Genomic DNA, 57,671 nt, shown 5'->3' with positions numbered 1-57,671 from the left:
GTGGCAGTGGATCCTCCCGGTGCTCGCGCTGCTGTCGGGCTTCGGCGGACTCGCGTTCGTGCTGGTCATGCGGGTGGTGCTCCGTCGCAATCCCGACCGCTCGCCCGTGATCGTGCAGTACACACCGCCCGAGGACGAGTCGCTGACGCTCTCGGCGGGTGTGCTGGACGTGCCGGAGCGGGCAATGGCCGCCCACGTCGTCGACCTCGCCGTGCGCGACGCGGTCGAGCTGCGTGCCTCCGGCGATCGCGACGATCCGGAGGATTTCGAGGTGGTCCTGCGCACGAAGGACGGGCTGGACTCGGACGACCTCCGGGTGATCTCCACGCTGTTCTCCAAGAACGCCAAGGCGGGCGCGGACGTGGACCTCGGTGCGTTCGCGAAGACGCCGCCGGTGCGCGCGGTCACCTACGTCCGCCGGATCGACGAGTTCACCGTGCAGCGGGGGTACCGCAGCAAGCTGCCCGGCTGGATCGGAGCGCTGCGCGGGGTCTTCCAAGTGGGCGGGTTCTTCCTGGCGATGGGCCTGATCTTCTTCGGCGAGGGAGCGTTCGAGGTTCTGGGGGAATTCGGGCCGGTCGGAAATGCGATCTACATCGCCGCGATCGTCAGCGGCTTCTTCGCCTTCCTCTTCCTGCCGTTCTTCAGGCTGCCGCGCTCGACCCTGACGCTGGCGGGCGGCATTCACAAGACGTATCTCGAGGGAATCCGCGACTACCTTCGGCTCGCGGAGGAAGACCGCCTGCGAGCCGCGCAGTCGCCGCGGACGGCGGATCTGGTCTCCTCCGGCCGCCGCGCGTACGGCGACGAGCCCAACGCTCCCGGCAACGACATCGTGAACGTGTACGAGCGCCTGCTGCCCTACGCCGTCCTGTTCGGCATGGAACGCGAATGGGTTGATGTCATCCGCAGCGCTTCGCCGGCTGCGGCGGCGGCGACGCGCGTGTCGCTGTTCGACGCCGTCTCGTCCCAGTCGCTCTCGGATGCCTCTTCCTCCATCGGCCACCTGGCGACGACACCGGTCTCCTCCGGATCGTCCAGCAGCTCCTCTTCCAGCTCGAGCTGGTCCTCCTCCGGGGGATCGTCCGGCGGCGGCTTCTCCGGCGGAGGCGGCGGCGGCGGAGGTTTCGGCGGTCGGTGAGGCGGCGACTACGCTCGGCACGTGGCCAAACTGTACTTCCGCTACGGTGCGATGAACTCCGGCAAGTCCTCGTCCCTGCTGCAGGCCGCCTACAACTATGAGGAGCGCGGACAGCACGTCCTGCTGGCCAAACCGGCGATCGATACGAAGGAATCCGATCGGATCTCCAGCCGGCTGGGCATGTCGCGTCAGGTCGATTTCCTCATCGCACCGGACGCCGACCTGCGCGCCCTGTTCGCCGAGCATCGCGCTCGCGTACAGGCCAGTGGCGCGGAGGCTCTGTTCGACGAGCAGACGGCATTCGGCCGGCCCGTCGACGTCGCGTGCCTCCTGATCGACGAGGCGCAGTTCCTCACGCCTGCACAGGTCGATGACCTGCTGAGGATCGTGGTGCTCGACGGCGTTCCGGTGCTCGCGTACGGCATCCGGACCGACTTCCGCACGGAGGCGTTCCCGGGGTCTCGTCGCCTGCTCGAGCTCGCCCACAGTCTCGAGGAGCTCAAGACGATCTGCCGCTGCGGTCGCAAGGCGATCTTCAACGCCCGCCTGGTCGGCGGACGCTTCGTCTTCGACGGCGATCAGGTCGCGATCGACGAGCTGTCCACCGACCGGGTGACCTATGAGTCGATGTGCGCCGAGTGCTACCTGCGCGAATCGGGTGGGCGCCTCGACGGCCGCTGAGCACACCGCCGTCGATCAGTACGCTGGGAGCATGCGAGTTCTCCTTGCCGGCGGAGCCGGATACATCGGCGCGCACACGGCGGTCTCCCTTCTGGATGCCGGCCACGAGGTCGTCCTGCTCGACGATCTCTCGGGCACCAGCGCGATCGCAGCGGACCGCATCGAAGCCATCACCGGCAAGCGGGCCCCGCTCGTCGTCGGGGACGCAGCCGACGATGCGACGGTCGAGAGCGTCTTCGACCAGCACGGCCCGATCGATGCGATCGTCCACCTCGCAGCCTTCAAGGCCGTGGGGGAATCGACCCAGAAGCCCCTGGAGTACTACTCCAACAACCTCGACACCACGTTCGCCCTGCTGCGCGCGGGAGTCAGGCACGGCATCCGCTCGTTCGTCTTCTCGAGCACCGGGACCGTCTACTCCGACCCGGCCGATCTTCCCTTCACCGAGGAATCGACGACCAGCATCGACCTGTCGAACGCGTACTCCAAGTCCAAGCGCATCAACGAAGTGGTGCTGGCCGATGTGGCGCGCGTGAACGCCGAGCTGAACGTGACGGTCCTGCGCTACTTCAATCCCGTCGGAGCGCACCCGAGCGGCCTGATCGGCGAGGACCCGGCCGGAATCCCCAACAACCTCATGCCGTTCGTTGCGCGGGTCGCCGTGGGCAAGCTCGAGAAGATCGGCGTGTTCGGCGACGACTACGACACCCCGGACGGCACCGGGCTCCGCGACTACATTCACGTGGTGGACCTCGCCGACGGACACGTCACCGCCCTGGAGCAGGCGAAACCGGGCTTCGTCGTCTACAACCTCGGCACCGGTCAGCCGGTCAGCGTCTTGGAGCTGGTCGCCTCGTTCGAGAGGGCGGTCGGGCACGAGCTGCCCAAGCAGATCCTCGATCGCCGGCCCGGCGATGTCGCGGCGACCTACTGCGATCCGTCCAAAGCCGCGCGCGACCTGGGCTGGACGGCGCGGCTCACGATCGACGACTCCTGTCGCGACTACTGGAACTGGCAGTCGCGCAATCCGGACGGCTACTCCACCGTCTGAGCACCAGGCGATCGTGCGGCGACCTCGGGGCGCTGCACGGACTCATGGGCATGTGTACCCATCGGCAGCGGCCACAGGCGCGGTTAGGATGAACCTTCGTGCCGGTTGCGGACGGCGCGATCGGCAGGCGAACGTGAGCGAGGGGGAGTCCCGGGGATGAAGGCTCTGTCGTGGATGCGTGCGCGCCCCAAGGCCCTCGCATCGGCGGCAGGCGTGACGGTCGGCGTCGTGGCGATCACCACCATGGCCTTCACCTACGAGGGCTTCCCGACGACCAAGGTCGATCTGAACGACGGCGGAGTCTGGATCACCAAGACCTCCGGCCTCATGGTCGGGCACTTCAATCACGAGTCGACGGTGCTCGACGGCGGGCTTCGCACCACCGGCGAGGACTACGACATCCTGCAGGACGCCGCGAACGTGCTGGTGGTCGATGCGGGAAGCTCCACCCTCACCGCGGTCGATCCTGCGCGGGTCTCACTGGGCGACTCCGCGGGCATCCCCGCCGCCGCGAAGGTGGCGCTGGGCAACAAGACCGCGGCGATCCTCGATGAGAAGTCCGGCGCGCTGTGGGTCGTTCCGGTGCGGGGCGTCGCGTCCTTCGAGATCGAGGCGGCCGAGCCCGTCGCCGAGCTCGGAGAGAACGCCGATGTCGCGGTGGCTCAGGACGGCACCGTCTTCGCCCTCTCCAGCGCGCGTGCCGAGGTCGTCACCGTCAACGTCGACAACGAGGGCGAAGCGCTCGAGCCCTCCACCGCTTCGCTGGGCGAACTCGACCCATCCCAGCCGGCGACGATCACCGCCGTGGGACGCATGCCGGTGGTGCTGGCCGCGGGCACCGTGATGACCCCCGGCGGATTCCGCACCGAGATCCCCGACAGCGACGGCGCCGTGCTGCAGCATGCGTCGGCGGAGACGGATGCCGTCGCCGTCGCGACCGAATCGCAACTCGTGCGCGTGCCCCTCGACGGCGGTGAGCCTGCGGTCACCGCCGCCGGCGGCACGGGCGCGCCGGCCGCGCCGGTCTGGCTTCGGGGGTGCACGTACGGCGCCTGGGCCGGACCGGGGTCGTTCGTCCGCGAGTGCGCCGGCACCGCGAACGACGTCGCCGCGACGATCGAGGAGCCTCGGGAGTCGGCGAGCCTCGTGTTCCGCGTGAACCGCGACGTCATCATCCTCAACGATGCCGTCGGCGGTGCCGCCTGGATGGCCAACGAGAGCCTGCAGCGCGTCGACAACTGGAACGATCTGACTCCTCCCGAGGGAGAGACCGAGAACGAAGAGGACTCGACGCAGGAGACCGTCGAATCCACCCTCCCGGAGCGCAGCGAAGTGAACACGCCGCCGATCGCGGAGGACGACTCCTTCGGCGTGCGGCCGGGCGGCTCGGCCCTGCTCCCGGTGATCGACAACGACAACGACCCCGACGGCGACGTGCTGGTTGCGGCGGTTCCACAGCAGCAGCCGTCGATCGGGACCGTCCAGCCCATCTTCAACGGCGGATCCCTTCAGATCGCCGTCTCCGAAGACGCCACCGGCTCGGCCACGTTCGAGTACGAAGTCGACGACGGTCGGGGCGGGAAGGACTCGGCATCCGTGGTCCTGGAGGTGCACGAGGAGGACGTCAACGGGGCACCGACGCCGAAGCGCAAGACCTCGCTCACCGTCGAGACCGGCGGAACCGTCTCGTACAACATCCTCCCGGACTGGATCGACCCCGACGGCGACGACATCTATCTGAAGGAAGTCGTGGCCGCGCCCGGTGACGAGGTCGATTTCAGCACGGACGGTCAGCTCACGTACAAGGCCACGGCGAGCCTGCAAGGTCGCAAGGATGTGCAGGTCACCGTGGCGGACGGGCTCGGCGAGCTGACGACGTCCACGATCGCCTTGGACGTGCGGCCCCAGGGAACGACCAAGCCCAAGACCAACGCCGACCACGTCGTCACCCGCGTCGGAGAGCAGATCACTGTCGCACCGCTCGCCAACGACACCAGCTCGGGCCGGGAGCCGCTGCGGCTCGGCCGTGTCGACGAAGTGCCGGGCGCGACGGTCCTGCCCGACTTCGCCAACAAGACCTTCTCCTTCACCGCTCCCGCGGTCGGCGTCTACTACGTCCAGTACCTGGCGACGGCGGGACCGGAGAACGGCGAAGGGCTGGTTCGCATCGATGTGACCGAGGCGGCCGAGGTCGATCTCCCTCCGGTCGCGGTGCGCGACGTCGCCCTGCTGCCGACCGGCGGCGATGTCCTCATCGGCGTGCTGAACAACGACGCCGACCCGGCCGGCGGCATCCTGGTCGTGCAGTCCGTGTCGATCGAGCCGGGCGCCGGCGTCTCGGTCTCGGTGCTCAATCACGAAACGCTGCGCATCACCGACCAGGGCACTCTGGAGCAGCAGGTGCGGATCTCGTATCGCATCTCCAACGGCCGGCAATCAGCCGACGGCGAGGTCGTCGTGGTGCCGATCCCCGCGCCCGAGGAGATCCTGCAGCCGGTGACGACCGCCGACACCGCCTACGTGCGAGCCGGTGACGTCGTCACGATCCCGGTGCTCCAGAACGACACCCATCCCAGCGATGACGCGATGCATGTCGCGCCCGCGCTGATCGAGCCTTTCGTCGATCCCGCGGACGGCGAAGCGTTCGTCTCACAGGACACCGTGCGCTTCAAGGCGGGACCGGAGGCCAAGACCGTCTACCTGACGTACGAGGCGGTCGACTCGCGCCAGCAGAAGGCAGCGGGCTACGTCACGATCCAGATCCTGCCCGTCGACGAGGACACCAACGCGGCACCGCGGCCGCGTGACCTCGTGGCCCGGACCCTCGCAGGAACCGAGATCGACGTCGCCGTCCCCCTGGACGGCATCGATGCGGACGGGGACTCGGTCGAGCTGCTGGACATCTCGTCGAGCCCGACCAAGGGCCGCATCGTCGAGGTGGCGCAGAACTACTTCACCTACGAGGCCTTCGACGGCTCGACCGGCGTCGACGTGTTCAAGTATCTCGTTCGCGATCGGCTCGGCAAGGAGGGCACGGCGACCGTCCGCGTCGGCATCGCCCCGGCCGAGCAGGTGAACCAGGCTCCGTATGCGGTCAAGGACGCGGTCGTCGTGCGCCCTGGCCGTGAGATCGCCGTCCCGGTCATGCTCAACGACTCCGACCCGGAGGGCGACGAGGTCTCGCTCGTCAAGAAGGGCCTGGAGGTCCCCGCGATCGACGGGCTGTCGGCGCGCGTCTCGGGCGACCGGGTGCTCGTGCAGGCGCCCAACAGCGCCATCGAGACGTCGCTGCAGTACACGGTCACCGATGCACGCGGTGCAACGGCGACCGCGGTGCTCCAGATCACCGTGGACGAGGACGTGCCGCTGCAGGCGCCGGTCTCGCGGGACGACCGGCTGCGTCCCGTCGACCTGGAGGACGGAAGCCTGTCGGCCGACCTCGACATCCTCGAGAACGACGAGGACCCGGACGGCACGACCGACCGCCTCGACGTGCAGCTCGGTGACGGGGCGACCCTGCTGGAGAACGGCAAGGTGAGGGTCACGGTGTCGGACGAGCTGCAGCTCATCCGTTACACGCTCACAGATCAGGACGACCTGCAGTCGTCGGCGTTCATCTTCGTGCCCTCCGTCGAGGGCCTGCGTCCGACGCTGACCTCCACCAAGCCGCTCGAGGTCGTCAGCGGAGAGACGAAAGAGGTGCCGCTGTCGAAGTACGTGACGGTCGCCGGTGGGGGCGAGGTCATCATCACCGAGCATGCGAAGGTGAGCGCCGTCAACGCCGACGGCTCCGACCTCGTCAGGGACGAGCGGACACTGGTCTACACCTCCGCGCCGGGCTATTTCGGTCAGGACGCGCTGACCTTCGAGGTCACCGACGGCACCGGTCCCGATGACCCCGACGGACGCAAGGCGACTCTCAGCATCCCGATCAACGTGCTTCCGCCCGACAACCAGCAGCCGGCATTCATCGGGAGCGAGGTGAACGTCGCACCGGGAGAAGCGGCGACCGTGCTCGATCTCTCCGCGCTCACCACCGACCCGGACCCGGAGGACAAGGGCAAGCACGAGTACTCACTCGTCGGCGGCGAGGGCAAGGGGATCAGCGCCCGGATCGACGGGGACCAGCTGAAGGTCGAGGCCTCCTCGACCGCGAAGAAGGGCGCTGCGACGACTCTGACGCTGCGGGTCACCGACGGCGAGACCGAACCGGTCGAGGGCTCGGTGCTGGTGCAGGTCACCGCCTCGAACCGGGCGATGGCCGCCGCGAACACCGACACCATCGCGGAGGCGGACCAGGGCCAGTCCGTCACCGTTCCCGTGCTGGCCAATGACTTCAACCCCTTCCCGGAAACGCCCCTCAAGCTCCTGTCGGCGAACGGGAGACGGGCGCCGGACGAGTCAGCGTCGCCGGCGATGACGTCGTGGTGACTCCGGCCGCAGATTTCGTCGGCACCCTGGTGGTCCGGTACACCATCCAGGACGCGACCGAGGATCCCGATCGCGAGGCGACGGGTCAGGTCGTGCTCACCGTGCAGGGCGTTCCCGCCGCGCCGGGCGCACCGACGGTCACGAGCGTGCAGGATCGGACGGTGGTGGTCTCATACGGGGCCCCGTCCAACAACGGCGCCGAGATCACGAAGTACACGGTGCGGTCCGTGCAGGGCGGCTCCTACTCGAAGGAGTGCCAGTCGACCACGTGCACTCTGGACAATCTGACCAACAACGTCGAGTACGTCTTCCAGGTGACCGCCACCAACCGGGTCGGAGAATCCGAGCCGTCGGGTTCGTCGGCCATCGCCCGCCCGGATGCGCGGCCGGACACCCCGAACCCGCCCACGCTGACCTTCGGTGACAGGTCGCTGCAGGTCGCCTGGACCACGCCGACGACCCCCGGCTCGCCCGTGGAGCGGTACACGCTGGAGATCTCTCCCGCGCCGCCGTCGGGCATCACGCAGAAAGAGGTCACCGGCAACTCCCTCACGTGGGAGGGACTGGAGAACGGCGGCAACTATCAGGTCCGCGTCCAGGCCCACAACCGCGCTCCCGAGCCCTCGAGCTGGAGCAACTGGTCGGCATCGGAGGTGCCCGCGGGGCCGCCGCTGGCGGGCTCCGCGCCGACGACGGCCGAGCTGGCGCCGGTGGGCAGTCAGGCGCAGATGCAGGTGAACTGGGCGACACCGCCGGCGAACGGCGACGCGATCGATGCGTACGAGCTGGAGGTGTGGGAGGGCTCATCCCTGCAGCGGACGCTGTCGCCGTCGCCCGGAACGAACAGCCAGGCCGTCGTGGTGCCGACCTCCGAGAACGCCTACACCTACCGCATCCGCGGGCACAACAAGGCGGGCTGGGGTGAGTGGAGCGCGATGTCGGCTCCGCGCCGCGGCGTCATCGCGCCGGCTCCTCCGCAGATCACCGGCGTCGTCGCCGGCGACCGGCAGCTCACGGTCGGCTACAGCCCGGGCTCACGGGGAGGCGCGCGCGCCGACGAGGTGGCCTATCAGTACCGCCTGAACGGCGGCGGCTGGGCCGGCTTCCCGGGCGGCGGCGTCATCGGGGGGCTCGCGAACGGAACGAGCTACACGGTCGAGATGCGGGCCGTGGCGACGGTGGACGGAACCACGTATGCCGGGGGCGTCTCCAACAGCGTCCGCGAGATTCCCTACGGCGCCCCCCGGGCGCCGGTGGCGACCGCCCGCAACCTCGGTCAGAGCGTCGAGCTCAGCTGGAACTCGACCGGATCCGATAACGGCCGCCCGATCCAGACGACGCAGATCCGCATCGACGGCGGCAGTTGGCAGAACGTCGGCAGCACCGGCTCGCGGACGGTCGGCGACGGGTACCAGCAGACCCACAGCATCGACGTCCGGGCGCAGGATTCGACCGGCACGTGGTCGCCCGTCGCGTCCGACTCCGCCCGCACCGACGACCCACCGCCCCCGCAGGTGTTCGTGACACAGGGTGATGCCGCCGGCAGCTGCGTCAACGGATGCCGCCGGTACGTCGTCAACTGGAACAACCTCAACATCGGGAACGCCACAGTCTGGTGCTACTCGAGCAACGACGGCCGGATCGGCGCCCTGCAGTACACGATCAACTTCGACGGCCAGGGAAGCCAGCAGATCGGCTGCTACGTGGGTCGCGATGGCCAGGACGTCTGGATCGACATCCAGGGCTGGGGCGACGGTGTCGACACCGAGAAGAGATTCTGGGCGCGGCCGTAGCCGACCCTTCACAGGTACAGGACAGGGAGCACAACCGACATGAGCATGACCCCCGAGCAGGCAGCCTGGTTCCACGGCACCTTCCAGCGCCTGGTGCACAACGTCGACAAGGCGGTGCAGGGCAAGAGCGAGATAATCGGCCTCGTGCTGGCCTCCATGCTCGCCGAAGGCCACGTGCTCCTCGAGGACGCGCCCGGAACCGGCAAGACCAGCCTCGCGAAGGCGCTCGCCGCGACCGTCCAGGGAACGAGCGCCCGGATCCAGTTCACCCCCGATCTGCTGCCGTCCGATGTCACCGGGGTCACGATCTACGACCAGCAGTCGCACCGCTTCGAATTCCACAGGGGGCCGATCTTCGCGTCGATCGTGCTCGCCGATGAGATCAACCGCGCGTCGCCCAAGACGCAGTCGGCACTGCTGGAGGTCATGGAGGAGTCCCGCGTCACGGTCGACGGCGTGACCCACGAGACGGGGCGTCCGTTCCTGGTCATCGCGACGCAGAACCCGATCGAGCAGGCCGGTACGTACAAGCTTCCCGAGGCTCAGCTGGACCGGTTCCTCATCAAGACCTCGATCGGCTACCCCGACCTCGCGGTGACGGAGCGGATCCTGGCCGGTGCGTCGGACCGCAACCCGTCGGCCGGACTGTCTCCGGTCATCACGACGGGCGCGGTGGCCGACATGGCCGACCTGGCGGCATCCGTCCACGTCGAGCCCGCTGTCCTGCGCTACGTGGCCGAGCTGGCCGAAGCCACCCGCAGCGACCCGGCCACCCGACTGGGCGTCTCGGTGCGGGGGGCGATCGCGATGATCCGTATCGCCAAGGTGTGGGCGGCCGCCCATGGGCGCCACTTCGTGCTTCCCGATGATGTCAAGACCCTCGTTCGCCCGGTGTGGCAGCACAGGCTCCTGCTCGATGCCGAGGCGGAGTTCGCCGGCACCAGCAGCCAGACCGTCATCGATCGCGTGCTCGAGCAGATCGCCGCTCCCCAGGCGCGAACGGCGGCCTGATGGCGACGGAGGCACTTTCCGCGCCGGGGGCGCGGGCGGACCGCGACGCCGGATGGCGTGACGTCGCGGCCGTTCTCGGTGCCCGCGCGCTGACGCGCCTCCGGATCATGAACCGGGCCATCCGGCCCCTTGCCTGGGTGCTCGGCGCGATCGCCGTCGGATTCTGGACCCTCGGGCAGATCGCCGGGTGGTGGGAGTTCACTGTCGCGGCGATCGTGATCGCGATCACCGTCGCCCTGTGCGCGCTGTTCCTGATCGGCCGAACGGCGTACGACGTCTCGCTCGACCTCGCGCGCACGCGGGTCGTGGTGGGGGAGCGGGCCGTCGGCGCGCTCACCCTCGCGAACCGGGGTTCGCGGGCGATCCTCCCGTCGCGCATCGTGCTTCCCGTCGGTTCCGGGCGCGGAGAGTTCGGCATCCAGCGGCTCTCTCCCGGCGAAGAGGCCGAAGAGCTCTTCGCGATCCCGACGCAGAAGCGCGGGGTCGTGAAGGTGGGCCCCGTGAGCGTCGTGCGCGGCGACCCTCTGGGTCTGTTCGAGCGGGCGCACCGGCGCGACGAGCCCGTCGACCTCTTCGTGCACCCGCGCACCGTGCTGTTCGACGGGCAGTCGCTCGGGTATCTGCGCGACCTGGAAGGCCTTCCCGCCGCAGATCTCTCCCGCGACGACGTCTCGTTCCACGCGCTTCTGGAATATCAGCCCGGTGACGACCTGCGCCATGTCCACTGGCGCTCCACCGCCCGGACCGGCACGATGATGGTCCGTCAGTACGAGGAGACCCGCCGTTCGCACTTCGTGATCGGTCTCTCGCGCTCGAGTGCCGACTACTCCATGCCCGAGGACTTCGAACTGGCGATCTCGGCGGCCGGCTCGATCGGATTGCGGGCACTGCGCGACTCGCAGCGCGTGGACATGCGCGTGCAGGGCCGCGAGCTGCCCGCGGCCACCGGAAAGCAGCTGCTCGATTCCCTCGCCGCCATCGAGGAGAGCAAGCCCCGAGACGGAGGGATCGCCGAGCTCGCCGGTGCGGTGTCGGCCACGATGCCGCTCGCGAGCGTCGTCGTGCTCGTGTGCGGCTCGAGCGTGCGATCCGAAGACCTGCGCCTGGCCTGCTCACGACTTCCCTTCGGCGCGCGTGCGCTCGCCGTCGTGGCCGACACGACGGCAGCAGCACCCTCGCTTCGCCGTATCGGCGACGCCGACGTGATCACCGTCGGTGCGCTCGATCAGATTCCGCTCGCACTGCAGAAGGTCCTCGCGTGAGCTCTCCCGCCGCCGTGATCTCCGCCCGCCGCTGGTGCCTCGACCTGGCGGCGAGCACCGCGCTGGTCACGGTCGCGCTCATCGGTTTCTGGCCCACCTTCGCCGGCGCGTCCTTCCTGCCCGCCGTCTTCGGCGGAATCGTGATCGGCCTGGCCATCGCGTCCGTGGCGGCATGGCGGCATTGGGGCATCCTGAGCATCACCGGACTCGTGATCGGCGCGTACTTCGTCTTCGGGGGCGCCTTCGCGCTGCCGCAGACGGCCATGCTCCGCGTCGTCCCGACGCTCGAGACGCTGCGGCTGCTCGCGCTGGGGACGATCACGGCCTGGAAGCAGATGCTCACCACCGTCGCTCCGCTCGCCGCCTCCGACGGTCACCTGATCGTGCCGTTCCTGCTCGCGCTCGTCGTCACCACCCTCACCGCCTCGCTCGCTCTGCGCGCCGCCCATGTCGCCTGGGCGCTCCTTCCCGCGGGTGCGCTGCTGATGCTCGTCATCGCGCTGGGCACTCCGGAGCCGGCTTTCCCGGTCGGGCAGGGACTGGTCTTCGCGCTCGTCAGCATCGGGTGGCTCGCGCTGCGTCAGGTCTGGGCGCCTCAGAACACGGCAGTCTCGATCAGCGAGGTCGACCCGTCACGCGCGTCGCACATGCGTCTGCGGCGACTGCTGGCCGGCGTCGCGGTCCTCGCGGTCGCCGCAGGCGCCGGCGTCGCGACGAGTGCCATCGCCGCTCCCGCCGAATCCCGGCACATCTTCCGCGATGTCATCGTCCCGCCCTTCGACATCCGCGACTACCCGAGCCCGCTCCAGGCGTTCCGCAAGAACGTGCGCGACGAGGTCGAGGAGACCTTGTTCACGGTGCAGGGTCTCCCGAAAGGCGCGCGCATGCGCACCGCCGTGATGGATGAGTACGACGGCATGGTGTACAACGTCACCGACGGCGGACCGAACTCTTCGAGCGCGTTCTCCCCGCTGCGCTCGAACATGTCGCCCGACTCCGAGGGAGTGCCGGTCACTCTCCGGGTCGCCGTCGGCCGGTATGGCGGAGTATGGATGCCGACCGCCGGCGACCTGTCCGAGATCCGCTTCGACGGGGATCGGGCGGAAGAGCTGCGCCGCGGGACCTACATCAACACCGCGACCGGCACCGCCGTCGCCACCTCGAAGCTCCGACAGGGAGACGAGTACTCCGTGGAGGCCGTCATCCCGGCGATCCCCGACGACGACCAGCTGGCGGAGGTGGAATTCGCATCCGTCGCCTCGCCGAAGCAGCGCAACGTGCCCGAGGAGATCACCTCGCTCGCCGCGGAGACGGTCGCCAACGCCGAGTCGCCGATCGAGCAGGTGCGCGCACTGGAGACGTTCCTGTCGGAGGGCGGGTTCTTCAGCCACGGACTGGAGGGAGAGGTCCTCTCCCGGGCCGGTCACACGTCCGAGCGCATCACGACGCTGCTGGGCGGGGATCAGATGATCGGCGACGACGAGCAGTACGCGGTCGCCATGGCGCTCCTGGCCGGGGAGCTCGGCATCCCCGTCCGCGTCGTCATGGGCTACTACCCCGATCAGGAGCAGGATGGCGAACCGGTCTTCACGGCGACCGGCGACACCGTCCACGCCTGGGTCGAGGTCGCCTTCACAGGGGTCGGATGGCTTCCGTTCACCCCGACACCGCCGGAGGACCAGGTCCCCAACGACCAGAACACGAAGCCGCGGGTCGATCCGAAGCCCCAGGTGCTGCAGCCGCCGCCACCGCCGCAGGAGCCCGTCGACCTGCCCCCGACGCTTCCCGACGACCGCGAGTCGGAGGATGAGACGCTCAACCTCGCCGGGATCATCGGTGCGATCCTCCTGGTCGCCGGGATCTCGCTGGCGGTCATCGCCCTCCTGCTGTCGCCGTTCATCGCGATCGGCGTCTGGAAGGCCGCCCGGCGTCGATCACGACGCACGGCCCCTCGATTCGCCGACCGGATCAGCGGGGGATGGGACGAGCTCACCGACCGCGCGGTCGACTACGGCGCCCGGCTGAGTCCGGGCGGCACCCGACCGGAGGACGCCGCGGCGGTCGCCGAGGCCCTCGCCGTCCCGAGTGTCGTGCAGCTCGCCGCCCGCGCCGACGCCGACGTCTTCGGACCCAGCGACCCGACACCCGAGGACGTCGAGGCGTTCTGGACGGAAGTGGACGCCATCGTGGGCGGCGTCGGGAGGGAAGCCGGATTCTGGAGGCGCATCAGGGCGCGACTGAGCGTGCGGTCGCTGCTGAACGGCACGGCCGTCTCGACCGGCATGGGTGCGCTGCGTGAGGCGGCGACCGCCCGGGTGCGACGCGAATCCGCCAGGACCGCGGCCAACAGTTCGAGCTTGCCCGCCGCGTCCGAGAGCGAGACCCCATGACCCCGTCCGCGCCTGCTCAGATGGCCCCGATTCCCCGCCGCGCGATCGCCTATCTCATCGATGCCTTCATCGCGACGGGGCTCGCGATCATGCTCGTCGGAGGCCTGGTCGTGATCGCGACCTTCGCCGGCTCCGAAGGGATGCCGACGACCCTGCTGATCGGCGGACCCATCGTCGTGCTCCTGCTGCTGACATGGTTCGTGGTCTACACCCTGATGCAGGCGGGCGGCGGGTCGATCGGAATGCGGGCCCAGCGACTGCGCCTGATCACCGCGGACGGCGGGGTTCCGATCGGATTCGCACGCGCGCTGCTGCGCAACATCGTCTTCGGGCTCGCGTGCGCGATCGTCGTCGGCTACTTCACCCCCCTGTTCGACTCCTCCGGCCGCTTCCAGGGATGGCACGACAGGATCGGCGGCTCCCTCATGATCGATGCGCGCCCGGGCGCATCGGCCGCGCTCAGTGGAGAGGGCTCGGGGGAGGGCTCGACGGAGGACTCGGTGGTGAGCTCGCCCGATCGGCCGCGGGACGCCGCGCGCCCCGCGCTCACCGGCATCCCGCAGGCGGCGGCGATGCCGGCCGCGTCCGGCCCGACGGCCTCTATCGCACCGTGGACCGTGTCAGCGCCGACCCCGCCCGCGATCCAGCCGGCGTCCTCGAGTGCCGGCGGTCGCGCCGAGGACGGCGAGCTGATCGCGTTCGTCCCCGGCGTCAGCCGCCGGGCCGAGCGCCCGGCGCCGGTGGAGCGGCCGGATGCGGAGACGGATCTCGACATGACGGTGCTCGGAGTGTCGGCCCCTCGACCTCCCGAGGACACCAGGATCAGCATCCCGGGTCACCGCCTCGTGTTCACGTGGGACGACGGAACACGCGTCTCGGTGTCACGGCGCACGATCTTCGGACGCAATCCGGCGGCGGAAGACGGCGCGGTGGTCGTGCCGGTGCGCGACGAGACGCTCTCGCTGTCCAAGACGCATTTCGAGGCCGCGGCGGAGTCATCCGGCGGATGGGTGATGGACCGCCATTCCACGAATGGCATGACGCTGGTACGCGAGGGCCGGCGGCTGGCGTGCCCTGCCGGGCAGCGGGTTCCGGTGCGGCTCGGCGACGCGATCGAGATCGGCGATCGCATCGTCACGATCGGCGGCTACGCGTGAGGCCGGCGCTCGTGGTCTCGACGGGATCGGCCACGCATCCCGGACTCCGGCGAGTCCTCAACGAGGATGCGCACCTCGCGATGGCTCCTGTGTTCGTCGTCGCCGACGGCATGGGGGGGCACGAGGCCGGAGAGCGGGCGAGTGCGGCGGTGATCGCCGAGTTCTCCAGCTCGATCGGGAAGGCATCGCTGGAGCTGGACGAGGTCCGCCTCGCACTCTCGCGCGCCCGCGCCCACGTGGAGGAGCTGTCCACCGCGGGCGACGGGCGCGCCGGGACGACCCTGAGCGGGGTGGTCATCGCTTCGGTGGACGGCATGGGGTACTGGCTCGCGATCAACATCGGGGACTCGCGCACCTACCGGCTGGCCGACGACGAGCTCGAGCAGATCAGCGTGGACCACTCGGTGGTGCAGGAGCTGATCGATGCCGGGGAGCTGTCGGTGCAGGACGCGGCACACGATCGACGCCGCAACATCATCACGCGGGCGATCGGCGCCAGCAGCACAGGAGACGCCGATTACTGGCTGTTTCCCGCGGAGGTCGGCGACCGGATCATGGTGTGCTCGGACGGCCTCACCTCCGAAGTGGCCGATGCGCGGATCCTCGAAGTCCTGCGAAGCACGCCCGACCCTCAGTCGGCGGCCGATCTGCTCGTGGCGGACGCCGTGGACGCGGGGGGCAGGGACAACATCACGGTCATCATCGTGGACGCGGTGTCGGTCGCCTCGCGGCCGGGAACGCTCCTGGAGTCCGATGCCGACATCGACATGGACACGCGTCCGCGTGAAGCCGCAGGGGGAGGGGTTCGCTGATGCAGACGATCTACCGATCAGGCCGGTGGTACGTGATCGTGCTTCCGGGCGCCGTGGTGGCGTTGGAGCCTTCCGTGTCCGCGAACGTCGTGACGCTGCTGTGGGAGCGGATGCCGCAGCAGACGACCCTTGCGACGGCCATCGACATCCTCGCCTCGGACACCGGCGGCGATTTCGCCGCGCTTCCGTCGTTCGTCGCCGCGGTGGCCGAGGAAGCGGGCATCCGCATCGCACTGCGCGGCGAGGTCACGGCGCGCGTCGGCTCCGTGACCGGCTCGGAGGAGTTCTCCGGCGCCGAGGTCACGACGTGGAACGAGCGTTTCGTCAGCCACGCGTCCCGCGTCCACCTGGCACTCGAACAGGTCCAGGACGAGACGGCGCTTCCCGTTCACGGCGGCGTCGTCCGGGCGGCGGAGGTGGATGCCGAGCTCGAGTTCGTCGGAGAGGCGACCACCATCTCGGCCGCGGGAGAATTGCCGAGGCGAGGGGATCCGGATCCGTCGCCGGCCGAGCCCGCGGACGTGCCGGTCGTGCCCGAGCCCGCGGACGTGCCGGTCGTGCCCGAGCCCGCGGACGTGCCGGTCGTGTCCGAGGTCACGATGACTCCGACCGAGGTGACCCTGGCTCCCTCGACGGAGGATGTGGATCAGCTCTGGGGAGCCACCGTCCACTCCGCGCCGGAGCCGCCCCCGGCTCCCGTGTCCGAGCCCGGGATCCTCAGCGAGGGCGATCACGACGGCGCGACGATCGCCTCCTCGCAGCTGCGCGCCCTGCGTCAGCAGTCTCCTTCGGAACAGGACGCCCCGACTGCGCTGCTCCCGGTGACGCCCGGCTCGACCGGCCTGATCCGGGTATCCACCGGGCAGGTGGTCACCCTCGATCGCACGGTGATCATCGGTCGGCGCCCGCGCTCGACGCGGGCCAGCGGCGCGAACCTGCCACACCTCATCGCGGTGGACAGCCCGCAGCAGGACATCTCGCGAAGCCACCTGGAGATCCGGCCGGAAGGCGACACCGTCGTGGTGATCGACCTGCATACGACCAACGGCTCGACCCTGCTGCGCCCGGGCGCCGATCCGATCCGGCTGCACCCCGGCGAGCAGACGCTGGTCCTCTCCGGCGACGTCGTCGATCTCGGCGACGGTGTGAAGGTCGCCTTCGAGGATCTTCCATGACCCGTCCCCCCTCACCACCGCCGCAGCTCCCGGGCTTCCGCTACGTCGAGCCCCTCGGCGTCGGCGGATTCGCGGACGTCTTCCTGTACGAGCAGGACATGCCGCGTCGACAGGTGGCCGTCAAGGTGCTGCTGGCCGACCGCATCTCGAGCACGGCCGCACAGGAGTTCGCCGATGAGGCGAACGTGATGGCCATGCTCTCGACGCATCCCGCGATCGTGACGATCTATCAGGCCGGAGTCGCCGGTGACGGCCGGCCGTACCTGGTGATGGAGTACTGCCCGCGCCCGAACCTGCAGCTGCGCGCCCGCAACGAGACCTTCTCGATCGCCGAAGCGCTGCGGGTCGGCGTGCAGGTCGCGGGTGCCGTCGAGACCGCGCACCGGGCCGGGGTGCTCCACCGCGACATCAAGCCGGCGAACATCCTGGTGACGGCGTACAACCGGCCGGCACTGACCGACTTCGGCATCGCGTCGACGACCGGCGCCACCGGCGAGGCGTCGGGGATGTCGATCCCGTGGTCGCCGCCCGAGTCGTTCGCCGATCCCCCGCGCAGCGGACCCCGCACGGATGTCTGGGCGCTGGGTGCGACGCTGTACACGCTGCTCGCCGGGCGTTCGCCGTTCGAGCGACCGGGGGAGCGCAACTCCAGCGCCGATCTCATCGAACGGATCGAGCGTGCGGCGCTCACGTCGATGGGGCGTCCAGACGCTCCGGAGAGCCTGCAGCACGTCATCGAACGGGCGATGGCGAAGAATCCGGATGACCGCTACCCGAGCGCCGTCGCGTTCGGGCGGGCGCTGCAGAAGGTGCAGATCGAGCTCGCCCACTCGGTGACGCCCATCGACATCGTCGACGACCATCCGCACCCGGAGGATCTGGATGACGACGCGGACGGGCTCACCCGGGTCCGGGAGATCGTCAGCATAGATCCGGAGGCGGCGGCCTTCACGCGCCCTTCGGCCGCCACCGAGCCGAAGGGTGCCGGGAACGCGGTGATCGATGTGCCCCGCTTCGACAGGCCGGAGCGCGCGGACGACCTCGACGATGCGACACAGCTGCGTCCGCCGCTCGCCGCCGCGTCACCCGGGGCGCAGGACCGGACCATCGTCCGGCCTCCGACGGTCGTCCCGCCCCAGGCCGCCCCCGATGCGCCGCCAGCCGGGGGTTCCCGCGGCTCGGGTTCCTCGACCCGCCCCCCGGCCCGCGGCGCCCGGCGCGGGCTCTGGATCGCCGTCGGAAGCCTTGCAGCCGTCGTTGTCGTCGTCGTGACGATCATCGGCTTGAACGTCCTGGTCGCGGGAATCCAGACACCGCCCGAGGCGACGGAGACCGCCGAGCCTCAGGACGTCGTCTCCGACTTCGTTCCGAAGGTCGTGGACGTGACCGGCGCCCGCCAGGGCGAGCAGATCGTCTTCACGTGGGTGAACAAGGACCCGCAGGAGGGCGACACGTTCATCTGGAACCTCGTCGACGTCACGGGCCAGGTCGACCCCCAGCAGTCGGAGACGCCTGTGGCGCAGCTGCCTGCCGCTGCCGGGACGGTGTGCATCGACGTGATGCTGCGACGCGACGACGGGCGCGTCTCCGAGCCCGTCCGGGGGTGCGTCGAAGGATGATCTGGGAAGTCGACGAGCAGAAGCCGACGATCGAGGGCCTGGACGCGCAAGGACGCCCCGACCCCGCCTACGCCGCTGCGCTCGGCCTCCTGCGCGCCCCCTTCGGCCGCCGCGCGCTGGCGGTCGGGATCGATGTCGCGATCTGGCTGGTGCTGATGCTGCCCCTTCTGGTCGGCGCAGCCCCGCTTCTGCTCAAGCTCGCCGGCGGGACGATCTCGGCATACGGCTTCCTCAACCATCCCGACTTCCTCCTGGCCGCCGTGACGGCCTCGGCTTCGACGCTGCTCGGGCTCGTCTACCTGCTCGTGCAGCTCATCCTCCACGGCAGGAGGGGAATGACGATCGGCAAGGCGGCGAGCGGCATCCGCAGCGTCAACGTCCGTACGCTCGAGCGACCGCGTGTCGGTGCTGCATTGCTGCGGTTCCTGATCGTCGTGGCCGCCGGAGTCGTGCCGCTGCTGGGCCCCGTGTTCATCCTCGTCTCGCCCACGTTCGACCCCGAACGACGCGGACGCGGACTGCACGACAAAGCCACCGGGATCTGGCTCGTCGACGTGCGCAAAGGGCTCAATCCGTATGACGAGAAGCGGATGCGCGTCGCTCGGAAGATGGTCAAGGCCGAGCCGATCCTCGCTCGAACGGCGCTGCCTTCGCTCGCCACCCCTGTCGATCCGGCCGCGCAGCCGGAGTATCTCCCCGGTCGTCGTGTGAGCGCCGGGGTGCTGGGCATGGCGCGACCCCGCGAGGCGACCCCCCGGGCGGTGCCGGCGGAAACCCCCGTTAGATGGAGTCTGCGCTTCGACTCGGGGGAGTCCATCCCGATCGCCTCGCCGGTGCTGCTCGGGCGCAATCCCGACGCGAAGGACCACCCCGGCGCGAGCGCTGTCGCACTCCCGGACGAGAGCATGTCCCTCTCCAAGACGCACCTGCTCGCGCGGCCGGTCGAGGGTGGGCTCGAGATCCTCGACTGCCGCTCGACGAACGGATCCGGCCTGATCCGCGGCGGTGCCGAGCATGCCATCGTGGCCGGGACGCCGACGACGGCGAGGGAGGGCGACGTGATCCGGCTCGGCGACCGCGTGGCGACGGTGGTGCGGGCGTGACCGAACGCGGAGGAGCGAAGATGACCGCTGGCCGATTCAGCAGGACCGGGGGAGACGCGTGAGGCTCAAACTGACGATGCACCGTCAGGCGGGAGATCCTGTCGACATCGTGATCACGACGGACTCCACCGCCACCGCGGGAGACGTCGCGCGCCACGTGGCGGCGTCCGATCCCAGCCGGTCGATCCCCGTTTCGGAGGGGGAGGTGCTCACGCTCGCGGTCGCACCGCCGACAGGTGACCGGCTGGTCCCGCTCCAGCCCGACGTGCCGATCGGCGAAGCACCGATCGGGTCGGGGTTCACGGCGTCCGTCGTCAATCTCGGATTCGACCAGTCCATCTCGGCGCAGCGCGAGACCGTGGCTGTTCTGGTGGCCACCTCCGGGGCTCTGGCGGGCCAGGAGTTCCCGATCGCCGCCGGTCACGTCTTCCTCGGGCGCGACGCCGGCAATGATGTCGTCCTCGCCGATCCGATGGTCTCCAAGCGCCACGCACGGCTCGAGGTCGGCACGCACATCGAGGTGGTGGATCTGAACTCCGCGAACGGGGTGCTGGTGGACGGCCTCGCCGTGCAGCGCGTCCGGGTCGAGGAGGGCGAGCCGTTCGTGATCGGCGGAACCACCCTCGTGCTGCGCCTCGCGCAGTCCTTCGACGGCTCGGCGGCGCAGGAGCCGATCATCGAACGCGGCGGCGGTCTGCTGTTCAACCGCAGCCCTCGCGTGGAGGTTCGCTACCCGGGGACGCTTTTCAAGGTCCCGCGATTGCCGACGGAGAAGATCGGCAGGATGTTCCCGTGGCCGATCCTGATCGCGCCGATCCTTGCCGGCATGGCCCTGTATGCCCTCAACGGCAACCCGCGATCGCTCCTGATCATCGTGATGACGCCGTTGATGGCATTCGGCAACCTCATCAACCAGGCGGCCCAGAGCAGGAAGGGGGAGAACCACGAGATCCTCCTGTTCGAACGGCAGTACGAGCAGCTGGAGGAGGACTTCTTCCACGGCAAACCCGAGGAGGAGCACGCGCGCAACGCGGAGGCGCCGCCGGTGGCGGAGATCTTCGATCATGCGATGCGACTCGGGCCGATGCTGTGGACGCGGCGACCCGAGCACTGGAACTTCCTCGGCCTGCGCCTGGGCAGCTGCCGGCTGGCGGCACGCAACAGCATCGACGACGCCGACACCCCGGAAGGCCTGCCCGACTTCATCGACCGCGTCGACCGCCTCCGAGAGCGGTACGCCTTCGTCGACGACGTCCCGGTCTTCGAAAGCCTCGCCGACGCGGGATCCATCGGCATCGCCGGCCCCCAGGGGGCGGTCGGGGACACGATGCGGGGGCTGGCGGTGCAGCTGTTCGGGCTGCACGCGCCGAACGACGTCGTGGTCGTCGCCTTCGCGGATTCCGCGTGGACGCCGGAGATGGACTGGCTCAAGTGGATGCCGCACACCTCCAGCGACCGGAGCCCGTTCCGCGACGCGGCGCTCGCGGACTCCGCTCCCACGAGTGCGTCGCTGTTGAGCATGCTCGAGGAGTACGTGCTGCGCGCCGAGGCCTCGGGCGGGGGCGGCGAGCCTCGCGGGCCCTTCAAGGAGGACTGGAACCCCCTCCGATACGGCACCGACGTGTCCCGTGCGGCATCCGAGCACAAGAGCACGCCCGCGCTGTCGGTGATCGTCTTCGTCTCCAGCGACGCGCCCGTCGACCGCGGGCGCCTGACGGATGTGCTGGAGCGCGGCGCGGATCACGGCGTCCATGCGGTGTTCGTCTCGCCGACCGTCGAGTCGCTCCCGGCCGTCTGCCGCAGTTACATCGACGTCACCGCCGGCCTGGAGGACGCACGCGTGGGACTGGTGCGCAGCGGCGAGAACTTCGAACACGTGCGCATCGAAGGCGTCTCGAACGCATACATGCAGATGCTCGCTCGACGCCTCGCTCCGGTCGTGGATGCGAGCACCGTGGTGCACGATTCGTCCGACATCCCGACATCGGTGATGTTCCTCCAGCTGGTCGACCCCGCCATCGCGGAGGACCCCGCTGTCGTGATCGAACGCTGGCGTCAGAACAACACGATCGTCGACCGATCCTCCCGCCCACGGCCGCGCCTGAAGAAGGCGGGCACGCTGCGGGCCATCATCGGTCAGGGACCGAGCAATGCCATGGCCCTCGACCTGCGCACCCAGGGACCCCACGCACTCGTGGGCGGCACGACCGGCGCGGGGAAGTCCGAGTTCCTGCAGGCGTGGGTGCTGGGTATGGCGGCGGCGCACAGCCCGGACCGCGTGACGTTCCTGTTCGTCGACTACAAGGGCGGCTCCGCGTTCGCCGACTGCGTCGAGCTGCCGCACTGCGTGGGGCTCGTCACCGACTTGACCCCCCACCTGGTGCGCCGCGCACTGACCAGCCTGCGCGCGGAGCTGCAGAACCGTGAGCATCTGCTCAACCGCAAGAAGGCCAAGGACCTCCTCGAGCTCGAGAAGCGGCAGGATCCGGAATGCCCTCCGGCGCTCGTCCTCGTGATCGACGAATTCGCGGCGCTGGCATCGGAGATGCCGGAGTTCGTCGACGGTGTCGTGGACATCGCGCAGCGGGGGCGTTCGCTCGGCATCCATCTGATCATGGCGACCCAGCGTCCGGCCGGCGTCATCAAGGACAACCTCCGGGCGAACACGAATCTGCGCATCGCGCTGCGCATGGCCGACGAGTCCGACTCGCGGGACGTGGTCGACGACGGCATCGCGGCGACCTTCCCGGCGACCGTTCCCGGACGGGCGATCGCCAAGACCGGTCCGGGACGCCTCGTGCCGTTCCAGTCGGCCTACGCGGGCGGATGGACGACGGAGGATGACACGGCCGCGGCCGAGGTGCGCGTGGCGGAACTGCGCTTCGGCGCCCGCGCCGAGTGGGAGGCCGACCGGCCCGCCGATGCCGATGCGCATCTCGAGGATCTCGGTCCGAACGACCAGAAGCGCATCGTCTCGACCCTCATCCGTGCGAGCGACCGGGCGGCGCTGCCGCGTCCGCGTCGGCCCTGGCTGGATGACCTCCCGCCGCTGGTCGACCTGAGCGATCTGCCCAACGAGGGCGACACGCGCATCCCGCTCGCTCTGGTGGATCTGCCGGAGAAGCAACTGCAGCAGGCTGCCGTGTTCTCTCCCGACCGCGACGGCTCGCTCGTGATCTACGGCACCTCCGGGTCGGGCAAGTCGACGCTGCTGAAGACGATCGGCACCGCCGCCGGAATGCGGCCGGATCTCGGGCGCGTGCAGGTCTACTGTCTCGACTTCGCGTCGGGGGCGCTCGGCGCGCTGGCGTCCCTGCCCCATGTCGGCTCGGTCGTCGACGGGTCCGACGTCGAGCGCATCCAGCGCCTCCTGCGCACCTTGGACGGTGAGATGGACCGACGCGCCGCGGCCTTCTCCGCGGCCAGTGCCGCATCCGTGCAGGAGTACCGCGAGCTGAAGGACCAGCGGATGCCCCGCATCCTGCTTCTGATCGACAACTACCCGGAGTTCAAGAAGGACTGGGAGGTCGCGGCCGGTCGCGGGCCGTTCTATCGCATCTTCATGAGGATCCTCGGCGAGGGGCGCACACTCGGCCTGCACACCGTGATCACTGCCGACCGCGGCAACGCCGTGCCCAGCGCCGTTGCCGCGAACATCTCGCGACGTGTCGTGCTGCGCATGGGCGATCCGAGCCAGTACATGCTGCTGGGCGTCCCGCGCGACGTGCTCGACGAGCAGTCGGCGCCGGGACGCGCCGTCGTGGACGGCCACGAGGCGCAGATCGCTGTTCTGGGCGGCACGATGAACGTCGTCGAGCAGACGAAGGCTCTGGTCGCCCTCGGTGAGCGCCTGCGCGCAGACGGCGTGCGTGATCTGCCGGAGATCGGCGCGCTGCCGACCATGGTGGGGGTGGAGGAGATGCCGGCGCTGGTCGGCGGGATGCCGGTGTTCGGCGTCGCCGACGACACGCTCGCACCGCACGGTTTCGAGCCGGTCGGGTCCTTCGTGGTCTCCGGCCCCGCGGCATCGGGGCGCACCAACGCCCTGAAGGCGCTGGTCGTCGCCGTGGAGCGCTTCGATCCGCACGTGCGGATGTATCACCTCGGCAGCCGCCGCTCCGAGCTCAAGGACTTCCGCCCGTGGCTGCGCAGTGCGACACGTCCGGAGGAGGAGAAGGATCTGGCCTCCGAACTGGCGGAGCTGGTCGTCAGCGAATCGGCGGGCGGGCGGATCATGATCGTCGTCGAGGACATGCCGCACCTCGCCGACGGCCCGGCGGATCGGCCCATGCGAGCGCTCCTGCAGGCGATGAACAACAGCGACCATCTGCTCCTCGGCGAGGCCGAGATCACCCGTGCCAGCGGCAGCATCGGCGTGCTTGGCGAATGGAAGACCGGTCGCCAGGGAATCGTCCTCAAACCCGACACGTACGACGGGGAGGCGATCTTCAAGATCCCGTTCGGCCGGGTCAAGCGCTCGGACTTCCCCGTCGGCCGCGGAATCTTCGTTCAGGCGGGTCGCGCGGTGACGATGCAGATGCCGTTCGTCTCGGCGGCCGGAACGAATGGGCAGGGCTGACATGGGTACCACTGCCCGTGTGCCGGATCGGCATCTTTGGCTAGCCTCGGAACACGAGGGGCCGCAGGGCCTGAAGACGACGAACGCAGGAGGCGGTTCTCATGGCCGGACATGATTTCGGAGCGACGTACAGCGAGATGGAGAGCGCGGCGGCTCGACTGCGCGATGGACGCAGCACCGTCACCGACACCCTCAAGGAGCTCCAGGGTGTCATCGACGACCTGGTGCAGGACGGGTTCAAGACCGAGAACGCCTCCGAGGCGTATTCCTCGGCCTACGCCGAGCTGACGACGTCGCTCGATGACGCCGCGGAGGCCGTCAACGACATGGCGCAGGCTCTGGACCGGATGGCCGACTCCATCCGCGACAAGGACGCGGAGCTCGCCGGCGGCTGAGCCATCGCACTTTCCTGAGGTCGTGGTGGCGGTCCGTGGGGCCGTCGCCACGACCTCTGTCTGTGCCCATCGCGACTGGGGGCGCGACATAGAATCGTCAGAATGAGCGGAGCACCGGGCCGATGAGCGACTCGCAGAGCTACTGGTACAACCTGACCTCCCAATCCGTGGAGCGTGCGGACACGCGTCCCTCGGAGGACACGATCGGCCCGTTCGCCACCGCGGCCGAGGCGGAGGATTCTCCCGCCCTGCTTCTGGAGTACGCGCGTGCATGGCTGGAGAGCGAAGAGAGCGAGCCGTTCCGCGCGCTGGTCGAAGACGGGGACGGCGCCGAGCTCGCATGAGCGTCGACTCATGAGGGTGCGCGGTCTCGCGGCATCCCTTGTGCTCCTGCTGACGGCGAGCCTCGCAGCGTGCGCTCCCGCCCTCCCGGAGACAGTGGTGCCGGGCACGACTGTCGTCGTGGGCTGGCCGGGCGAGTTCACCTCCGCCAACGCCGCCGCCGCCCCGACGGCGGGGAACGCGGCCATCGCGGAGACCACGCGCGGCGAATTCGGAGATGTCGTGGACGGGGACTTCGTCGCCGACGAATCGTTCGGCCTGGTGACGATCGTGAAGGACGACCCGTTCACGGTGCGGTACGACGTGGCGGAGCCCGCATGGTCGGACGGCATCCCGCTGGATGCCGCCGACCTCCTGCTGGGCTGGGCCGCCGCGTCCGGATACCTCGTCACCGAGGACGCGACCGCCGGGCGTGACTCCGAGGCTGATGCCGCCGCCCCGGTTCCTCGCATCGACGAGTTCGCGCGTGCGATCGAAGTGCGTTTCGGGCAGCCGATCATGGGCTGGCAGCGGGCCGTCGAGGCAGCGGTTCCCGCCCACGTCGTGGGCCGTCGAGCCTTCGGCGCCGACGACGCCATGGAAGCCAAGCAATTGGTCATCCGAGCGATCCAGGACGGTGACCGCGCGGCGCTCGAGGCGATTGCCGCGGTGTGGAACGACGGCTTCGATGTTTCCGCCGGCGACGACATCGACGCCGAGCTGCTGCTGTCCAGCGGGCCCTTCCTCGTGGAGTCGGTCGCCGGTGAGGAGAAGGGCGGGGCCGTCACACTCGTGCCCAATCCGGCATATCGAGGCCCGCAGACGCCGAAGGTCTCGCGCGTCGAGCTCGTCCCCCCGGGAGAGCAACCGGTCGCCGATCTCGCCGACCGCCTGGACGTCGCGGTGCTTCCCCTCACGACGGCCGACCGCGGCCCGATCCGGGAGCTCGAGCGCCAGGACTACGCGGTGAACACCTCGCACGACGGTTCCGCATGGAATCTGCAGCTGAACGCGTCGGGGATCTTCGGCGCGCAGCCGGCGCGTGCCGCATTCATCCGGGCCGCGTCGGCCGCAGACATGGTGGCGCGCGGCTCGGGACTGTGGGGACAGGCCTACACCGGCACGGCTTCGATGCTGTCGGCGCCCGGGACGCGCGCGTACGAGATCGTGATCGAGGATTCCGGGTTCACCGTCGCCCTCGGCACTCCCGCCGATGATCCGGATGCCGAGCGGGAGCGCGCCGGAGTGTCTCGCGGGTCAGCCGTCTGCGTGCTCTACGACCGCGCCAGCGAATTCGCCGTCGGCGCCTTCTGGTCACTTCGGGACGCCGCTGCGGAGGCGGGTTGGAACGTCGTGGACTGCGGAAGCGACGACGTGGAGTCCGCGCTGGCCCAGCGCGGCTGGGACGCCGTCATCGCGCGCACCCCGGTTCCGCAGACCGCGGAGCAGATCGCCGCGCAATGGGGCAGCGCCGGCGCTGCCTCGCTCACGGGGCTTCCCGATCCGGAACGCGACGACCTGATCGCGCAGTACGCGCAGAGCGTCGACGTCTACGAGGCGCGGGAGGTCCTCGCGCAGATCGAGTCGACGATCGTGCGAGCCGCAGTCGCGCTTCCGCTCGCCTTGAGTCCGCTCGTGACGGTCTCCGGACGCGGCGTGTCCGGCGTCACCACACCCGACGGCGCGGGCGCCGGGGTCATCGCGGACGCCGTGCAGTGGGAGGCCGTGCCGTGAACGGCGCTGCCTGGGTTGTTCTCCCGATCGCGACCGGTCGCGGGTGGCTCGTAGGGTCGGTTGTGGAGGTGGCGCTGTGGGGATGATGTTGCCGGGTGAGCTGGTGTGGGTGATGGAGAAGCTCGGGTTCGAGTGGCCGGATGTGGATGAGGACGAGGTCCGCAAGGGTGCGGTGCTGGTGCGGAATCTGGGTGCGGATCTGGAGGATGCGATCCAGGCGGTGGATCGGAAGATGAACGGGGACATCTCGGCGGCGATGCGGGGTCAGACGGGTCCTGCGACGTTGGGGGCGTGGAACGCGAATCGTTCGCAGAATCTGCAGAAGCTGATCGATATCATGCCGCCCGCGGCGACGGCGATGGATCTCGGGGCGGAGGCGATCTTCGCGTTGAAGATGAAGGTGATCGTCGATGTGTCCTCGACGTTGATCACTCTGGTGGCGATGCTGACCAATCCGTTCACGGCGGCGGGTGCGGGCCCGATGCTGCTGATCAAGAAGAAGCTGTTGAACGCGGCGGTGGACATCGCGGTGGAGCAGCTGCTGAATCAGTTGCTGCCGATGGCGATCGAGCCGATGTCGGAGCAGCTGCCCGCGGTGATCGACGCGGTGCTGGATGCGCCGATGGTGGAGGCGGGTGCGGGGGATTCGGATGAGTTCTTCGCGGATCTGGCGGCGTTGGAGGATGCGCAGGCGGCGATGAAGCAGCATGGTGCGGACATCCAGTCGGTGACCTCGACGTTCTTCGCGGAGTTCTCTGCGCTCGATTTCGGAGGGGATGACTGATGTCCGCGATCAAGCCCGTGGTGCGGGAGTTGAAGGAGGCGGTCCTGAAGGGGATGGCCCACGGCAAGGACAAGCTCCACCAGCTCACCGACAACATGAACGACCATCTCGACGACGTCGTCAGACAAGTCCGCAATCAGGACCGATTCGACGCTCCGCCCGCCCTGACGGGCAACAGCACCGATCGGGTGGATCGCTCCACGACTGAGTTGCTCTACCGGTCCGACAACCGGCCGCCGAGCGAGATCTTCGAACACGGCTTCCAGGTCCGCGACGCCACCGACAACGACCTCGAGACCTTCGTCCGCACGAACGGTCCGTCCAATTTCGTGAGCACGACCCGGGACGAGGACCTGTACCGGCGGTGGGGCTCGGCGTACCGCTACACCGTCGATGCCCCGGGCGGCATCGACGTCGACGCCACGATGCCCCACGGCCCCTACGCGCCGCACACGCCGAACCCGGAATCGGAGATCGCCTTCCAGGGTGGCATCTCCACTGAGAACGTCGTCGGTGCCCACCCGGTCCTCCCGGGCGGCAACCTGGGCGGATGGGTGCCGAATCCGAACTACGGTGGTTCTCCGTGACCGTTTCGCGCGATGAAGGGCCGAAGATGACCACGTCCGAGACGACGCCGCCGGTGACGGATGCACTGCGGGCCGAGGCCCGAGCCAACCCCGGGGCGTGGGTATACGCCGTCGATCCGGGCTTCGACGGCCAGACCGAGGTTCCGCCCCAGGGCATCGTGGGAGCATGGCGCGCCGACGAGAAGGGCGAACTGACCGACGACTTCACCCCGAACCCGCGATACCTGCCGACCCCTCAGGCGCGGGGGTGGGCTGAGCCGCTGTCGAAGCTCGAGCGCGTTCTTCAGCTGGTGCTCTCGGGCTACCTTCCCGAGCCGCAGCTGGTGCAGGAGTTCGCATCGGCGGAGGTCTTCGTCTTCGACGGTCCGGACGGCGCCCTCTTCCTCGCCCCGGCCCAGGATGCGGGACGCCTCGTGTATGCCTACACGGATGCGCAGAAGGCCGCTGCCTCCGGATACGCCGATCACCGCGCGGTCGCAGGATCGGACCTCGCCGCGGCGATCCCGGGCGATGCGCGGATCGCGCTGAATCCCGGATCGGCCGTCTCTGCGATCATCCGACCGGCGGAGGTCCCGCGCGCATGATCGCGAGCCCTCAGGCTATCCAGGTCGCCCGTGACGGCCTCGTGCGCGACGCGTCGGTGGCGTGGCGCTACGAACAGGGGACATGGGTGGTCGAGATCTCCTCAGCCGATTTCGGAACGGTCGAGGCGCGCGAGGACGACGCCTTCGAGGCCCTCTGCCGGATCCGCGAGCGGCTGGAGCCGCTCGGCTGGCGCATCGGCGTCGCCGGCGCGCAGGCGGACGTGTGGCCGAGCGGGATGGCCCGTGATCAAGGCGGCGGATTGAGCGCCTACCGGATGACCGCGCCCGGCGGAGTGGTCGACACGTTCGCGCCGGTCGACCCGTCCACGGTCTCCGCCCTGGCGGAACAGAAGTCCGAGATCGACCGCCTGATGAACTGACGATCGCAGCAGATCGTCCGTCCGCGTGGGAAGTGCTACCCATGGTCGGCTCCGCGGGTGGCTCGTAGGGTCGGTTGTGGAGGTGGCGCTGTGGGGATGATGTTGCCGGGTGAGCTGGTGTGGGTGATGGAGAAGCTCGGGTTCGAGTGGCCGGATGTGGATGAGGACGAGGTCCGCAAGGGTGCGGTGCTGGTGCGGAATCTGGGTGCGGATCTGGAGGATGCGATCCAGGCGGTGGATCGGAAGATGAACGGGGACATCTCGGCGGCGATGCGGGGTCAGACGGGTCCTGCGACGTTGGGGGCGTGGAACGCGAATCGTTCGCAGAATCTGCAGAAGCTGATCGATATCATGCCGCCCGCGGCGACGGCGATGGATCTCGGGGCGGAGGCGATCTTCGCGTTGAAGATGAAGGTGATCGTCGATGTGTCCTCGACGTTGATCACTCTGGTGGCGATGCTGACCAATCCGTTCACGGCGGCGGGTGCGGGCCCGATGCTGCTGATCAAGAAGAAGCTGTTGAACGCGGCGGTGGACATCGCGGTGGAGCAGCTGCTGAATCAGTTGCTGCCGATGGCGATCGAGCCGATGTCGGAGCAGCTGCCCGCGGTGATCGACGCGGTGCTGGATGCGCCGATGGTGGAGGCGGGTGCGGGGGATTCGGATGAGTTCTTCGCGGATCTGGCGGCGTTGGAGGATGCGCAGGCGGCGATGAAGCAGCATGGTGCGGACATCCAGTCGGTGACCTCGACGTTCTTCGCGGAGTTCTCTGCGCTCGATTTCGGAGGGGATGACTGATGTCCGCGATCAAGCCCGTGGTGCGGGAGTTGAAGGAGGCGGTCCTGAAGGGGATGGCCCACGGCAAGGACAAGCTCCACCAGCTCACCGACAACATGAACGACCATCTCGACGACGTCGTCAGACAAGTCCGCAACCAGGACCGATTCGATGACACCGTCACCACGCGAGGGCGGAACGAGAAGATCACGACGTGGGATCCGGAGACGGGCAGACCCGTGTCCGAGCGCGGTCAGATCAACGAGGACTTCGGCGGCTCCGACCGCGGAGACAACGCAACGGATGTCGGCAACCTCGGCGAGCGCACCGACGACGGTGGCCACCTGGGCGCTCATCGCTTCTACGGCGACACCCCCGATGAGGGCATCGTGCCGCAAGCGGCCAATCTGAACCGCGGCGCCTGGAAGACGATGGAGAACGAGTGGGCCTCCTGGGTCAACAGCGGCTACCGCGTCGACTACACGATCGACGTGTACCCGCCCGGGGCGATTCGCCCTGATAGCTTCGAGGTCGAGTACACGGTTTCGAACCCGGAAACGGGTCAGGTCGTGCACCGGAATTGGCCGAGCTTCTGGAATGAAGCGGGCGAGACCTTCGACCGCGTGCCCCGCGGCGACATGCCGACTCTGTGAATCTCTCCAGGAGGAGCCCCATGTCCGACGACGTCACAGCCGATCTGATCCGTGCGCTGATCGAGCACATGAGGGGCGCCCGCGACGACTGGGGATCTCTGGCCATGGTCATCGACCTCAGCGCAGGAAGGATCAGCGGAACCCACGGGTACGTGTACTCGCCCGACGGCACGACATCCGCGGTGGCCTCGCGCCCGTCCGGCATAGCGCCGGCCGTCGAGGCCTACCTGGCAAGCGTGTACACCTCCCAGCAGAAGCGCCCCGCGAAGATCCTGGTCCAATTCGACAGGTCGTCGGGTGCGTACGAAGTGACGTTCGAAGACGACGATGCCACTCGCTGGAAGGCCACTCCGGCCAACATCGAGCAGCTCAGCGCACAGCTCAGGCCCCGCTTCGACTGAATCGCCCGGCCGGCCCGCTCCACCCGCGCGGTGGCGGATTCGGCCCGACGACCCGTCTACCTGGCAGGATGTCGGGGTGAGGGTCGATACGTGACAGATGTGAATCCGGCAGCGTCGCTCGAAGACGCCGATGCGGCGGGCGGAGGGAGTGTCGCACCCCTCCGACTGGAATTCGCCGGCGAGTGGCACGATCTGCCCGTCGACCGGCCGTTCATCATCGGCCGCGAAGGCGATCTCGAGATCGACGACAACCCGTATCTGCACCGGCACTTCCTCGAGCTTCAGCACCGTGACGGATTCTGGTGGCTCGCGAACGTCGGGGTGCGACTGGCCGCCACCATCTCCAGCGCCGGCGGAGCAGTGCAGTCCTGGCTCTCGCCGGGAGCGCGGATGCCGCTCGTCTTCGAGCGCAGTGTGATCGTGTTCACCGCCGGCCCCGTCACCTATGAGCTGAGCCTGCACACCGAGGAGGCCCCGTACGAGGTGTCGCGGCAGGTGCAGGCGTCGATGAGCGGCGAGACCACGGTCATGCCGGCCAGTTTCACGCCGCTGCAGAAGCAGCTCATGGTCGCGCTGGCGGAACCGATGCTGCGTCGCGAGGGTGTGAGCATGAACGAGCTGCCCTCATCCAGTGCCGCCGCGCGGCGACTCGGATGGACGATGAGCAAGTTCAACCGCAAGCTCGACAACGTCTGCGACAAGCTTGACCGCATGGGCGTGCAGGGTCTCCGCGGCGGCGCAGGCAAGCTCGCGACCAATCGGCGCGCCCGCCTGGTCGAGTACGCGGTCACCTCGCACGTCATCACGCGGGCGGACCTGCCCATCCTCGACGACGAGACGCTGAGAAACCGCGCAGACCCTGAGGGCGATTGACGCTGATCCGGGGCCTCGGCGTGGTCTGACCACAGTGCTATTGTGGTCAGACCACAGTATCGAGGAGTGTCGTGCCTGAAGCAGCGCGTGCCTGGCGCATCGTGCTCGAGAAGATCGAGTCCGATCTGCTCGACGGCGCGCTCGGCCCCGGTGACCGGCTGCCCCCGGAGCGGGAGCTGGCCGCCACTCTCGGTGTGGGACGCTCGAGCGTCCGCGAGGCGCTTCGCGTACTGGAGGTCATGGGTCTGATCCGCACCGGCACCGGGTCCGGGCCGACTGCGGGAGCGATCATCATCGCGACGCCGCGCGGCGGTCTGTCGGCGCTGCTCCGGCTGCAGGTCGCCGCCCAGGGGTTCCCCATCGACGACGTCATGCGCACCCGCCTCGTGCTGGAGTCCGCGGTCGCCGGCGCGCTCGCCTCGGATCCGCAGCGCGACACCGCATCGGCGCGAACGATCGTGGATGCAATGGATGCCGAGGGTCTGAGCCCCGCGGAGTTCCTCGCGCTGGACGCCCAGCTGCACCTCGCACTCGCAGAGGCATCCGGCAATGCGGTGATCGCCGCGATGATGAGCGGCCTGCGCAGTGCGATCGAGTCCTACGTCCTCGCGGGCGCAGAGCAGATACCCGACTGGGATGCGACGGTCACGCGCCTGCGCTCCGAGCATCGCGCGATCGTCGCCGCCGTCGACGCGGGCGACGCGATCGCCGCACGAACCCTGATCCACGACCACATCACCGGCTATTACGCCGAAGCGGGCCTGTCCCGCGCGTGACGAAAGGACCGACCATGGTCAAGCGCCAGCTGCCCAAACCCACCGAACTGCTCGAGTTGATGCAGTTCAAGAAGCCCGAGCTGAACGGCCGCAAGCGCCGCCTCGACGCTGCCCTGACGATCTACGACCTGCGCGCGATCGCCAAGAAGCGCACCCCGAAGGCTGCTTTCGACTACACCGACGGTGCGGCCGAGGGCGAGCTGTCGCTCAGCCGTGCGCGCCAGGCATTCGAGGACATCGAGTTCCATCCCGGCATCCTGCGGCCCGCACCCGACGTCGACACGTCGGTCGAGGTCCTGGGCGGTCGTTCGGCGCTGCCGTTCGGCATCGCGCCGACGGGCTTCACGCGGCTCATGCAGACCGAGGGCGAGAGCGCCGGCGCGTCCGCGGCGGGAGCCGCCGGCATCCCCTTCACCCTTTCGACGCTCGGCACCACGACGATCGAGGACGTGAAGGCGGCGAACCCCTCGGGGCGCAACTGGTTCCAGCTGTATGTGATGCGCGACCGCGACATCTCCTACGGGCTCGTGCGGCGGGCCGCCGAGGCAGGGTTCGACACTCTGCAGTTCACGGTCGACACTCCGGTCGCCGGCGCCCGGCTGCGCGACAAGCGCAACGGCTTCGCCATCCCGCCGCAGCTGACGGTGGGGACGATCGTGAACGCGATCCCGCGACCGTGGTGGTGGTACGACTTCCTGACGACACCCAAGCTCGAGTTCGCCTCGCTGTCGACCACGGGCGGAACCGTGGGGGAGATGCTCAATGCGGCGATGGATCCCACCATCAGCTATGACGACCTCGCCGTCATTCGCGAGATGTGGCCCGGCAAGATCGTGGTCAAGGGTGTGCAGAACGTGGAGGATTCGAAGCGGCTGATCGATCAGGGCGTCGACGGGATCATCCTGTCCAATCACGGGGGTCGACAGCTGGATCGTGCACCGATCCCGTTCCATCTGCTGCCGCAGGTGGTGCGCGAGGTGGGCAAGGATGCCACGGTCATGGTCGACACCGGCATCATGAACGGTGCGGACATCGTCGCGTCGATGGCGCTGGGCGCGAAGTTCACGCTGATCGGCCGCGCCTATCTCTACGGTCTGATGGCCGGTGGCCGGGAGGGCGTCGACCGGACGATCGCGATCCTGCGCGATGAGATCGAGCGGACGATGAAGCTGCTCGGCGTCTCGACCATTGCGGAGCTCGAGCCCCGGCACGTCACGCAGCTGACGCGGCTCGTTCCGGTGGCGGGGCCGCCCGCTCGCCCGGTCCGCGCCCGCACAGCGGTGGGGCCGAGAGTCTGACCGACCTCAGTCGCGGCGGGGGAGAGTGGGCAGCAAGCCGTCGAGGTAATCGGCGGTGTCTTCCCACCCCGTGACGGCGTGGCAGGTGACCCCCATCGCCAGGACGGGATAGTCGTTTCCGTCCGGGTCGAGCCGGTCGCCGACGAACAGCATCGCATCGAGCGGGATCCCGGTCTGGTCGGCGAGCTGGCGCATCCCGTAGGCCTTGTCGATGCCGTGGTGCGTGATGTCGACCGACGTCGATCCGCCCGAGCGGACTTCGAGGTCGGGGATCGCCGCGGCGACGGCCTCCCGCAGCGCGCTCTTCTTCGCACCGGTCGGATCCCAGGCGGTCTTCGCCTCGAGCGGCGCCCGCTGCCCGAGGGCGGAGAACGTGATCTGCGAACCCCGATCCTCGAGGATGTCCCCCCACGTCTCGGACTCCCAGAGCCCCAGACGACGGGCTTCGCTCTCCACCGCCGTCATCGCCCGGCGCTTCTCGTCTTCCGTGAGCGAGTGCGCGTAGACCGTCACGATCGCGCCGTCCTGGATGCGGTAATACTGCGTACCGCATGTCGGAAGCAGATGAATGTGCGAGAGCACGTCGGCCGGAGCCTCCGGGAGGCGGTCCACCACCTGCGCCCGGAACTGCTCCAGCTGCCCGCCCGAGATGATCGCCACTTCGACCCGCTCTGCGAGAGCGATCAGCTGAGCGCCGATGCGTGGATCGATCGCGCTCTTGGACGGAGCCAGGGTGTCGTCGAGATCGAACGCCACGAGGCGGGGAGTCGTCATGCGTGCTCCTGTCTGGGACGGGAAAGGCCCCGCCGCGTCTGCGTGCGACGCGTGCGGAGCCTCTCTGCTGTCGGGGTGACAGGATTTGAACCTGCGGCCTCGTCGTCCCGAACGACGCGCGCTACCAAGCTGCGCCACACCCCGTGGCAACCCTCCGAGTCTACCCCAAGGACGCGATGCTCCGAATCGCGCGCACGCCTCCTCAACCGGTCGCCTCTCCGTATCTGCGACGTCGGGCCAGTGCCAGCAGCGTGGCGCCCACGGTGAGCATGCCGATCGCGCTCCCCGCCATCGCGCGGGGCGGGGCTCCGCTCGCACCGGTCGCCGCGAGGGCGGGCGGCGCCGTCACCGCGGGCGGCGTCTCCACCGCGGGGGGTGCCGCGGACGGGGGTGGTGTCACGCTCTCCGGCTCGGGCCAGAACGTGGTCTGCGTCGGCTCGCCGAACGGCTCAGTCCAGGAGTACGCGTGCGGAAGGGCGCGCACGACCTCCGCCGATTGACCCTCGGCGCCGATGGTCCAGACGGCGGTGTAGAAGCCCGGTCGAGGCAGCTCCCAGACAGATGTCACGCGATAGGGGCCTGTGGGACCGGAATCCGGATCGGTGCTGAGTGCCAGCGACCCGACCTGCTCGGCGTTTCCCGGGGCCGCACCGAGCTCGGGTCGTTCGTCGGTGCGGTACACGGCGGCGGTGGCGTTGACCGGAACGAAGCGGCCGTCCTCGGTGCGCGGCCAGTTCTCGAGCGAGCCGGCGAAGACCACGTCGTCGATGAACGGGCCGCCCTGCGTGATGGGGGACTGCACCCGGGTCGCGATCGTCGGCGCGAAAGTCGGCACCCGCGGCACGGCATCCGCCCCGGCGACGTCGAAGCCCACGTCTCCTGCAGGCCCGGCCGTGTCCTGCCCTCCGGCGGTGGTGAAGTGCCGAACAGCGGCCACGACGGTGAGCGTGAAGTGACCGCTGCCGCTCACGGCGTAGGGCCGGCCGGGGGACGCCGGTGACGTGACGATCGGATAGTCGATGCCGGGGACGGCGTCCTCGAGAATCGGCGTCCCGCTCGCGACGAAGAGCGCGCCCGAGAGGGAGAGGGTGCCGGATGCCGCGCTCGTGGTGGCCTCGACCCGGACGCTGCCGAGGGTGGAGTCGGCGGCATCCGTCGTGAACACCATCGTGCCGGAAGCCGCCACCGGGCCGGGGGCAACCGCCCGCGCTTCGTCGTAGAACGCGACGGCCTGGTGCTGGATCTGCGCGCTGTGCTCGGGCGCGAGGGCAGAGAAGGTCCAGTGGATCGCCTCGGCCAGCGAGTCGCCGCGGTAGCCGAAGTGATGGAGGGTCTCGTCCCTGTTCGCGATCGCCTTGACGGCCCAGCCGACGGACGCGGCCTGCACGGGATCCTCGGTCTGCCCGTACTTGGTGACGAGCAGGTTGATGCCCGTGAGCTGCTCGGCCGACAGCCCCGCCGCCGTGCCGCTCACCCCGTTGTCGACCGTGGGGCCGGTCGGCAGCGGCACTCCCGGCAGGATGCAGTACGTGTGCACGCCGTCGACCAGCATCGACCCGTGCCAGCCGTACGGCGAGAGGGGAGCCCACGTTCCGAAGCCGACGCCCTGCGATGCCGCGTGGGCGGCTGGCGCGGTCACGATCGCGCCTGCGCATCCGATCAGGATGGCGGTCAGCGCCACGAGGAGGCCGCGGAGGCGGTGAGGCGGGGTGGCGACTGTCGTGCGTGTGGGCATCGGAACTCCGATCGGATCGGATTCCGATGGTGCCCGTTGCACGGAGCATCGCCGGCATGTGCCTGAGTCGCTGTGGATCCATGCGGCGTCGGCGGTGCCTGGGGAGGAGCCGACCAGCGCTCGTCAGGGGCGGGGCATCAGCGTGATCAGCGATGCCTCGGGTCGACACGCGAAACGCACCGGCGCGTAGATGGAGTGCCCGAGACCGGCACTCACATTGAGCGGCACCGTGCGACCCGCGTGCGTCCACTCGCTCAGGCCGCGCGCCTGTCGCAGCGGGATGTCGCAATTGGCCACCAGCGCGCCGTAGCCCGGCACACGCACCTGGCCGCCGTGCGTATGACCGGCCAGCACCAGATCCGCACCCAGGTCGACGAAGTCGTCCAGAACGCGCCGGTAGGGGGCGTGGGTCACGCCCAGGGTCGCCGCGGCGGGGGCGATGTCGGCCTGGAGATCTTCGAGGAGGTCAGGCAGGACTTCGAGGTGGTCCCAGCCGCGGTGCGCATCGCTGATGCCGAACCCGTCCACGCGCATCCCGGGCAGCTCGACGGAGCCGACGGCGTTGTTGAGGTTCAGCCAGCCCAGTTCATCCGCCAGGTAGCCGTCGAGAGCTTGAGTGTCGAGTGGCTCGCTCGCGACCTTCACCGTCGACGGCCCCGTGAAGTACAGCAGGGGATTGCGCGGCGTGGGGGCGGCGTGGTCATTGGACCCGTGCACGAACATCCCGGGGATGCCGCGCAGGGGGTCCAGTGCGGCGCGGAGTCCCCGCAGTCCGTGCTCGTGACCCAGGTTGTCGCCGGTGTTGACCACGAGATCGGGCGCCCAGGCGTCGGCGAGCGCGGCGATCCAGCGCTGCTTGCGGTGCTGCCAGGGAGCCATGTGTGCATCCGAGAGGTGCAGCACGCGCACGGATGTGGAGCCGCGCGGGAGGAGGGGCAGCTCATGGCGGCGCAGGGTGAACAGGTACCGCTCGATGCCGATGCCCCAGATCGCAGCGCTGGCGCCGACCGCCCCCACCGCTCCGAGAGCGGTGAGGGCGGTCTTGGCGTACGGGAAGGGCACTACGTGCACTTCACCCGGCTGTAATTGACCGAGATCGCCGAGTTCCGGTTCACGACGCTGCCGGCCGCGGGGTTCGTGCTCGTCGCCTTGCCCTGTGGTCCGGCGGCGGCATCCTCGGTACACGTCCCCGGCTGGACGCTGCCGAAGCCGGCACCGCGGAGGTCGCTGATCGCCTTGTCGAGCTGCTTGCCGTTGATATCCGGCACCGAGATGCCCTGGCCGTTGCTGGGATTGATCGTGATGACGGTGCCACCGCTGACGCGGCCGGCGCCTGGGTTCTGCGCGGCGATGATGCCCGCCGCCGCGGACGAGTCGACCGCATCTCCGACGTTCACGTCGAAGCCTGCCGCATTCAGCGTATTCGTCGCATCGTCGACGCTCAGCCCGATGACGCTCGGCAGGTCCCGAAGGATCACTCGCGTCAGGTTGGAGTCCGGCTCTGGGAAAGCGTCTCCGCCGTACGTGGCGTCCGCCGCCTCCTGGGTCTGCCGGGCGAGGATGTAGCGCAGACCGCCGAAGGGCTCGAACACGTCGTTCAGACCGGTGTAGTTGCCGACCCATGCGGCGGTCGTCACCTTGGTGCTCGATTCGATCATCCAGGTGTGGTAGGTCTCGTGCGTTCCGGTCTTGCCGAGGAGCGGCGTGCCGTCGTCAGGGTTCGCCTGCGATCCGGTGCCGCCGCGCTGCATGACGCCCTGAAGCGCGTACGCGGCGGTGGCTGCCACCTTCGGGTCGATCACCTGGGTGCAGGCACGCGCCGGAGGGGTCATCTCCGCGCCGTCCGAGTCCAGGACGCGGTCGATCGCCTTCGGCTGGCAGTAGATGCCGTTGTTCGCGACTGTTGCGTAGGCCCCGGCCATGGCGATCGGCGACACGTTGCTCGAGCCGATGATCGAGAACTGGGTGTTGACGTCCACCGGTGCTCCGCTGCTGGCGTTCGTGACTCCCATCCGCGTGGCGACTTTCTCGATGTCGCACAGGTCGAGCTGCTCGGCCATCGCGAAGTAGCCGGAGTTGAGCGACTGGGCGGTGAACTGCATGGGTGTGCCGGTGTAGCCGCCACCACCGCCGAAGTTGCCGACCTTGGTGTTCTCCTGGTTGACCCAGTCGCCGTCGCACGAGTTCGTCATGCGCTTGATCACGCGCACCTGCCCGTTCAACGACTCGTTGACGGAGTGACCCTTCTCGAGCCAGTCGATGAGGGTGAAGAGCTTGAAGGTCGATCCGGGGTTGAATCCGCCTGAGGAGCCGTACGTGGAATCGCCGGCGAAGACCAGCGAGCTCTTGTTCGGATCGGAGGCGGCCGCCGCGTCCTCGCTGAACTGTGTGTTCTGGGCGATGGCGAGGATGCGCCCGGTCGTGGACTCGATGCTGACGATCGTCGAGCCGAGCTGCATGAAGTCGACGGAGGACGGCACGTTCTCGACCATCGCGGCCTCGGCGGCGCCCTGGACGCGGAAGTCGATCGTCGTGTAGATGCTCAGACCGCCGCGCTTGAGCGCCTTTTCGCGCTCCTCCGGCGTCGCGCCGAAGGCGGGATCGTGCTCGATGATGTCGCGGACGTACTGGCAGAAGTACGCCGAGCCACCGGCTGACGCGCAGCCGGTGGCCGCCTGCGTGATGACGGGGGTGATCGGCTCGATCGCCGCGGCCACGTACTGGTCGCGCGTGATCTTGCCGTCATCCAGCAGTCGGCTCAGGACGTAGAGCTGGCGCCCCTTGGTGGAGGTGTAGCCGTCGGCGGCCGCCAGGTACTGCTCCTGGGTGATCGTTCCCTCGGACAGGAGGGTGTCCAGGGCCGCGAGCTGTCCGGGCCGGACGTCGTCGATGAGGCCGTCGGGGGCCTTGTTGTAGCCCACACCGTCCCCGTCGAAGATCGATCCGCCGGGCTGGTCGATGCGGTACGTGTTCGGGTTCTGCACGATGCCGGCGAGTGTCGCCGCCTGGGAGACCGACAGGTCCTTCGCGGACACGTTGAAGTAGTACCGCGCTGCGGCGTCGATGCCGTAGGTGCGCCCGCCGAAGTTCGAGATGTTGAGATACCCGAGAAGGATGTCGTTCTTGGAATACTTCTGCTCCAGTGCAATGGCGTAGCGCATCTCCTGCAGTTTGCGCTCGATGCCGTCGTTGCCGCTGGCGGTGGTTGCTTCCGTCCAGCAGTTCGCGAGCACCTGATCCGTGCGCGCCCGAACCTCGTCACCGGTGGGCGTGACGACCTGCACGGCATCGGCGCCGGCCTGGTCGCCGTCCTTGGCCAGCTGGGCACGGGCGTCCTCGGCGGTCTTCTTGGCCTCCTCGGTCAGCTGCTTCACCGCGTCGGCGTCGGCGTTGGACTCGCAGCGCTGGATGAGCACGTTCTTGACGTACTGCTGGCTGATCGAGGACCCGCCCTGGGTCTCGCCACCGCCCTGAAGGTTCTGCACGAGGGCGCGCGACGTTCCGATGAGGTCGACCCCGCCGTGCTGATAGAAGCGGGGGTCCTCGCTGGAGAGGATCGCGTCGTAGACGACCGGGTTGACCTCGTCGAAGTTGACGGGCGAACGGTTCTGGTCGTAGAACTTCGCGAGTTCGACGGGACCGCCGGTGTTCGGGTCGGTCGCATAGATCGTCGTCGGCAGCATCAGCTTGTCGATCTCGAGCACACTCGGAAGGTTGTCGAACATCGTGATGGCGCTCGTCGCGGCAGCACCGGTCAGGGCGATCGCCGGCGTGACGGTGGCGGTGATGAGAACACCCGCGGCGGCGCTGAGTCCGACAAGACCCAACAGCCCCCCGAACACGCCACTAGCTGTCCGTTTCTTATCAGGCATAGGCTTGATCGTAGGGGAGCTACCTGGGCGAACCCTTTACGGACGCGCCTTCAGAGCGGGTTGCGACCGTCATCCGCACCCGACGTCTCGGAGTCTCCATGACCACGTGGGAGTACCTCACCACCCCGCTGCTGATCCACAACACCGCCGCCATCCTCAACAACTGGGGCAAGCAGGGCTGGGAGCTCGTTCAGGTCGTTCCGGGGCCGGAGGGCGGGCTCGTGGCCTACCTGAAGAGGCCCTCCGGCGGCGGCTCGGCCAACGCGGGGCTGGATGCCGCGGCGCAGGCGGCGCGGCAGTTCGACGAGCCTCAGATATGAGCGTCTCCGAGCGGCTCATGCAGCTGGGCATCGATCTGCCCTCGGTCGTCCCGCCGGTCGCGGCATACGTTCCGGCTAAGGCGCACGGCGATCTGATCTTCACTGCGGGACAGCTGCCGATGGTGTCCGGGGCGCTTCCTGCGACCGGCAAGGTCGGCGAAGGCCCGGGTCTCGTTCCGGCATCCGACGCGCAGGGATACGCGCGCCAGTGCGCGCTGAATGCCCTGGCCGCGGCCGCCGCCGCCGTCGGCGGCGTCGATCGCCTCACCGGCGTCGTCAAGGTCGTCGGCTTCGTCGCGTCGGTCCCCGATTTCACCGGTCAGCCGGGAGTGGTCAACGGCGCGAGCGAAGTGCTCGGCGAGATCTTCGGCGATGCCGGCCGTCACGCCCGCTCAGCCGTGGGCGTGCCGGTGCTCCCGCTGGACAGTCCGGTCGAGGTCGAGGTCGTCTTCAGCTTCGTGTGAGAGCGCCGGTGGACGCCGGACGCGGCGCGCCCGGCATCCCGTGTCAGCGCACCTGCGCGCTGATCACCGACATCACGGCGGTGTCGGCCAGGGTCGTGGTGTCGCCGACTTCGCGTCCTTCGGCGACGTCGCGCAGCAGGCGCCGCATGATCTTGCCGGAGCGCGTCTTGGGGAGCTCCTCGACGATGTAGACATCGCGCGGACGGGCGATGGGGCCGATCTGCTCGCCGACCCACGCGCGCAGCGACTGAGCGAGTCCGTCCGGCGAGTGCGCCGCGAGGTAGCTCTGCTTGATGATCACGAATGCCGCCACGGCCTGACCGGTGGTCTCATCCGACGCGCCGACCACCGCGGCCTCGGCGACCGCCTCGTTGGCCACGAGCGCCGACTCGATCTCGGTGGTCGAGAGCCGGTGACCCGACACGTTCATGACGTCGTCCACGCGGCCGAGAAGCCAGACATCGCCGTCTTCGTCCAGCCGGGCTCCGTCCCCGGCGAAGTAGTAGCCCTGCGCGGCGAACTTGTCCCAGTAGGTCTCCTTGTAGCGATCGGGATCCCCCCAGATGCCGCGCAGCATGCTCGGCCACGGCTCGGTGACCACGAGCAGACCGCCGTTGCCGTTGCCCACGTGCACGCCGTCGTCGTCCACGACCTCCACGGCGATGCCCGGCAGCGGCACCTGCGCACTTCCCGGCTTGGTCTGCGTCACGCCCGGCAGCGCGGAGATCATGATCGCGCCGGTTTCGGTCTGCCACCACGTGTCCACGATCGGGGCGACCTTGCCGCCGATGACCTTGCGGTACCACATCCAGGCCTCCGGGTTGATGGGCTCTCCCACCGACCCCAGGAGACGAAGCGATGACAGGTCGTACTGCTCGGGGATGGCGCGACCGAGCTTCATGAACGAGCGGATCGCGGTCGGTGCCGTGTAGAGGATGGTCACGCCGTACTTCTGCACGATCTCCCACCAGCGTCCGGCGTGGGGAGTGTCCGGCGTCCCTTCGTAGAGCACTTGAGTGGCCCCGTTCGCGAGGGGACCGTAGGTCACATAGGTGTGGCCCGTGATCCAGCCGATGTCGGCCGTGCACCAGTACACGTCGGTCTCGGGGTGCAGGTCGTGGACCACCCTGTTGCTGAAGGCGGCCTGCGTGAGGTAGCCGCCCGAGGTGTGCATGATCCCCTTCGGCTTGCCGGTCGTGCCGGAGGTGTAGAGGATGAACAGCGGCGTCTCCGCCGGGAACGCGCGCGCCTCGTGCTCGACCGGGGCCTGTGGCACGACGTCGTGCCACCAGATGTCACGGCCCTCGGTCCACTCGACGTCGTTTCCGCCGCGCCGGACCACCAGGACGTGCTCGACGGTCTCCTGCGCCCCGGAGCCGTTGCGATCCGCGAGCGCCATGTCCACGGCGGGCTTGAGGGGACTGACCTTGCCCTTGCGGTATCCGCCGTCGGCGGTGATCACCAGTTTGGCTCCGGCATCGTCCATGCGGGCGCGCAGGCTGTCGGCCGAGAAACCACCGAAGACGACGGAGTGGATCGCTCCGAGGCGCGCGACAGCGAGCATCGCGGCGATGGCCTCGGGGATCATGGGCAGATAGATCGCCACCCGATCGCCCTCGCCGACGCCGAGGTCCTGGAGCACATTGGCGAGGCGCTTGACCTCGTCGGTGAGCTCCCGGTACGTCACGTGGCGGGAGTCGCCCGGCTCGCCCTCCCACAGCAGCGCGACCCGATCGCCGTTTCCCGCCTCGACGTGCCGGTCCAGGCAGTTGTAGGCGACGTTGAGCGCGCCGTCGGCGAACCAGGTCGCGAACGGCGGGTTGGACCAGTCCAGCACCTGGTTGAACGGGGTGTGCCAGTGCAGGTCCCGGGCCTGCGCCGCCCAGAACTCGGCGCGGCCGGCGGCCGCCGCGTCGTACAGGTCGGCCCGGCCGACCGCCTCGGCGGCGAAGTCCGCCGGTGGCGCGAAGCGCCGGCTCTCGGTGAGAAGGTGATCGATCTGGCTGCTCATACTCGCTCCTTCGCGTGCCGTGCCGGGCGGACGGGGCGGACGGACCCGTCGATAGGACACCGTAAACCTATCCACGGGGAACTTCCGGCCACCACCTCCGATCGTGGGGAGCGGAGATACGCCTTCGGGAATCTGGACGCGATCGATATATCGGTAACGGCTCGATGAGTTCGTTTGGACGGTCGGGCGATCATGCGTATGCTCTTGCCCGGCCGAACATTAGATTCTGGCATCGCGGCACCCGACCCACCCCCGAAGTGCGGTGCCGCTCGTGGCGGCATCCCATTCCCCCCATGGGATGCCGCCCTCTCTGTCTACGCCGGTTCCTCCCCAACGAAGCCCAAGCGGCATGCGTCCACCGGCGGCGGTCGGACCGCTCCGGCGCCATCGCGCCGGCCGTAGCTTCGACGCATGCCCGATCGCTTCGTCGCCCGCCCGCGACCTGTCGCCGGCGCCGCGCCGCCGGCTGCGCCGGCGAGCCGGGTGAGAGCACGCAGCGCCCGCGCACAGACCGCGAGCGCCGCACCCCTGGAGTCGCCGGCTCGAGCGCCTCGCGCGGCCGCCGAGCGGCATCCCGTTCTGCAGCCGATCGCGCGCTATCTCGACGACCCCGATGTGACCGACCTGTTCATCAACGGCTCCACGGGGCTGTTCATAGACCGCGGCACCGGTGCGTCGCCGGCGCCGGGATGGCGGGCGCGCGAGGAGGATGTGCGCGAACTCGCGGTGGCGCTCATCGGGCTCGGCGGCCGCCACATCGACGACGCGACGCCGTGCGTGGACGTGCGGCTGCAGGGAGGCGTGCGCGTGCATGCCGTCCTCCCGCCGATCGCGGCCGAGGGCACCGCCATCTCCATCCGCGTGCCGCGCATGGACAGTCCCGACCTCGCGGCGCTGCAAGGGCGCGGGATGTTCGACGAACCGACGCGGGTTCAGCTCGAAGACGCCGTCGTGCGGCGCGAGAACATCCTGATCACGGGCGCCGCGGGCGCGGGGAAGACCACCCTCCTCGCCGCGCTGCTGATGTGCGCCCCCGCCACCGACCGGATCGTCACGATCGAAGATGTGGCCGAACTGCGGCTGCGTCACCCGCACCACGTGCGGCTGGAGGCTCGTCAGGCCAACCTCGAGGGCGCGGGTGCCGTCGGCCTGGCGCGCCTGGTGCGCGAGGCCCTGCGCATGCGGCCCGACCGGCTGGTCGTGGGGGAGTGCCGGGGTGAAGAGGTGCGCGAGCTTCTGTCTGCGCTCAACACCGGACACGACGGCGGAGCCGGGACACTGCATGCCAACGGACTGGCCGACGTGCCCGCCCGGTTGGAGGCCCTCGGAGCGCTCGCCGGGATGGACGACCATGCTGTGGCGCGGCAGGTGGCCAGTGCGATCGGACTCGTGCTGCACGTCGATCGCAGCCACGCGGGCGCGCGGCGCCTCGCGACCGCCGGGCGCCCGGTCATCGGTGCCGCCGGTCGCCTGAGCATCGAGGAGCTGCCATGGCCCGCGCGGTGACTCCGACGGCCATCGCCGATACGGTGCTGCGACTGGCCGTGCTGCTGCAGGCGGGCGTCTCTCCCGCGCGGGCATGGCAGTACCTCGCCGACGCGGGGGACGGTGAAGCGGTCCGGGTGCGCGACGGTGTCGACCGGGGGATGCCGCTGCCTGACGCGATCGCGCACGCGGGGCCTCCACCGCCACGAGATCGTCGCGGCCGGCGGAGGTCTCAGGCCCGCCGGCGCGATGAGGCCGAGCGCGAAGCGGGGTGGCGGGATGTATCGGCCGCCTGGCACGTTGCGACGGCCGTCGGGGCACCGCTCGCCGAGAGCCTGCGCGCCCTTGCCGCCGCGCTCCGGGACGCACAGGAGGCGGCCGACGACGTGCGGGTGGCGCTCGCAGAGCCGGCCGCGACGGCCAAGCTCATGGGCTGGCTGCCGCTCGTGGCGATCGTGCTCGGCATCGCCCTCGGCTTCGACACGCTGAGCACCCTGATCGGCAGTCCGATCGGCGTCGTGTGCCTGGTGCTCGGCGCCGGGCTGATCTTCGCCGGCCAGCGCTGGAACGCCGAGCTGGTGAAGCGAGCACGCGCGGCGGGCGGCATCCCGGGCTTGGAGGCAGAACTGCTGGCGATCGCGCTGAGCAGCGGCGTCTCGATCGACCGGGCGCGTCGGCTCGTCGGCGACGCGACGGGATTCTCACCGGCGGCCGAAACCGACTCGGTTCTCGATCTGTCCCGCAGCGCAGGGGTGCCGGCGGTCGAGCTGCTGCGCGCATCGTCAGCGCTCGCGCGTCATCGGGCTCGGGTGGAGGGGCGACTTCGGGCAGCGCGGCTCTCGACGCGACTGCTGCTCCCGCTCGGGGTCTGCACCCTGCCCGCGTTCCTGCTGCTCGGGGTCGCGCCCATGCTCCTGAGCGTGATGACATCCGTGCCGCTGCCCCTCTGACCGTGCCCACCGAAACGTGCCCACGAACCGTGAAAGGACCCGCCATGTCCCTGCCCCGCTTGACCCGCCGTCGCGCCGACCGTCTCTTCCGAGACGACACCGGCGCAGCCACCGCCGAGTACGCCATCGCCACGATGGCCGCTGTCGCGTTCGCCGGCCTCCTGGTCGTCATCATGCGCAGCGACGAGGTGCGCGGCATCCTGACGGATCTCGTCCGCCGCGCGCTCACCGTCGCATGAGGCGCCGCGGACTCGGCGATGACCGGGGATCGGTCGTCGCCGAGTTCGCCGTCGCCCTGCCGGCGGTCGCCCTCGTCCTCCTTCTGGGCGCCGGAAGCCTCGGCGCCTGCGCGCGGCAGGTGCGCCTGCAGGATGCCGCCGCCGACGCGGCCCGCCTGATCGCCCGCGGCGAGCCGGAGGCCCGCGCGTGGGCGACCATCGCCGCGGCCGTTCCCGGGGCCTCGGGCTCGGCCGACCGGAGCTCGGATCTGGTGTGCGTCACGGCGAGCGCTGCCGCGGCGGTCCTTCCCTTCTCGCTCACCGCATCCAGCTGCGCCCTCGACGGAGGCTGGTGATGGCGGGGACCGTCCTGTCGGTGGGCGTCGTCGCGTGCGCCGCCACGCTTGCGGTGACCTTCGTGACGGCGGGCGGCGCCGCCGTCTTCTCGCAGCGGCTCGCGGGGACCGCCGACGCCGCCGCCCTGGCTGCAGCGGACGCGGCTTCGGGTCTCGTGGACGGCGTGCCGTGCGATCGGGCGGCCGAACTCGCCGCTGTGGGTGGCGCCGAGCTGGCCGCATGCGACCTCGACGGGCTCGTCGCGACGGTGACCGTCTCCGCAGCGTTCGGCCGGGTACCGGCGACGGCCTCGGCGCGCGCCGGGCCGCCGGGCTGATCCGGCGCTCACAGCGCTCGCGTGTCAACTGGTGTGTATGGTGTGCTTCGAAGAAAGGACGCCCCGTTGGCTACAGGCAAGAAGCTCGTCATCGTCGAGTCACCGACGAAGATGAGGTCGATCCAGGGCTACCTCGGCGACGACTACGAGGTGCTCAGCTCCGTCGGGCACATTCGCGATCTGGCGAGCAAGAAGGACATCCCGGCCGACAAGAAGACGGCTTACGGCAAGTACTCGATCGACGTCGACAACGACTTCGAGCCCTACTACGTCGTCAACGACCGCAAGACGCAGACCGTCGCCGAGTTGAAGCGCGCCCTCAAGTCCGCCGACGAAGTCCTGCTCGCCACAGATGAAGACCGCGAAGGCGAAGCCATCGCCTGGCACCTGCTGCAGGTCCTCAAGCCCAAGGTGCCGGTGCACCGCATGGTGTTCCACGAGATCACGCGGGACGCGATCCGCGCCGCTGTCGAGAACACCCGCGAGCTCGACCTCGCGCTGGTCGACGCGCAGGAGACGCGCCGGGTGCTCGACCGCCTCTACGGATGGGACGTGTCGCCCGTGCTCTGGCGGAAGGTCGGCAGCGGCCGCGAGGGCGCCGCCCTCAGCGCCGGTCGGGTCCAGTCCGCCGCAACGCGCATGGTCGTCGACCGGGAGCGTGAACGCATGGCGTTCGTCACCGCCAGCTACTGGGACGTCGAGGCGCTCGCCGTCAAGGACGCAGAAGCCTTCACGACCCGCCTCGCGCGAGTGGACGGCGCACCGCTGGCCCGCGGCACGGACTTCGACGACCGCGGCGAGCTGAAGAAGGTCGTCGTCGTGCTGGACGAGGCGAAGGCGCGCACCCTCGCCTCGGCGATCGAGTCGGTCGGCCAAGCATCGGTCACGGCGCTCGAGTCCAAGCCCGGTACGCGCAGCCCCAAGGCGCCGTTCACGACCTCGACCCTGCAGCAGGAGGCAGGCCGCAAGCTCTCGATGAGCGCGAAGCACGCGATGAGCGTGGCGCAGCGTCTCTATGAGAAGGGATTCATCACCTATATGCGGACCGACTCGACCACGCTGAGCGCGCAGGCCATTCGGGCGGCCCGCGAGCAGGCAGTTGCTCTGTACGGCGACAGGGCCGTGCCCGCGAATCCCCGCGCCTACGCCAGCAAGAGCAAGAATGCGCAGGAGGCCCACGAGGCGATCCGTCCTTCCGGCGAGGAGTTCCGCACGCCGGCCTCTGTCTCCGGCGAACTGGACCGCGACGAGCAGCGGATGTACGACCTCATCTGGAAGCGCACGATCGCAAGCCAGATGTCCGACGCGAAGTACGAGACCACGACGGTGACGCTCGCCGTGGCCGCTCCGGTCGGCGGCGCCGTCCAGCGGGCCGAGTTCACGGCATCCGGCACCGTCTACACCTTCAAGGGCTTCCTCGAGGCCTACGAAGAGGGTCGCGACGAGAAGCGCAGCGATGCCGACAAGGCGGACGACCAGTCCCTCCCGGTGCTCGCGGTCGGCGACACGCTCCGTCTGAAAGACGTCGAGCCCAAGGGGCATTCGACCAGCCCCAAGCCGCGGTACACCGAGGCGAGCCTGGTCAAGGCGCTCGAGGAGAAGGGCATCGGCCGCCCGTCCACCTTCGCGAGCATCATCGATGTGATTCTCGATCGCGGGTACGTCACCAAGCGCGGACAGGCGCTGGTACCCAGCTGGCTCGCTTTCAGCGTCGTTCGCCTCCTGGAAGAGCACTTCGCCGACCTCGTCGACTACGACTTCACCGCCGCGCTCGAGGACGACCTCGACGCGATCGCCCGGGGTGAACAGCAGCGGACGGCCTGGCTCAAGGAGTTCTACTTCGGCTCCGAGGCTCAGCCCGGCCTGCGCAACATCGTGGAGAACCTGGGCGAGATCGACGCACGAGAGCTCAACGCCACCCGCATCAGCGACACCACGACCCTGCGCTTCGGCAAGTACGGGCCGTACCTCGACGTCATCGACCCGGCCGACCCCGATGCGCCGCCGCGGCGCGTCAACATCCCCGACGACCTCGCGCCCGACGAGCTGACCCCCGTGAAGGCGCAGGAGCTCATCGACGCCCCGGTCGCCGGCAACCGCGTCCTCGGCGAGAACCCCGCGAACGGCAAGCTCATCGTGGTGAAGGACGGCCGGTTCGGGCCCTACATCGAAGAGACCGAGCCGGAAGATCCGACGGCCGTCGATCAGGCCACCGGCGAGATCGTCGACGAGGCACCCAAGAAGAAGACGGCATCGAAGAAGGATGCCGCTCCCAAGCCGCGCACCGCCTCCCTGTTCAAGTCGATGTCCGTGGACACGATCGACCTCGACACGGCGCTGCGGCTGCTGGAGCTTCCGCGCACCGTGGGGACCGACCCCGAGTCCGGCGAGCCGATCACCGCTCAGAACGGCCGCTACGGCCCGTATCTGAAGAAGGGGACCGACTCGCGCACGCTCGATTCCGAGCAGCTGATCTTCGACATCGATCTCGAACAGGCGCTCGCGATCTACGCACTGCCGAAGTACGGTGCGCGCCGGGCATCGGCGGCGCTGGCCGAGTTCGACAACGACCCCGTGAGCGGCAAGCCGATCAAGGTCAAGGACGGCCGATTCGGCGCGTACGTCACCGACGGTGAGACGAACGTCACGATCCCGCGGGGACAGACGGTGGCCGACATCACCTACGAGATCGCCGTGCAGATGATCGCCGACAAGCGGGCCAAGGGTCCGGCGCCCAAGCGCACGCCCGCGCGCAAGACGACCACCACCCGCAAGGCGCCGGCCAAGAAGTGACCGGTGTCCCTGGCCCCGGCCGAGGAGTCTTCGTCACGTTCGAGGGCGGCGACGGGGTCGGCAAGACCACGCAGGCGGCGCTGCTGCAGGAGTGGCTCACCGCGCGGGGCCATACCGTGGTGCGCACCCGGGAGCCGGGCGGCACCGAGGTCGGCGTCCTCATCCGCGACATCGTCCTGCACCACCGGGGTGAGATCGCCCCGCGGGCAGAGGCGCTGCTGTACGCCGCCGATCGAGCGCATCACGTCGAGCACCTCGTGCGGCCCGCTCTCGAGCGCGGCGACGTCGTGATCCAGGACCGCTACCTCGACTCCTCGGTGGCCTACCAGGGTGCCGGACGCGTGCTCGGGCGCGAGGAAGTCCGGGATCTGTCCGTGTGGGCGACCGAAGGCCTCCTCCCCGACCTCACGGTGCTGCTCGACCTCGACCCTGCGCGTGCCCGCGAGCGTCTGGATGCGGACGAGAAGCCCTTCGACCGGCTGGAGTCCGAGCGCGGCGCCTTCCACGACAGTGTCCGCGCCGAATTCCTCGCCCTGGCCGAGGCCGAGCCCGATCGATTCCTGGTGCTCGATGCGTCGCGCGTTCCGGCCGACCTGGCGACCGACATCCAGGGTCGCCTGCAGGCGCTCCTGGAGGCGGACGCCGGCGTGGTCCGAGCCGCCGATTAGGCTGATCGCATGGACGGTGCGGCGGTGACGGATGCGCCGGATGCGCCTGCCGTCATGACACCGCAGACCGAGCTGCCCTGGGGCGCCGTGTGGGGTCAGGACGAGGCGGTTGCGACACTGCGAGCGGCGGCATCCGACCCCGCATCTATGACGCACGCCTGGCTCATCACGGGGCCGCCCGGCTCGGGAAGGTCCACCCTGGCCTACGCTTTCGCCGCCGCGCTGATCGCCGAAGACGGCGACGAGCCGGCGATGCGCCAGGTGCTGGCCGGTACGCATCCGGACATGACGGCGCTGCGCACCGAGGGCGTCATCATCTCGATCAAAGACGCGCGTTCGCTCGTCGAACGGTCGTATTTCAGTCCGTCACTCGGTCGCTACCGCGTGATCGTGATGGAGGATGCCGACCGCATGGTCGAGCGCACCTCGAACGTGCTGCTCAAAGCGCTCGAAGAGCCTCCCGAGCGGACGGTGTGGCTGCTGTGCGCGCCGAGCGAAGCCGATCTGCTGCCCACGATCCGCTCCCGTGTGCGCAGTCTGCGCCTGCGCGAACCCGACATCGATGACGTCGCCCGGCTCATCGCCCAGCGCACGGGCGCGCCGATCACCGTCGCCGAGCAGTCGGCGCGACACGCGCAACGGCACATCGGGATGGCCCAGCGCCTGGCGACGGATGCCGCCGCGCGCGGGCGACGCGACGACACGCTCCGCGGCGTGCTCGCGGTACGGGGCGTCGGAGATGCGGTCGAGGTCGCCGGGCGGGTCGTGGCCGCCGCGACCGACGACGCGAAAGGACTCACGGCCGAGCGCGATGAGGCGGAGCGGACGAGTCTGCTGCGCACCCTCGGCATCGCGGACGGGGCGCCGGTTCCTCCCGCCGTCCGATCGCAGCTGAGCGCGCTGGAGGACGACCAGAAGCGTCGCGCCACCCGCAGCCTCCGTGACGGCATCGACCGCGTGCTGACCGATCTGCAGTCCATGTTCCGCGATGTGATCATGCTGCAGTTCGGGCGGGGCGGCCGCGCGGACGGCGACCTCATCAACCGGGAGCTCGAGCCGGAACTGCGCGCCCTCGCTTCGGCCTGGACCGTCGAGCGCACGCTCGTCGTGCTCGACCGCATCGCCGAGACGCGACGCAACCTCGAACAGAACGTCGCCCCCACCCTCGCCCTCGAAAGCATGCTCGTGACCGTTGCGAGCGGGAGGACCCCGTGAAGACCACATCCCTGCGCTCATCGCGCGCCGGCACCGGCTCCGGCCGCCGAGCGCGTCGGCTCCTCGCGGTCGTCGCCGGTCTGGCGGCGGCTTCCGTCGCGCTCTCCGGGTGCCTGTACTCCCTGATTCCGGAATCCCGGCCGTCGTCGACGTCGAGTCTGGCGCCCGACACGGACGGCGTCGCCGCCGACCTGCTGCCCTTCTACGACCAGACGCTCTCCTGGACGGACTGCGGAGGCTTCCAGTGCACGATGGTCACGGCCCCGCTCGACTGGAGCGACCCGTCTGCCGGAGAGATCGAGCTGTCGGTCATCCGCCAGCGCGCGACCTCGGGCGCGGCCATCGGTTCGCTGCTGACCAACCCCGGCGGCCCCGGCTCGAGTGGCGTGAGCCTGATCCGCGACAGCGTCGACTTCGCCGTCGGCGCGGCGCTGCAGGAGCAGTACGACGTGATCGGCTTCGACCCCCGGGGCGTCGGCGAGTCGACCTCGGTGACGTGCTTCGACGACGCGGCGATGGACTCGTACATCTTCGACATCCCGGCCGACCCCCGCGGCTCCGACGCCTGGACCGCCGAGCGCGAGCAGTGGAACGCCGACTTCTCGGCCGCGTGCGAGGCCAACAGCGGCGGCATCCTGCCGTTCGTGACGACCGAGAACGCCGCGCGAGACATGGATCTGCTGCGCGCTGTGCTGGGCGACAAGCAGCTGAACTACCTCGGGTACTCCTACGGCACCTTCCTCGGTGCGACCTACGCGAAGCTCTATCCCGAGCGCGTCGGGCGCCTGGTCCTGGACGGCGCCATCGACCCGGCGGTGTCGGGTTCGGACGTGAGCACCATCCAGGCGATCGGCTTCGAATCGGCTCTGCGCGCGTATATGGCCGACTGTCTCACGCAGTCCGACTGCCCCTTCAGCGGCACGGTCGACGAGGGGATGGCCGACCTGGGGACGATGCTCGCCAGCGTCGACAAGTCGCCTCTCCCGGCAGCGGATGGACGGCTCCTCGGTGCCGACACCCTGCTGACCGGCATCATCGCCGCGCTCTACGCGCAGGAGAGCTGGCCGTACCTGACGGCAGCGCTCACCGACGTGCTCCAGGGGGACCCGGCGATCGCCTTCCAGCTCGCGGACTTCTACTACAACCGCGAGAACGGGACGTATCTGGACAATTCGACCGAGGCGTTCCGGGCGTACAACTGCATGGATTACCCGCCGGAGGATTCCGAAGAGGCCAAGGCCGCCAGCGATGCCCGCATCGCCGCCGAGGCGCCGACGGTCGCGCCGTATTGGTCCGGACCCGACCCGTGCGAGTCCTGGCCCTACCCGCCGACCGGAACCCGCGGCCCGATCACCGCGGACGGCGCCGCCCCGATCGTCGTGGTCGGCACCACGAACGACCCGGCCACCCCCTACGAGTGGGCGGTGTCGCTTGCCGAGCAGCTCTCATCGGGTGTTCTGGTCACGCGTGTCGGCGAGGGTCACACCGGGTACAACAAGGGCAATGCCTGCGTGGATGCCGCCGTCGAGGCGTATCTGCTCCAGGGCACCGTCCCAGAGGACGGGTTGCGCTGCGAGTGACGCGGGCGGCGGCGTTCGCGGGTGCTCCGGCGACCCTGTAAGATCGATGATCGTGCATCGCGCAAGCGGCGCGCGCCACCTTAGCTCAGTCGGCAGAGCATCTCACTCGTAATGAGAAGGTCGAGAGTTCGATTCTCTCAGGTGGCTCACACAGGGTTCAGGGGTCGCTTCGGCGGCCCCTGAACCCGTATGGGCCGCCGATGGACAGCCGATGGACGGGGGTGGGTCAGCGACATGGACACCGCGCTCGATGCGGTCATCGAGATCTTCACCTGGGTCGGCTTCGGTGCCGGTGCGCTGTTGGCGGTCCTCGCGCTGATCGCGCTCCTCCTGGACGGGACGTGGGTCGCGGTGCGGGCCGTCGTCGAACCGACCGAGCACGGGACGGTCGTCCGGTGGTTCGATGAGGACGGCGGCGTAAACGAGGCGGCCCTGACGCACGAGCAGGCTGCGCAGGTGGGAACGGCGGGGATGTACGACATCTTCGCGCGGCGCGGCTGGAGCAACCGGATGCGTTTCACGCACCATTCACCGCTCGTCCGGGCGATCGCGCTGCTGGCGGCCGGCCTGATCGCACTCGGCGTGATCGCCCTCATCGCGTCCGGCGTCCTCCTGTTCGCACGCGGGTGAGCGCAGGCGCTCACGCCAGGGCGAGCAGCCCTCCGGCTACGAGCGCCAGCACGAGCCCCGCCCATTGGATCGCGCCGACGCGCTCCCGCAGGACGATCGCCGCGAGGATGATCGTCCCGGCCGGGTAGAGCGCGGTCAGTGCGGAGACGATCGAGAGGTCGCCGGTGCGCAGCGCGATCAGCAGCAGGACGTTGGCCGCGGCATCCACCACTCCGCAGATGAACGCCAGCGTCCATGCCCGGGCGAGCGACGACGGCGCGCCGACGCTGCCCACTGTCGCGTGCTCGAGGTCGGCGTGGCCGCTCGGGGTGGCTCCGATCGCCACGCCTGACACGTCCAGGATGCTGCCCGGGTGCCGGCCCGCGCGCACGGCCCGGGCGATGAGGGCGATGATGATCAGCGAGGTGATCGCCATGTTGGTGGCGCGCGTCATCAGGAGCGGAACGACACCGCTGTCCGGACTGGTCTGGTCGAGGGCGATGAGGAACGCGCCGATCGCGAGCCCCGCGCCGAGCGCCATGACGAGTCCGCGCGCACTCGGCCGCACGACCTTCTCGCCGGGGATGAAGCCCACCAGCACGACCGCGACCAGGGCCACGGCCAGTCCGACGTATCCGGTGGCCGAGAGTGTTTCGCCATCGATCAGGAGCCCCCACAGCATGGGCGCGATGGCCGAGACGACCGCCGTGAGCGGCGAGAGGATGCTCATCGGGCCGATCGCCAGGCACGCGTACAGCAGAGCGATGGCCACCACGCCGAACGCGCCCGCGACCGCCCCCCACAGGAGGTCGCTGGGAATCCAGCGGCCCCCGATCAGGGGCAGGAGAAGGAGGAGGAAGACGAACCCGGATGCCGCGCTCGCCGCGGTGACGATGATCGAGCGCAGCCGCTTGGCTGCCAGCCCGCCGATGAAGTCGGCCGCTCCGTAGACGACAGCTCCGATGAGCGCGAGAGCGGCCGAGAGCATGATCATCCCAGCTTAGGCCGGGCCTCGGACTCGCTGACGGGGCGTGCGGACCGTCGTACGCTCGAGGCATGAGCAGAGCCCTTTTCGTCGTGGATGTGCAGAACGACTTCACCGAGCACGGAGCGCTGGGGGTCGTCGGCGGCGATGAAGTCGCCGAGCGCATCTCGCGGTTTCTGCAGAGCCACGCGGGGGACTATGAGATCGTGGTCGCCTCACGCGACTGGCATGACGCCGACAACGACAACGGCGGCCACTTCGCGGCGGAGCCGGACTTCGTGGACACGTGGCCCGTCCACTGCGTGGGCGGCACCGCCGGCGCGGAGTACGACGAGGGATTCGACACCTCGGCAGTCACCCACCACCTCAAGAAGGGTCAGGGCAAGCCCGCGTACTCGCTGTTCGAGGGCGTGGCCGACGACGGCACGTCTGCGGCCGAGCTGCTCGAGCGGCACGGCATCATCGACATCGACGTCGTGGGCCTGGCGACCGACTACTGCGTGCGCGCGTCGGCGCTGGATGCGATCGAGAACGGCCGCAGGGTGCGCGTCTTCACCGATCTCGTCGCGGGTGTGCACCCGGACTCCAGTGGAAAGGCTCTGGCCGAGATCGCGCATGCCGGCGCGGAGCTGGTGGAGTCGGGTGACTGAGTCCTTCACGGTACGCCGCGTGCGGTTGAGCGACGTGGACCGCGTACGCAGCATCCGCATCGAGTCCCTCGGAGATGCTGCGGCCGGCATCGCATTCCGCGGAAGCCCCGAGAATGCGACGGCGCAGCCGCCCGAGTTCTGGCAGGAGCGCACGGCCGCCGTGGCGCTCGGCGAATCGGCGGCGCAGTTCGTCGCATAGAGCGGTCGGGAATGGTTCGGCACGGTGACGGTGCTGAGCGCCGAAGCGCGGGGTTCCGATGACGTCGCACGCGCGTCGCTGGTCGCCGTCTATGTGCGTCCCTCGCAGCGCGGTCGCGGCATCCTCGACGCGCTGGTGGATGCCGCGGCCACCTGGGCCGGCGACGCCGGGGCGACCGAGATCGTGCTGGAGGTCCATGAGGACAACGTCCGTGCGCAGCGCGCCTACGCCCGGCTGGGATTCGCACGCACCGGTCGGAGCTCAGTGGGACCGAACGGCACCGAGCAGGAGATGCTGCTCGCCCTGTGACGGCGAGCAACCGCCCTCCGCCGCATTCGGGCTGCCCGCGAGCCGAAGTAGGCTGGATGTCGAGGGCCTCTAGCTCAGTCGGTAGAGCATCGGACTTTTAATCCGCAGGTCGTGGGTTCGAGCCCCACGGGGCCCACAGGAAGAATCGGACGCCGCGTCAGCGGCGTCCGATTCTTCGTGTGGGCGGCGTGTGTCCGCGAAGAAGCCACGGAACAACACCGCTTCGAGCCCCACGGGGCCCCGCCTCAGCCGAGTGTGTCCGCGAAGAGCCCACGAACAGGCACCGCTTCGAGCCCCACGGGGCCGTTCGCGCCCCGTGTGTTCGCACTGCCGAAAGCCCGGAAGGTCACCGAAACACGCCGAAGGGCCCGCTGTCTTCGCGGCGTGTCTGCCGACCGACCGGGCTTTCCGCATCGGCCGCAGCCCTGCCGCACAAACGGAAAGGACGCCACCGAAGTGGCGTCCTTCCCCTCCCCGGTCGACGCGACCGCCGACGCCACCTCGCAGGCATCGACGGTCGCACCGCCCCCAGGGATCCCGGCCGAAGCCGGGAGTCTGGATTACTGAGCCGGCGGCATCAGCACCGTGTCGATGAGGTACACGGTCGCGTTGGCGGTCTGGACGCCACCGCAGATGACCGCGGCCTGTCCGTTGACCATGATGTTGTCTCCGCTGCCGGTGACCTCGAGGTCGGCGCCGTTCACCGTGGTGTGGGTGCCGTCGATGTCGTCGGGCAGGATCTGACCGGGAACCACGTGGTACGTGAGGATCGACGTCAGCAGTGCGCTGTCGGTCTTCAGGACCTCGATGGTGGCCGGGTCGATCTTCGCGAACGCGTCGTCGACCGGCGCGAAGACGGTGAACTCGTCACCGTTGAGCGTGTCGACCAGGTTCACGTCCGGGTTGATCCCACCCGAGACCGCTGCGGTGAGCGTCGTCAGGATCGGGTTGTTCGAGGCGGCCGTGGCCACCGGGTCCTGCGCCATTCCGGCGACCGAACCGGCGCCGTCCGGCACTGCCTCGGCGTAACCGGCGCAACCGGCGCCGACGAGGTTGGCCGCGGGGTCCATCTCCGCTTCGGGCGCCATCGTCTCTTCGGCGGCGGGGGGAGCGGTGGTCTCCTCGGTGGTCGTGCTGCCGCTCGAGGCGGGCGAACATGCGCTCATGACGAGGGCTGCGGCGACGGCGAGAGGTGCGAGCAGATACAGCTTCTTGCGGGACATCTTGTCCTCCTAGGTTTCGCGACGCCGGGGCGGTATCGCAGTGCCAGTGGTGCTGTGGCCACCGGAAGCGGCCTACACGGGGTCTTCGGCGCCCTCACCCGATCGGATGGGACTTTCTCGGAAGAGTTTTTTCGGCCGCCTCGGAGGCGCCGGCTCCGCACGCGGGGGAGGGTGGGCGCATGTGTCACGCCGTCGCGTCGCGCGCTCGCGCGCGCGGTACTAGGGCATGCTGGGGGGTGTGGTGATCGATGGCGTGGACGTGCCCGACGACGGGGCCAACGCTGTCGACCATGCGGGCGACCTGCTGCTGAAGGTGGCCGACGGCGACCAGGGCGCTTTCGCGCAGCTGTACGACATGCTCTCGCCACGCGCGTTCGGTCTGATCCTGCGCGTGCTGGTCGATCGATCGCAGAGCGAAGAGGTCCTGCAGGAGGTCTTCCTGGAGATCTGGCAATCCGCCGGGCGATTCGCTCCGAACAAGGGTCAAGGAAGATCGTGGGTACTCACCATCGCACATCGCCGAGCAGTGGACCGCGTGCGGTCCGCTCAGGCGAGCACCGATCGTGACGTGCGTGCGGGCTTCCGTGACATGGACGTCGCCCATGACGGCGTCGCGGAAGAAGTGGAACTGCGGATCGAAGGGCAGCGCGTCTCAGACGCGCTGGCGACCCTTCCCGATCCGCAGCGGGAAGCCATAACCCTCGCGTATTTCGGGGGATACAGTCAGAGCGAGATCGCGGCCCTCGTGGGGGCGCCGCTGGGAACGATCAAGACGAGGATGCGGGATGGCCTGTCCCGCCTCCGGGTGGAAATGGGGGTGACATCGTGAACGAGCAGGAATTCGCAGAACTGGCGGCCGGCAGCGCGTTGCACGCCCTGTCGCCCGATGACCAGAACGCTTTCGAGACTGCGCGTCGACAGCATCCGGAATGGGAGCATCACGTGACAGCGGATGCCGAAACAGCCGCACTGCTGGCCGACGATGTCATCGACGTCGCACCGCCGCCCGCGCTGCGAGGCGCCTTGCTGGCGCAGATCGCCGGTGCATCGCCGATGACGTCTGGAGGGGATGCCGAGACGCCCGCACTGCGCTCGGACCGACGTGCTGCAGCGCCGGAGGACAGCACGCCGCGGCGCTGGGGTCCTCGATCCTGGTTCGCGCTCGCGGCC

General features: G+C 69.4%; 51 protein-coding genes and 3 tRNA genes (2 of these 54 running past the window's edge). 46 read left to right on the top strand and 8 right to left on the bottom strand.

Annotated features, from left to right (window positions below; all coding sequences use genetic code 11):
• The 27 genes from RWQ91_RS12005 to RWQ91_RS11875 all read left to right on the top strand — a co-directional run.
• Positions 1–1,141: the 3' portion of a DUF2207 domain-containing protein gene (locus RWQ91_RS12005; protein WP_314506274.1), read on the top strand. 851 nt of this gene lie to the left of the window's left edge; 1,141 of the gene's 1,992 nt are visible here — the last part of the coding sequence; its start codon lies off the left edge, out of view; its stop codon occupies positions 1,139–1,141.
• A 21-nt stretch (positions 1,142–1,162) separates the two neighbouring features.
• The gene (locus tag RWQ91_RS12000) at positions 1,163–1,822 is read left to right on the top strand and encodes a thymidine kinase (RefSeq protein ID WP_314506272.1); all 660 of its coding nucleotides are present in this window, start codon (positions 1,163–1,165) and stop codon (positions 1,820–1,822) included.
• Positions 1,823–1,853: 31 nt separating this feature from the next.
• On the top strand, positions 1,854–2,873 hold the full coding sequence (gene galE / locus RWQ91_RS11995) for a UDP-glucose 4-epimerase GalE (protein WP_314506271.1): 1,020 nt from the start codon (positions 1,854–1,856) through the stop codon (positions 2,871–2,873).
• 156 nt (positions 2,874–3,029) lie between these two features.
• Entirely contained in the window at positions 3,030–7,304 is a 4,275-nt protein-coding gene (locus RWQ91_RS11990; protein ID WP_314506268.1) for an Ig-like domain-containing protein, read from the top strand.
• Positions 7,301–9,097, top strand: a complete 1,797-nt coding sequence (locus RWQ91_RS11985; protein ID WP_314506266.1) for a fibronectin type III domain-containing protein — start codon at positions 7,301–7,303, stop codon at positions 9,095–9,097. The genes RWQ91_RS11990 and RWQ91_RS11985 overlap by 4 nt, the downstream gene beginning before the upstream one ends.
• 39 nt (positions 9,098–9,136) lie before the next feature.
• Positions 9,137–10,108, top strand: a complete 972-nt coding sequence (locus tag RWQ91_RS11980; protein ID WP_314506262.1) for a MoxR family ATPase — start codon at positions 9,137–9,139, stop codon at positions 10,106–10,108.
• Complete coding sequence (locus RWQ91_RS11975; RefSeq protein ID WP_314506260.1) at positions 10,108–11,370, top strand: DUF58 domain-containing protein; 1,263 nt, start codon at positions 10,108–10,110, stop codon at positions 11,368–11,370. Before RWQ91_RS11980 ends, RWQ91_RS11975 begins: the two co-directional genes overlap by 1 nt.
• Positions 11,367–13,760: a transglutaminaseTgpA domain-containing protein gene (locus RWQ91_RS11970; protein ID WP_314506259.1), complete on the top strand. Its 2,394-nt coding sequence runs from the start codon at positions 11,367–11,369 to the stop codon at positions 13,758–13,760. The genes RWQ91_RS11975 and RWQ91_RS11970 overlap by 4 nt, the downstream gene beginning before the upstream one ends.
• Positions 13,757–14,917 carry an RDD family protein gene (locus tag RWQ91_RS11965; RefSeq protein ID WP_314506257.1) on the top strand — a complete coding sequence of 387 codons (1,161 nt, stop codon included), beginning with the start codon at positions 13,757–13,759 and terminating at the stop codon, positions 14,915–14,917. The genes RWQ91_RS11970 and RWQ91_RS11965 overlap by 4 nt, the downstream gene beginning before the upstream one ends.
• Entirely contained in the window at positions 14,914–15,729 is an 816-nt protein-coding gene (locus RWQ91_RS11960; RefSeq protein WP_314506255.1) for a protein phosphatase 2C domain-containing protein, read from the top strand. Before RWQ91_RS11965 ends, RWQ91_RS11960 begins: the two co-directional genes overlap by 4 nt.
• Positions 15,729–16,904, top strand: coding sequence for an FHA domain-containing protein (locus tag RWQ91_RS11955; RefSeq protein WP_314506252.1), 1,176 nt, complete (start codon positions 15,729–15,731; stop codon positions 16,902–16,904). Before RWQ91_RS11960 ends, RWQ91_RS11955 begins: the two co-directional genes overlap by 1 nt.
• Complete coding sequence (locus tag RWQ91_RS11950; protein WP_314506250.1) at positions 16,901–18,523, top strand: serine/threonine-protein kinase; 1,623 nt, start codon at positions 16,901–16,903, stop codon at positions 18,521–18,523. The genes RWQ91_RS11955 and RWQ91_RS11950 overlap by 4 nt, the downstream gene beginning before the upstream one ends.
• Complete coding sequence (locus tag RWQ91_RS11945) at positions 18,520–19,626, top strand: RDD family protein (protein ID WP_314506248.1); 1,107 nt, start codon at positions 18,520–18,522, stop codon at positions 19,624–19,626. The genes RWQ91_RS11950 and RWQ91_RS11945 overlap by 4 nt, the downstream gene beginning before the upstream one ends.
• A gap of 58 nt (positions 19,627–19,684) precedes the next feature.
• Positions 19,685–24,205 (top strand): FtsK/SpoIIIE domain-containing protein, encoded by a 4,521-nt coding sequence (locus RWQ91_RS11940; RefSeq protein ID WP_314506245.1) that lies wholly within the window; start codon positions 19,685–19,687, stop codon positions 24,203–24,205.
• Positions 24,206–24,306: 101 nt separating this feature from the next.
• Complete coding sequence (locus tag RWQ91_RS11935; protein ID WP_314506242.1) at positions 24,307–24,600, top strand: WXG100 family type VII secretion target; 294 nt, start codon at positions 24,307–24,309, stop codon at positions 24,598–24,600.
• A gap of 122 nt (positions 24,601–24,722) precedes the next feature.
• The gene (locus RWQ91_RS11930) at positions 24,723–24,944 is read left to right on the top strand and encodes a hypothetical protein (protein WP_314506240.1); all 222 of its coding nucleotides are present in this window, start codon (positions 24,723–24,725) and stop codon (positions 24,942–24,944) included.
• Between the two features lie 10 nt (positions 24,945–24,954).
• Positions 24,955–26,655, top strand: a complete 1,701-nt coding sequence (locus RWQ91_RS11925; RefSeq protein WP_314506237.1) for a hypothetical protein — start codon at positions 24,955–24,957, stop codon at positions 26,653–26,655.
• 82 nt (positions 26,656–26,737) lie between these two features.
• Complete coding sequence (locus RWQ91_RS11920; RefSeq protein ID WP_314506229.1) at positions 26,738–27,439, top strand: hypothetical protein; 702 nt, start codon at positions 26,738–26,740, stop codon at positions 27,437–27,439.
• On the top strand, positions 27,439–28,026 hold the full coding sequence (locus RWQ91_RS11915; RefSeq protein WP_314506235.1) for a hypothetical protein: 588 nt from the start codon (positions 27,439–27,441) through the stop codon (positions 28,024–28,026). Before RWQ91_RS11920 ends, RWQ91_RS11915 begins: the two co-directional genes overlap by 1 nt.
• A 26-nt stretch (positions 28,027–28,052) precedes the next feature.
• A complete protein-coding gene (locus tag RWQ91_RS11910) occupies positions 28,053–28,610 on the top strand; it encodes a type VII secretion system-associated protein (protein ID WP_314506233.1) in 558 nt (185 codons plus the stop codon).
• On the top strand, positions 28,607–28,990 hold the full coding sequence (locus tag RWQ91_RS11905; protein ID WP_314506232.1) for a hypothetical protein: 384 nt from the start codon (positions 28,607–28,609) through the stop codon (positions 28,988–28,990). Before RWQ91_RS11910 ends, RWQ91_RS11905 begins: the two co-directional genes overlap by 4 nt.
• A 96-nt stretch (positions 28,991–29,086) precedes the next feature.
• Entirely contained in the window at positions 29,087–29,788 is a 702-nt protein-coding gene (locus tag RWQ91_RS11900; protein ID WP_314506229.1) for a hypothetical protein, read from the top strand.
• Entirely contained in the window at positions 29,788–30,420 is a 633-nt protein-coding gene (locus tag RWQ91_RS11895; protein ID WP_314506227.1) for a DNA/RNA non-specific endonuclease, read from the top strand. The genes RWQ91_RS11900 and RWQ91_RS11895 overlap by 1 nt, the downstream gene beginning before the upstream one ends.
• Positions 30,421–30,440: 20 nt before the next feature.
• Positions 30,441–30,821: a hypothetical protein gene (locus RWQ91_RS11890; protein ID WP_314506225.1), complete on the top strand. Its 381-nt coding sequence runs from the start codon at positions 30,441–30,443 to the stop codon at positions 30,819–30,821.
• 99 nt (positions 30,822–30,920) lie between these two features.
• Positions 30,921–31,694: a hypothetical protein gene (locus RWQ91_RS11885; RefSeq protein ID WP_314506309.1), complete on the top strand. Its 774-nt coding sequence runs from the start codon at positions 30,921–30,923 to the stop codon at positions 31,692–31,694.
• A gap of 71 nt (positions 31,695–31,765) precedes the next feature.
• The gene (locus tag RWQ91_RS11880) at positions 31,766–32,470 is read left to right on the top strand and encodes an FCD domain-containing protein (protein WP_314506222.1); all 705 of its coding nucleotides are present in this window, start codon (positions 31,766–31,768) and stop codon (positions 32,468–32,470) included.
• Between the two features lie 14 nt (positions 32,471–32,484).
• A complete protein-coding gene (locus RWQ91_RS11875) occupies positions 32,485–33,768 on the top strand; it encodes an alpha-hydroxy acid oxidase (RefSeq protein WP_314506219.1) in 1,284 nt (427 codons plus the stop codon).
• Between the two features lie 6 nt (positions 33,769–33,774).
• On the opposite strand, the gene RWQ91_RS11870 is transcribed toward RWQ91_RS11875, so the two are convergent.
• The 5 genes from RWQ91_RS11870 to RWQ91_RS11850 all read right to left on the bottom strand — a co-directional run bounded on the left by RWQ91_RS11870 (position 33,775) and on the right by RWQ91_RS11850 (position 40,149).
• Positions 33,775–34,542, bottom strand: coding sequence for an HAD-IIB family hydrolase (locus RWQ91_RS11870; protein WP_314506217.1), 768 nt, complete (start codon positions 34,540–34,542; stop codon positions 33,775–33,777).
• A 70-nt stretch (positions 34,543–34,612) separates the two neighbouring features.
• Positions 34,613–34,686 (bottom strand) — tRNA-Pro (locus RWQ91_RS11865).
• A gap of 58 nt (positions 34,687–34,744) precedes the next feature.
• Positions 34,745–36,277: a hypothetical protein gene (locus tag RWQ91_RS11860; RefSeq protein ID WP_314506215.1), complete on the bottom strand. Its 1,533-nt coding sequence runs from the start codon at positions 36,275–36,277 to the stop codon at positions 34,745–34,747.
• Between the two features lie 123 nt (positions 36,278–36,400).
• Positions 36,401–37,339, bottom strand: a complete 939-nt coding sequence (locus RWQ91_RS11855; RefSeq protein WP_314506307.1) for a metallophosphoesterase — start codon at positions 37,337–37,339, stop codon at positions 36,401–36,403.
• Positions 37,339–40,149 carry a transglycosylase domain-containing protein gene (locus RWQ91_RS11850; protein WP_314506212.1) on the bottom strand — a complete coding sequence of 937 codons (2,811 nt, stop codon included), beginning with the start codon at positions 40,147–40,149 and terminating at the stop codon, positions 37,339–37,341. Before RWQ91_RS11850 ends, RWQ91_RS11855 begins: the two co-directional genes overlap by 1 nt.
• 98 nt (positions 40,150–40,247) lie before the next feature.
• Here RWQ91_RS11850 and RWQ91_RS11845 point away from each other — a divergent pair, with 98 nt between their 5' ends.
• Both RWQ91_RS11845 and RWQ91_RS11840 read left to right on the top strand, forming a co-directional pair.
• Positions 40,248–40,469 carry a hypothetical protein gene (locus RWQ91_RS11845; RefSeq protein WP_314506211.1) on the top strand — a complete coding sequence of 74 codons (222 nt, stop codon included), beginning with the start codon at positions 40,248–40,250 and terminating at the stop codon, positions 40,467–40,469.
• Positions 40,466–40,933, top strand: coding sequence for a RidA family protein (locus tag RWQ91_RS11840; protein WP_314506209.1), 468 nt, complete (start codon positions 40,466–40,468; stop codon positions 40,931–40,933). Before RWQ91_RS11845 ends, RWQ91_RS11840 begins: the two co-directional genes overlap by 4 nt.
• Before the next feature lie 43 nt (positions 40,934–40,976).
• Here the strand turns inward: RWQ91_RS11840 and acs are convergent, their stop codons facing one another.
• Positions 40,977–42,944 (bottom strand): acetate--CoA ligase, encoded by a 1,968-nt coding sequence (acs, locus tag RWQ91_RS11835; protein ID WP_314506207.1) that lies wholly within the window; start codon positions 42,942–42,944, stop codon positions 40,977–40,979.
• 411 nt (positions 42,945–43,355) lie between these two features.
• Between acs and RWQ91_RS11830 the strand changes: the two genes are divergently transcribed.
• The 11 genes from RWQ91_RS11830 (at position 43,356) to RWQ91_RS11780 (ending at position 53,156) form a co-directional block, all read left to right on the top strand.
• On the top strand, positions 43,356–44,450 hold the full coding sequence (locus tag RWQ91_RS11830) for a TadA family conjugal transfer-associated ATPase (RefSeq protein ID WP_314506205.1): 1,095 nt from the start codon (positions 43,356–43,358) through the stop codon (positions 44,448–44,450).
• A complete protein-coding gene (locus RWQ91_RS11825) occupies positions 44,435–45,379 on the top strand; it encodes a type II secretion system F family protein (protein WP_314506204.1) in 945 nt (314 codons plus the stop codon). The genes RWQ91_RS11830 and RWQ91_RS11825 overlap by 16 nt, the downstream gene beginning before the upstream one ends.
• Positions 45,380–45,423: 44 nt before the next feature.
• Positions 45,424–45,618, top strand: a complete 195-nt coding sequence (locus RWQ91_RS11820; RefSeq protein ID WP_314506202.1) for a DUF4244 domain-containing protein — start codon at positions 45,424–45,426, stop codon at positions 45,616–45,618.
• Complete coding sequence (locus RWQ91_RS11815) at positions 45,615–45,953, top strand: TadE family type IV pilus minor pilin (RefSeq protein ID WP_314506200.1); 339 nt, start codon at positions 45,615–45,617, stop codon at positions 45,951–45,953. The genes RWQ91_RS11820 and RWQ91_RS11815 overlap by 4 nt, the downstream gene beginning before the upstream one ends.
• The gene (locus tag RWQ91_RS11810; protein ID WP_314506197.1) at positions 45,953–46,270 is read left to right on the top strand and encodes an Rv3654c family TadE-like protein; all 318 of its coding nucleotides are present in this window, start codon (positions 45,953–45,955) and stop codon (positions 46,268–46,270) included. The genes RWQ91_RS11815 and RWQ91_RS11810 overlap by 1 nt, the downstream gene beginning before the upstream one ends.
• A gap of 66 nt (positions 46,271–46,336) precedes the next feature.
• On the top strand, positions 46,337–49,063 hold the full coding sequence (gene topA, locus RWQ91_RS11805) for a type I DNA topoisomerase (RefSeq protein WP_314506194.1): 2,727 nt from the start codon (positions 46,337–46,339) through the stop codon (positions 49,061–49,063).
• Positions 49,060–49,731 (top strand): dTMP kinase, encoded by a 672-nt coding sequence (gene tmk / locus RWQ91_RS11800; protein ID WP_314506192.1) that lies wholly within the window; start codon positions 49,060–49,062, stop codon positions 49,729–49,731. The genes topA and tmk overlap by 4 nt, the downstream gene beginning before the upstream one ends.
• A 54-nt stretch (positions 49,732–49,785) precedes the next feature.
• Positions 49,786–50,946 carry a DNA polymerase III subunit delta' gene (locus RWQ91_RS11795; RefSeq protein WP_314506305.1) on the top strand — a complete coding sequence of 387 codons (1,161 nt, stop codon included), beginning with the start codon at positions 49,786–49,788 and terminating at the stop codon, positions 50,944–50,946.
• Positions 50,943–52,526 carry an alpha/beta hydrolase gene (locus RWQ91_RS11790; protein ID WP_314506190.1) on the top strand — a complete coding sequence of 528 codons (1,584 nt, stop codon included), beginning with the start codon at positions 50,943–50,945 and terminating at the stop codon, positions 52,524–52,526. The genes RWQ91_RS11795 and RWQ91_RS11790 overlap by 4 nt, the downstream gene beginning before the upstream one ends.
• A gap of 74 nt (positions 52,527–52,600) precedes the next feature.
• Positions 52,601–52,673, top strand: a tRNA-Thr gene (locus tag RWQ91_RS11785).
• An 87-nt stretch (positions 52,674–52,760) separates the two neighbouring features.
• A complete protein-coding gene (locus tag RWQ91_RS11780; protein ID WP_314506188.1) occupies positions 52,761–53,156 on the top strand; it encodes a hypothetical protein in 396 nt (131 codons plus the stop codon).
• A 10-nt stretch (positions 53,157–53,166) separates the two neighbouring features.
• Here the strand turns inward: RWQ91_RS11780 and RWQ91_RS11775 are convergent, their stop codons facing one another.
• Positions 53,167–54,129: an EamA family transporter gene (locus tag RWQ91_RS11775; RefSeq protein ID WP_314506186.1), complete on the bottom strand. Its 963-nt coding sequence runs from the start codon at positions 54,127–54,129 to the stop codon at positions 53,167–53,169.
• Between the two features lie 62 nt (positions 54,130–54,191).
• On the opposite strand from RWQ91_RS11775, the gene RWQ91_RS11770 reads away from it, so the two are divergent.
• From RWQ91_RS11770 to RWQ91_RS11755, 4 genes are all read left to right on the top strand, one after another.
• Positions 54,192–54,770 carry an isochorismatase family protein gene (locus tag RWQ91_RS11770; RefSeq protein ID WP_314506184.1) on the top strand — a complete coding sequence of 193 codons (579 nt, stop codon included), beginning with the start codon at positions 54,192–54,194 and terminating at the stop codon, positions 54,768–54,770.
• The gene (locus RWQ91_RS11765; protein ID WP_314506182.1) at positions 54,763–54,969 is read left to right on the top strand and encodes a hypothetical protein; all 207 of its coding nucleotides are present in this window, start codon (positions 54,763–54,765) and stop codon (positions 54,967–54,969) included. Before RWQ91_RS11770 ends, RWQ91_RS11765 begins: the two co-directional genes overlap by 8 nt.
• 24 nt (positions 54,970–54,993) lie before the next feature.
• Entirely contained in the window at positions 54,994–55,278 is a 285-nt protein-coding gene (locus tag RWQ91_RS11760) for a GNAT family N-acetyltransferase (RefSeq protein WP_314506180.1), read from the top strand.
• Positions 55,279–55,341: 63 nt separating this feature from the next.
• A tRNA-Lys gene (locus RWQ91_RS11755) sits at positions 55,342–55,414 on the top strand.
• 424 nt (positions 55,415–55,838) lie between these two features.
• Here RWQ91_RS11755 and RWQ91_RS11750 read toward each other — a convergent pair.
• Complete coding sequence (locus RWQ91_RS11750; protein WP_314506178.1) at positions 55,839–56,501, bottom strand: fasciclin domain-containing protein; 663 nt, start codon at positions 56,499–56,501, stop codon at positions 55,839–55,841.
• A gap of 226 nt (positions 56,502–56,727) precedes the next feature.
• On the opposite strand from RWQ91_RS11750, the gene sigK reads away from it, so the two are divergent.
• Both sigK and RWQ91_RS11740 read left to right on the top strand, forming a co-directional pair.
• Complete coding sequence (gene sigK, locus RWQ91_RS11745; RefSeq protein WP_314506177.1) at positions 56,728–57,330, top strand: ECF RNA polymerase sigma factor SigK; 603 nt, start codon at positions 56,728–56,730, stop codon at positions 57,328–57,330.
• Positions 57,327–57,671: the beginning of an anti-sigma factor gene (locus tag RWQ91_RS11740; protein ID WP_314506176.1), read on the top strand. It continues 423 nt past the right edge of the window; only the first 345 of its 768 coding nucleotides appear in the window; its start codon is at positions 57,327–57,329; the stop codon falls past the right edge of the window. Before sigK ends, RWQ91_RS11740 begins: the two co-directional genes overlap by 4 nt.

The sequence above is a fragment of the uncultured Microbacterium sp. genome, assembly GCF_963524805.1.
In the GTDB taxonomy this organism is placed as follows: Bacteria; Actinomycetota; Actinomycetes; order Actinomycetales; family Microbacteriaceae; genus Microbacterium.
This window is presented reverse-complemented; position numbering and strand designations above follow the sequence as displayed.

Coding starts and splice junctions, on each gene's coding strand:
- RWQ91_RS11840 (WP_314506209.1), top strand. CDS start 40,466: ATGAGCGTCTCCGAGCGGCTCATGCAGCTGGGCATCGATCTGCCCTCG.
- RWQ91_RS11875 (WP_314506219.1), top strand. CDS start 32,485: ATGGTCAAGCGCCAGCTGCCCAAACCCACCGAACTGCTCGAGTTGATG.
- RWQ91_RS11925 (WP_314506237.1), top strand. CDS start 24,955: ATGAGGGTGCGCGGTCTCGCGGCATCCCTTGTGCTCCTGCTGACGGCG.
- RWQ91_RS11950 (WP_314506250.1), top strand. CDS start 16,901: ATGACCCGTCCCCCCTCACCACCGCCGCAGCTCCCGGGCTTCCGCTAC.
- RWQ91_RS11860 (WP_314506215.1), bottom strand. CDS start 36,277: ATGCCCACACGCACGACAGTCGCCACCCCGCCTCACCGCCTCCGCGGC.
- RWQ91_RS11850 (WP_314506212.1), bottom strand. CDS start 40,149: ATGCCTGATAAGAAACGGACAGCTAGTGGCGTGTTCGGGGGGCTGTTG.
- RWQ91_RS11920 (WP_314506229.1), top strand. CDS start 26,738: ATGATGTTGCCGGGTGAGCTGGTGTGGGTGATGGAGAAGCTCGGGTTC.
- RWQ91_RS11825 (WP_314506204.1), top strand. CDS start 44,435: ATGGCCCGCGCGGTGACTCCGACGGCCATCGCCGATACGGTGCTGCGA.
- RWQ91_RS11780 (WP_314506188.1), top strand. CDS start 52,761: ATGGACACCGCGCTCGATGCGGTCATCGAGATCTTCACCTGGGTCGGC.
- RWQ91_RS11815 (WP_314506200.1), top strand. CDS start 45,615: ATGAGGCGCCGCGGACTCGGCGATGACCGGGGATCGGTCGTCGCCGAG.
- RWQ91_RS11955 (WP_314506252.1), top strand. CDS start 15,729: ATGCAGACGATCTACCGATCAGGCCGGTGGTACGTGATCGTGCTTCCG.
- RWQ91_RS11910 (WP_314506233.1), top strand. CDS start 28,053: ATGACCACGTCCGAGACGACGCCGCCGGTGACGGATGCACTGCGGGCC.
- RWQ91_RS11810 (WP_314506197.1), top strand. CDS start 45,953: ATGGCGGGGACCGTCCTGTCGGTGGGCGTCGTCGCGTGCGCCGCCACG.
- RWQ91_RS11915 (WP_314506235.1), top strand. CDS start 27,439: ATGTCCGCGATCAAGCCCGTGGTGCGGGAGTTGAAGGAGGCGGTCCTG.
- RWQ91_RS11990 (WP_314506268.1), top strand. CDS start 3,030: ATGAAGGCTCTGTCGTGGATGCGTGCGCGCCCCAAGGCCCTCGCATCG.
- RWQ91_RS11830 (WP_314506205.1), top strand. CDS start 43,356: ATGCCCGATCGCTTCGTCGCCCGCCCGCGACCTGTCGCCGGCGCCGCG.
- RWQ91_RS11770 (WP_314506184.1), top strand. CDS start 54,192: ATGAGCAGAGCCCTTTTCGTCGTGGATGTGCAGAACGACTTCACCGAG.
- RWQ91_RS11795 (WP_314506305.1), top strand. CDS start 49,786: ATGACACCGCAGACCGAGCTGCCCTGGGGCGCCGTGTGGGGTCAGGAC.
- RWQ91_RS11870 (WP_314506217.1), bottom strand. CDS start 34,542: ATGACGACTCCCCGCCTCGTGGCGTTCGATCTCGACGACACCCTGGCT.
- RWQ91_RS11750 (WP_314506178.1), bottom strand. CDS start 56,501: ATGTCCCGCAAGAAGCTGTATCTGCTCGCACCTCTCGCCGTCGCCGCA.
- RWQ91_RS11775 (WP_314506186.1), bottom strand. CDS start 54,129: ATGATCATGCTCTCGGCCGCTCTCGCGCTCATCGGAGCTGTCGTCTAC.
- RWQ91_RS11935 (WP_314506242.1), top strand. CDS start 24,307: ATGGCCGGACATGATTTCGGAGCGACGTACAGCGAGATGGAGAGCGCG.
- sigK (WP_314506177.1), top strand. CDS start 56,728: ATGCTGGGGGGTGTGGTGATCGATGGCGTGGACGTGCCCGACGACGGG.
- RWQ91_RS11980 (WP_314506262.1), top strand. CDS start 9,137: ATGAGCATGACCCCCGAGCAGGCAGCCTGGTTCCACGGCACCTTCCAG.
- RWQ91_RS11900 (WP_314506229.1), top strand. CDS start 29,087: ATGATGTTGCCGGGTGAGCTGGTGTGGGTGATGGAGAAGCTCGGGTTC.
- RWQ91_RS11820 (WP_314506202.1), top strand. CDS start 45,424: ATGTCCCTGCCCCGCTTGACCCGCCGTCGCGCCGACCGTCTCTTCCGA.
- RWQ91_RS11895 (WP_314506227.1), top strand. CDS start 29,788: ATGTCCGCGATCAAGCCCGTGGTGCGGGAGTTGAAGGAGGCGGTCCTG.
- RWQ91_RS11975 (WP_314506260.1), top strand. CDS start 10,108: ATGGCGACGGAGGCACTTTCCGCGCCGGGGGCGCGGGCGGACCGCGAC.
- RWQ91_RS11930 (WP_314506240.1), top strand. CDS start 24,723: ATGAGCGACTCGCAGAGCTACTGGTACAACCTGACCTCCCAATCCGTG.
- acs (WP_314506207.1), bottom strand. CDS start 42,944: ATGAGCAGCCAGATCGATCACCTTCTCACCGAGAGCCGGCGCTTCGCG.
- RWQ91_RS11945 (WP_314506248.1), top strand. CDS start 18,520: ATGATCTGGGAAGTCGACGAGCAGAAGCCGACGATCGAGGGCCTGGAC.
- RWQ91_RS11845 (WP_314506211.1), top strand. CDS start 40,248: ATGACCACGTGGGAGTACCTCACCACCCCGCTGCTGATCCACAACACC.
- galE (WP_314506271.1), top strand. CDS start 1,854: ATGCGAGTTCTCCTTGCCGGCGGAGCCGGATACATCGGCGCGCACACG.
- RWQ91_RS11890 (WP_314506225.1), top strand. CDS start 30,441: ATGTCCGACGACGTCACAGCCGATCTGATCCGTGCGCTGATCGAGCAC.
- RWQ91_RS11965 (WP_314506257.1), top strand. CDS start 13,757: ATGACCCCGTCCGCGCCTGCTCAGATGGCCCCGATTCCCCGCCGCGCG.
- RWQ91_RS11905 (WP_314506232.1), top strand. CDS start 28,607: ATGATCGCGAGCCCTCAGGCTATCCAGGTCGCCCGTGACGGCCTCGTG.